The sequence below is a fragment of the Paenibacillus sp. FSL R5-0636 genome, from assembly GCF_037974255.1.
In the GTDB taxonomy this organism is placed as follows: Bacteria; Bacillota; Bacilli; order Paenibacillales; family Paenibacillaceae; genus Paenibacillus_AQ; species Paenibacillus_AQ odorifer.
In genome coordinates this window covers 2,768,232-2,825,902 of sequence record NZ_CP150232.1, presented here as the reverse complement: position 1 = coordinate 2,825,902, position 57,671 = coordinate 2,768,232, and the positions used below count along the sequence as shown (strand labels likewise).

The 57,671-nt window shown below is 41.8% G+C and carries 62 protein-coding genes and 1 pseudogene (2 of these 63 cut by a window edge); 27 read left to right on the top strand and 36 right to left on the bottom strand.

The window, feature by feature from the left end; translation table 11 throughout:
- On the bottom strand, positions 1-1,120 hold the 5' portion of the coding sequence (locus MKX34_RS12665; protein ID WP_081384091.1) for a YfjI family protein. It extends 356 nt beyond the left edge of the window; the window shows 1,120 of its 1,476 coding nt (coding positions 1-1,120); its start codon is at positions 1,118-1,120; its stop codon lies off the left edge, out of view.
- A gap of 296 nt (positions 1,121-1,416) precedes the next feature.
- Between MKX34_RS12665 and MKX34_RS12660 the strand changes: the two genes are divergently transcribed.
- Both MKX34_RS12660 and MKX34_RS12655 read left to right on the top strand, forming a co-directional pair.
- Positions 1,417-2,220 (top strand): hypothetical protein, encoded by an 804-nt coding sequence (locus MKX34_RS12660; RefSeq protein ID WP_076297699.1) that lies wholly within the window; start codon positions 1,417-1,419, stop codon positions 2,218-2,220.
- 191 nt (positions 2,221-2,411) lie between these two features.
- The gene (locus MKX34_RS12655; RefSeq protein ID WP_076297698.1) at positions 2,412-3,227 is read left to right on the top strand and encodes a replication initiation factor domain-containing protein; all 816 of its coding nucleotides are present in this window, start codon (positions 2,412-2,414) and stop codon (positions 3,225-3,227) included.
- A 241-nt stretch (positions 3,228-3,468) separates the two neighbouring features.
- On the opposite strand, the gene MKX34_RS12650 is transcribed toward MKX34_RS12655, so the two are convergent.
- Positions 3,469-4,029: a hypothetical protein gene (locus tag MKX34_RS12650; protein WP_076297697.1), complete on the bottom strand. Its 561-nt coding sequence runs from the start codon at positions 4,027-4,029 to the stop codon at positions 3,469-3,471.
- Between the two features lie 919 nt (positions 4,030-4,948).
- On the opposite strand from MKX34_RS12650, the gene MKX34_RS12645 reads away from it, so the two are divergent.
- Complete coding sequence (locus MKX34_RS12645) at positions 4,949-5,383, top strand: helix-turn-helix transcriptional regulator (protein ID WP_076297695.1); 435 nt, start codon at positions 4,949-4,951, stop codon at positions 5,381-5,383.
- A gap of 125 nt (positions 5,384-5,508) precedes the next feature.
- The gene (locus MKX34_RS12640) at positions 5,509-5,736 is read left to right on the top strand and encodes a hypothetical protein (RefSeq protein WP_076297694.1); all 228 of its coding nucleotides are present in this window, start codon (positions 5,509-5,511) and stop codon (positions 5,734-5,736) included.
- 143 nt (positions 5,737-5,879) lie between these two features.
- On the opposite strand, the gene radC is transcribed toward MKX34_RS12640, so the two are convergent.
- From radC to MKX34_RS12625, 3 genes are all read right to left on the bottom strand, one after another.
- Entirely contained in the window at positions 5,880-6,479 is a 600-nt protein-coding gene (radC, locus tag MKX34_RS12635) for a DNA repair protein RadC (RefSeq protein WP_256717698.1), read from the bottom strand.
- A 121-nt stretch (positions 6,480-6,600) separates the two neighbouring features.
- On the bottom strand, positions 6,601-6,831 hold the full coding sequence (locus tag MKX34_RS12630) for a hypothetical protein (protein ID WP_076297692.1): 231 nt from the start codon (positions 6,829-6,831) through the stop codon (positions 6,601-6,603).
- A 96-nt stretch (positions 6,832-6,927) separates the two neighbouring features.
- The gene (locus MKX34_RS12625; protein ID WP_076297691.1) at positions 6,928-7,326 is read right to left on the bottom strand and encodes a hypothetical protein; all 399 of its coding nucleotides are present in this window, start codon (positions 7,324-7,326) and stop codon (positions 6,928-6,930) included.
- Positions 7,327-7,874: 548 nt separating this feature from the next.
- On the opposite strand from MKX34_RS12625, the gene MKX34_RS12620 reads away from it, so the two are divergent.
- Positions 7,875-10,508, top strand: coding sequence for an ATP-binding protein (locus MKX34_RS12620; protein ID WP_339205127.1), 2,634 nt, complete (start codon positions 7,875-7,877; stop codon positions 10,506-10,508).
- A gap of 919 nt (positions 10,509-11,427) precedes the next feature.
- Here MKX34_RS12620 and MKX34_RS12615 read toward each other — a convergent pair.
- Both MKX34_RS12615 and MKX34_RS12610 read right to left on the bottom strand, forming a co-directional pair.
- A complete protein-coding gene (locus MKX34_RS12615) occupies positions 11,428-11,646 on the bottom strand; it encodes a hypothetical protein (protein ID WP_036686024.1) in 219 nt (72 codons plus the stop codon).
- 166 nt (positions 11,647-11,812) lie between these two features.
- Positions 11,813-11,989, bottom strand: a complete 177-nt coding sequence (locus tag MKX34_RS12610) for a hypothetical protein (protein WP_155288125.1) — start codon at positions 11,987-11,989, stop codon at positions 11,813-11,815.
- A 293-nt stretch (positions 11,990-12,282) separates the two neighbouring features.
- Here MKX34_RS12610 and MKX34_RS12605 point away from each other — a divergent pair, with 293 nt between their 5' ends.
- The 9 genes and pseudogenes from MKX34_RS12605 to MKX34_RS12565 all read left to right on the top strand — a co-directional run bounded on the left by MKX34_RS12605 (position 12,283) and on the right by MKX34_RS12565 (position 19,180).
- A complete protein-coding gene (locus MKX34_RS12605) occupies positions 12,283-12,426 on the top strand; it encodes a hypothetical protein (protein ID WP_339205124.1) in 144 nt (47 codons plus the stop codon).
- A gap of 470 nt (positions 12,427-12,896) precedes the next feature.
- Positions 12,897-13,757, top strand: a pseudogene (locus MKX34_RS12600) (dihydrodipicolinate synthase family protein); the annotation flags it as partial.
- 185 nt (positions 13,758-13,942) lie between these two features.
- Positions 13,943-14,128, top strand: coding sequence for a hypothetical protein (locus tag MKX34_RS12595; protein ID WP_038570197.1), 186 nt, complete (start codon positions 13,943-13,945; stop codon positions 14,126-14,128).
- Between the two features lie 370 nt (positions 14,129-14,498).
- The gene (locus MKX34_RS12590) at positions 14,499-14,624 is read left to right on the top strand and encodes a hypothetical protein (RefSeq protein ID WP_256717697.1); all 126 of its coding nucleotides are present in this window, start codon (positions 14,499-14,501) and stop codon (positions 14,622-14,624) included.
- Between the two features lie 143 nt (positions 14,625-14,767).
- Entirely contained in the window at positions 14,768-15,853 is a 1,086-nt protein-coding gene (locus MKX34_RS12585) for a hypothetical protein (RefSeq protein ID WP_081384090.1), read from the top strand.
- Between the two features lie 617 nt (positions 15,854-16,470).
- Positions 16,471-16,722, top strand: coding sequence for a DUF3951 domain-containing protein (locus MKX34_RS12580; RefSeq protein ID WP_076100646.1), 252 nt, complete (start codon positions 16,471-16,473; stop codon positions 16,720-16,722).
- A 192-nt stretch (positions 16,723-16,914) separates the two neighbouring features.
- The gene (locus tag MKX34_RS12575; protein ID WP_036686017.1) at positions 16,915-17,445 is read left to right on the top strand and encodes a GNAT family protein; all 531 of its coding nucleotides are present in this window, start codon (positions 16,915-16,917) and stop codon (positions 17,443-17,445) included.
- 312 nt (positions 17,446-17,757) lie between these two features.
- Positions 17,758-17,979 carry a hypothetical protein gene (locus MKX34_RS12570; RefSeq protein ID WP_141240305.1) on the top strand — a complete coding sequence of 74 codons (222 nt, stop codon included), beginning with the start codon at positions 17,758-17,760 and terminating at the stop codon, positions 17,977-17,979.
- Between the two features lie 364 nt (positions 17,980-18,343).
- The gene (locus MKX34_RS12565) at positions 18,344-19,180 is read left to right on the top strand and encodes a hypothetical protein (protein ID WP_339205118.1); all 837 of its coding nucleotides are present in this window, start codon (positions 18,344-18,346) and stop codon (positions 19,178-19,180) included.
- Between the two features lie 162 nt (positions 19,181-19,342).
- On the opposite strand, the gene MKX34_RS12560 is transcribed toward MKX34_RS12565, so the two are convergent.
- From MKX34_RS12560 to MKX34_RS12550, 3 genes are read right to left on the bottom strand one after another with little or no spacing between them, the layout of a single operon-like run.
- Positions 19,343-19,669, bottom strand: a complete 327-nt coding sequence (locus MKX34_RS12560) for a YolD-like family protein (protein ID WP_036686011.1) — start codon at positions 19,667-19,669, stop codon at positions 19,343-19,345.
- 12 nt (positions 19,670-19,681) lie between these two features.
- Entirely contained in the window at positions 19,682-19,924 is a 243-nt protein-coding gene (locus tag MKX34_RS12555) for a hypothetical protein (protein ID WP_141118531.1), read from the bottom strand.
- A gap of 58 nt (positions 19,925-19,982) precedes the next feature.
- The gene (locus MKX34_RS12550; protein WP_036686009.1) at positions 19,983-20,183 is read right to left on the bottom strand and encodes a hypothetical protein; all 201 of its coding nucleotides are present in this window, start codon (positions 20,181-20,183) and stop codon (positions 19,983-19,985) included.
- Between the two features lie 217 nt (positions 20,184-20,400).
- Here MKX34_RS12550 and MKX34_RS12545 point away from each other — a divergent pair, with 217 nt between their 5' ends.
- Complete coding sequence (locus MKX34_RS12545; RefSeq protein ID WP_256717407.1) at positions 20,401-20,532, top strand: hypothetical protein; 132 nt, start codon at positions 20,401-20,403, stop codon at positions 20,530-20,532.
- A 67-nt stretch (positions 20,533-20,599) separates the two neighbouring features.
- On the opposite strand, the gene MKX34_RS12540 is transcribed toward MKX34_RS12545, so the two are convergent.
- On the bottom strand, positions 20,600-20,839 hold the full coding sequence (locus MKX34_RS12540) for a hypothetical protein (RefSeq protein WP_036686008.1): 240 nt from the start codon (positions 20,837-20,839) through the stop codon (positions 20,600-20,602).
- Positions 20,840-20,973: 134 nt separating this feature from the next.
- Here MKX34_RS12540 and MKX34_RS12535 point away from each other — a divergent pair, with 134 nt between their 5' ends.
- Positions 20,974-21,933 carry a hypothetical protein gene (locus tag MKX34_RS12535; RefSeq protein ID WP_051491433.1) on the top strand — a complete coding sequence of 320 codons (960 nt, stop codon included), beginning with the start codon at positions 20,974-20,976 and terminating at the stop codon, positions 21,931-21,933.
- Positions 21,934-21,966: 33 nt separating this feature from the next.
- Here the strand turns inward: MKX34_RS12535 and MKX34_RS12530 are convergent, their stop codons facing one another.
- The 4 genes from MKX34_RS12530 to MKX34_RS12515 form a co-directional block, all read right to left on the bottom strand.
- Positions 21,967-22,401: a hypothetical protein gene (locus MKX34_RS12530; protein WP_081384089.1), complete on the bottom strand. Its 435-nt coding sequence runs from the start codon at positions 22,399-22,401 to the stop codon at positions 21,967-21,969.
- 79 nt (positions 22,402-22,480) lie between these two features.
- Entirely contained in the window at positions 22,481-22,945 is a 465-nt protein-coding gene (locus MKX34_RS12525; RefSeq protein ID WP_076224008.1) for an NUDIX domain-containing protein, read from the bottom strand.
- 369 nt (positions 22,946-23,314) lie between these two features.
- Positions 23,315-23,911, bottom strand: coding sequence for a DJ-1/PfpI family protein (locus MKX34_RS12520; protein ID WP_076224054.1), 597 nt, complete (start codon positions 23,909-23,911; stop codon positions 23,315-23,317).
- A gap of 5 nt (positions 23,912-23,916) precedes the next feature.
- Positions 23,917-24,708 carry an AraC family transcriptional regulator gene (locus tag MKX34_RS12515; RefSeq protein ID WP_076147206.1) on the bottom strand — a complete coding sequence of 264 codons (792 nt, stop codon included), beginning with the start codon at positions 24,706-24,708 and terminating at the stop codon, positions 23,917-23,919.
- A 266-nt stretch (positions 24,709-24,974) separates the two neighbouring features.
- On the opposite strand from MKX34_RS12515, the gene MKX34_RS12510 reads away from it, so the two are divergent.
- Entirely contained in the window at positions 24,975-27,518 is a 2,544-nt protein-coding gene (locus tag MKX34_RS12510; RefSeq protein WP_076297749.1) for an Ig-like domain-containing protein, read from the top strand.
- Positions 27,519-27,660: 142 nt separating this feature from the next.
- On the opposite strand, the gene MKX34_RS12505 is transcribed toward MKX34_RS12510, so the two are convergent.
- Positions 27,661-28,302 (bottom strand): phosphoribulokinase, encoded by a 642-nt coding sequence (locus MKX34_RS12505; protein ID WP_076297687.1) that lies wholly within the window; start codon positions 28,300-28,302, stop codon positions 27,661-27,663.
- 129 nt (positions 28,303-28,431) lie between these two features.
- On the bottom strand, positions 28,432-28,593 hold the full coding sequence (locus MKX34_RS12500) for a hypothetical protein (protein ID WP_178420357.1): 162 nt from the start codon (positions 28,591-28,593) through the stop codon (positions 28,432-28,434).
- A 208-nt stretch (positions 28,594-28,801) separates the two neighbouring features.
- Between MKX34_RS12500 and MKX34_RS12495 the strand changes: the two genes are divergently transcribed.
- Complete coding sequence (locus tag MKX34_RS12495) at positions 28,802-29,479, top strand: DUF1796 family putative cysteine peptidase (RefSeq protein ID WP_038574383.1); 678 nt, start codon at positions 28,802-28,804, stop codon at positions 29,477-29,479.
- Here MKX34_RS12495 and MKX34_RS12490 read toward each other — a convergent pair.
- Together MKX34_RS12490 and MKX34_RS12485 are read right to left on the bottom strand one after the other, a co-directional pair.
- Entirely contained in the window at positions 29,469-29,789 is a 321-nt protein-coding gene (locus MKX34_RS12490) for a hypothetical protein (RefSeq protein WP_143767774.1), read from the bottom strand. The two genes, MKX34_RS12495 and MKX34_RS12490, sit on opposite strands and share 11 nt — an antisense overlap.
- A gap of 257 nt (positions 29,790-30,046) precedes the next feature.
- The gene (locus tag MKX34_RS12485) at positions 30,047-30,943 is read right to left on the bottom strand and encodes an SDR family oxidoreductase (RefSeq protein ID WP_076224012.1); all 897 of its coding nucleotides are present in this window, start codon (positions 30,941-30,943) and stop codon (positions 30,047-30,049) included.
- A gap of 288 nt (positions 30,944-31,231) precedes the next feature.
- Between MKX34_RS12485 and MKX34_RS12480 the strand changes: the two genes are divergently transcribed.
- Positions 31,232-31,423, top strand: a complete 192-nt coding sequence (locus MKX34_RS12480) for a DUF6199 family natural product biosynthesis protein (RefSeq protein ID WP_036685995.1) — start codon at positions 31,232-31,234, stop codon at positions 31,421-31,423.
- Positions 31,424-31,426: 3 nt separating this feature from the next.
- On the opposite strand, the gene MKX34_RS12475 is transcribed toward MKX34_RS12480, so the two are convergent.
- Together MKX34_RS12475 and MKX34_RS12470 are read right to left on the bottom strand one after the other, a co-directional pair.
- Entirely contained in the window at positions 31,427-33,022 is a 1,596-nt protein-coding gene (locus MKX34_RS12475) for a helix-turn-helix domain-containing protein (RefSeq protein WP_076100654.1), read from the bottom strand.
- Between the two features lie 121 nt (positions 33,023-33,143).
- Entirely contained in the window at positions 33,144-34,166 is a 1,023-nt protein-coding gene (locus MKX34_RS12470; protein ID WP_076297686.1) for an ABC transporter substrate-binding protein, read from the bottom strand.
- A 288-nt stretch (positions 34,167-34,454) separates the two neighbouring features.
- Here MKX34_RS12470 and MKX34_RS12465 point away from each other — a divergent pair, with 288 nt between their 5' ends.
- Entirely contained in the window at positions 34,455-35,510 is a 1,056-nt protein-coding gene (locus MKX34_RS12465; protein ID WP_036685989.1) for a LacI family DNA-binding transcriptional regulator, read from the top strand.
- A gap of 176 nt (positions 35,511-35,686) precedes the next feature.
- Complete coding sequence (locus MKX34_RS12460) at positions 35,687-38,122, top strand: glycosyl transferase (RefSeq protein ID WP_036685988.1); 2,436 nt, start codon at positions 35,687-35,689, stop codon at positions 38,120-38,122.
- Positions 38,123-38,216: 94 nt separating this feature from the next.
- Here the strand turns inward: MKX34_RS12460 and MKX34_RS12455 are convergent, their stop codons facing one another.
- From MKX34_RS12455 to MKX34_RS12440, 4 genes are all read right to left on the bottom strand, one after another.
- Positions 38,217-38,525 carry a hypothetical protein gene (locus MKX34_RS12455; protein WP_076100657.1) on the bottom strand — a complete coding sequence of 103 codons (309 nt, stop codon included), beginning with the start codon at positions 38,523-38,525 and terminating at the stop codon, positions 38,217-38,219.
- Between the two features lie 104 nt (positions 38,526-38,629).
- Positions 38,630-39,265 (bottom strand): pyridoxamine 5'-phosphate oxidase family protein, encoded by a 636-nt coding sequence (locus tag MKX34_RS12450; RefSeq protein ID WP_076100658.1) that lies wholly within the window; start codon positions 39,263-39,265, stop codon positions 38,630-38,632.
- Between the two features lie 18 nt (positions 39,266-39,283).
- On the bottom strand, positions 39,284-39,721 hold the full coding sequence (locus tag MKX34_RS12445) for an HIT family protein (protein ID WP_339205103.1): 438 nt from the start codon (positions 39,719-39,721) through the stop codon (positions 39,284-39,286).
- 223 nt (positions 39,722-39,944) lie between these two features.
- Positions 39,945-41,912, bottom strand: coding sequence for a beta-L-arabinofuranosidase domain-containing protein (locus tag MKX34_RS12440; RefSeq protein WP_256717920.1), 1,968 nt, complete (start codon positions 41,910-41,912; stop codon positions 39,945-39,947).
- A gap of 162 nt (positions 41,913-42,074) precedes the next feature.
- Between MKX34_RS12440 and MKX34_RS12435 the strand changes: the two genes are divergently transcribed.
- From MKX34_RS12435 to MKX34_RS12415, 5 genes are all read left to right on the top strand, one after another.
- On the top strand, positions 42,075-42,941 hold the full coding sequence (locus tag MKX34_RS12435; protein ID WP_036685980.1) for an AraC family transcriptional regulator: 867 nt from the start codon (positions 42,075-42,077) through the stop codon (positions 42,939-42,941).
- A 1,593-nt stretch (positions 42,942-44,534) separates the two neighbouring features.
- A complete protein-coding gene (locus MKX34_RS12430; protein WP_038570150.1) occupies positions 44,535-45,137 on the top strand; it encodes a YitT family protein in 603 nt (200 codons plus the stop codon).
- Between the two features lie 81 nt (positions 45,138-45,218).
- Positions 45,219-46,481, top strand: coding sequence for a DNA polymerase IV (locus MKX34_RS12425; RefSeq protein ID WP_036685972.1), 1,263 nt, complete (start codon positions 45,219-45,221; stop codon positions 46,479-46,481).
- A gap of 157 nt (positions 46,482-46,638) precedes the next feature.
- Entirely contained in the window at positions 46,639-47,403 is a 765-nt protein-coding gene (locus MKX34_RS12420) for a threonine/serine exporter family protein (protein ID WP_051491428.1), read from the top strand.
- A 28-nt stretch (positions 47,404-47,431) separates the two neighbouring features.
- On the top strand, positions 47,432-47,860 hold the full coding sequence (locus MKX34_RS12415) for a threonine/serine exporter family protein (protein WP_036685970.1): 429 nt from the start codon (positions 47,432-47,434) through the stop codon (positions 47,858-47,860).
- Between the two features lie 113 nt (positions 47,861-47,973).
- On the opposite strand, the gene MKX34_RS12410 is transcribed toward MKX34_RS12415, so the two are convergent.
- The 4 genes from MKX34_RS12410 to MKX34_RS12395 form a co-directional block, all read right to left on the bottom strand.
- Positions 47,974-48,858, bottom strand: coding sequence for a DegV family protein (locus MKX34_RS12410; RefSeq protein WP_076105516.1), 885 nt, complete (start codon positions 48,856-48,858; stop codon positions 47,974-47,976).
- Between the two features lie 534 nt (positions 48,859-49,392).
- Positions 49,393-49,854 (bottom strand): DIP1984 family protein, encoded by a 462-nt coding sequence (locus MKX34_RS12405; protein WP_038570144.1) that lies wholly within the window; start codon positions 49,852-49,854, stop codon positions 49,393-49,395.
- A complete protein-coding gene (locus tag MKX34_RS12400) occupies positions 49,851-50,381 on the bottom strand; it encodes a GNAT family N-acetyltransferase (protein ID WP_256715509.1) in 531 nt (176 codons plus the stop codon). The genes MKX34_RS12405 and MKX34_RS12400 overlap by 4 nt, the downstream gene beginning before the upstream one ends.
- A 2-nt stretch (positions 50,382-50,383) precedes the next feature.
- Positions 50,384-52,402, bottom strand: a complete 2,019-nt coding sequence (locus MKX34_RS12395) for a Na+/H+ antiporter (RefSeq protein WP_036685967.1) — start codon at positions 52,400-52,402, stop codon at positions 50,384-50,386.
- A gap of 250 nt (positions 52,403-52,652) precedes the next feature.
- On the opposite strand from MKX34_RS12395, the gene MKX34_RS12390 reads away from it, so the two are divergent.
- Positions 52,653-53,414 (top strand): MBL fold metallo-hydrolase, encoded by a 762-nt coding sequence (locus MKX34_RS12390; protein WP_076105511.1) that lies wholly within the window; start codon positions 52,653-52,655, stop codon positions 53,412-53,414.
- A 77-nt stretch (positions 53,415-53,491) separates the two neighbouring features.
- Here MKX34_RS12390 and MKX34_RS12385 read toward each other — a convergent pair whose 3' ends face one another.
- The 7 genes from MKX34_RS12385 to MKX34_RS12355 form a co-directional block, all read right to left on the bottom strand.
- Complete coding sequence (locus tag MKX34_RS12385; protein WP_076105510.1) at positions 53,492-54,127, bottom strand: NAD(P)-dependent oxidoreductase; 636 nt, start codon at positions 54,125-54,127, stop codon at positions 53,492-53,494.
- An 18-nt stretch (positions 54,128-54,145) separates the two neighbouring features.
- Entirely contained in the window at positions 54,146-55,024 is an 879-nt protein-coding gene (locus MKX34_RS12380; protein WP_076105509.1) for a beta-1,6-N-acetylglucosaminyltransferase, read from the bottom strand.
- 82 nt (positions 55,025-55,106) lie between these two features.
- A complete protein-coding gene (locus tag MKX34_RS12375) occupies positions 55,107-55,973 on the bottom strand; it encodes a VOC family protein (protein WP_076105508.1) in 867 nt (288 codons plus the stop codon).
- A gap of 154 nt (positions 55,974-56,127) precedes the next feature.
- Positions 56,128-56,640 carry an N-acetyltransferase gene (locus tag MKX34_RS12370; protein WP_076105507.1) on the bottom strand — a complete coding sequence of 171 codons (513 nt, stop codon included), beginning with the start codon at positions 56,638-56,640 and terminating at the stop codon, positions 56,128-56,130.
- Entirely contained in the window at positions 56,630-56,974 is a 345-nt protein-coding gene (locus MKX34_RS12365; RefSeq protein WP_076100670.1) for a protein tyrosine phosphatase, read from the bottom strand. The genes MKX34_RS12370 and MKX34_RS12365 overlap by 11 nt, the downstream gene beginning before the upstream one ends.
- Positions 56,975-57,010: 36 nt before the next feature.
- Positions 57,011-57,562: a GNAT family N-acetyltransferase gene (locus MKX34_RS12360; RefSeq protein ID WP_076105506.1), complete on the bottom strand. Its 552-nt coding sequence runs from the start codon at positions 57,560-57,562 to the stop codon at positions 57,011-57,013.
- Positions 57,559-57,671: the 3' portion of a peptidase E gene (locus tag MKX34_RS12355; RefSeq protein WP_081383956.1), read on the bottom strand. It continues 646 nt past the right edge of the window; the window shows 113 of its 759 coding nt (coding positions 647-759); its start codon lies beyond the right edge, outside the window — the gene reads right to left on this strand; it ends in the stop codon at positions 57,559-57,561. Before MKX34_RS12355 ends, MKX34_RS12360 begins: the two co-directional genes overlap by 4 nt.

Genomic DNA, 57,671 nt, shown 5'->3' with positions numbered 1-57,671 from the left:
TGTTCATTGTTTCTTCAGATATTTTTCGTTCAAAGGAATCATCGAACGGCATACCGAACATCGCTTGTTCAGACACATGAAGTAATGAAGCAATTCGAACAATTTGACCTGGTATTCTTTCACTCCATGAACGGAGGAAATCATGCGATAATTCTTCGCCGTCCCTCAGCTTTATTTCGAACCATTCTCGAAACTCTTGCAGCTTATTTAGTGCTTCGAGAGTTAAGGCAAGTTCTACTGGGGCTGCTGGTTCAAATTTCATGATGTGATGGATTAATTCCCTATATGACTGAAATAAGTCTGTTGGAATTGATTTTATCTCTGTGGTACGATGCCCTCTTTTTGAGGGTGGCAAAACATATAAAAATCTGCCCATGAATCCCTGCCCAGTATATCTGTCAGGCAGAGCTTGAAGCACAGAGGGTTGAACGAAAATGCACATGGTCAACGTTGGGTCATTAAGAATAATCTTTGAAGTATTTTTACGATCAATAACCATACGATCTCCTGTGAATGCCCGTAGGAACACATCGAGCTTGGCTTGATTTCCGTAATGTTTATGATTTAGGTTATCGAACAGGCCTCCTTCGGTTGATAGTAAAGCCATTCGTTCATCATTTTCGCTCAACTGTTGAATTAGTGCTTGTGGGGTTACATCATCTGTGATGTACCTTTGCACTCTAATACCGTGTTCCGTTCGAAATAAAGGATTTTCAATCATTCTCTCAAACTCAATGACTGGTTTGGACAGGTGACTATATATTGCACTTTTCCGTTCACCAGAAGGCATCGCGATTAATACATAAAGATTGTTTTTCTCTACCCAGCCTTCTCCTTCAACCAATCGAACGATAAACTTTCTGGCAGCGGCCACCGAAATCATGGACAGTATGACTGCTCCAGCAGCATCAACTGATGTTTGTGTCACATCTGATACCTGATCTGTCATTCTCGCCAATGTCTCAGGTAGAGCATCAACTGGGAATTCAACGTGTTCAAAGAATTCGAATTGAACAGGACTACCAGCCCACTTGGTCTCTTTACTTAATGATAAAGCACTATCTACAGCACTATAACCATTTGCTGGTGAGGTATTATGATTCATTTTTTCATCCTCCATTTATGAATTGTTGTCAAAAGCTTCAGCTCAATCTTAAACTTCGCTATCAATAAGGAAATGTAGTTAGTAATACTTGAAAATTTATCCAGTCTGTCATGTCACACATCCTTTCGTTTTAGCTGTGACCCGATAATACAACGCCATTCACCTGAATTCAATTAGTTGAAAAATGTTGTTAACTCCGCCGAAATTTTTAAACTAATTTGCGGTTATAACGTGAATTTCAACAGTATTGTGAATCTTTGGTATAATTCCTTTAATGGAATTTCAACTTAACGAAGGGTAGGTGAAATGGGATGGGTGCAGCTCAAACCGCATTTCAGCGTGTGATGGGTAAGTTTAGGAGGCCGCTTATTTTGGAACGGCTACAAATTGAAGAGGAAAATATCAGTGGTGGATGCCTGCACGGAGTACATTTTGAAAGATTCATTACCCTTGATCCCCGAGAGAAGCTATTAGTCATACGTGTGTGGCTTGAGGAAATGTACGGGGACGAATACACGAGAGTTAGCATTGCAAATACGGGAATATTGTCGTATCAGGGACTCAAGAATATTGAAGAAATGTTAAAAGAAAGCGTCCGTGAAAGCAATGTTGCAAGATTATCCGAAAAATACCATGTTCCACTTGGTTTGATCACTGCTAAGATACCAGATGGAGAGTGGGCAACGGGCATATTCATTGGCAAACCAAGGGATAGACTAGATTATTTCTACCACTATTACCTTCAACACGGTAAGAATCATATTCTCGATGATACTGACTATTCAAAACTTCACTGGAATGACGTAACAAAGGAATTAGATGAAGTTGAGGTTGAGGTATTTATTAAACTTTTGGACCCTGAAACAGGTGAACCCATAACATCAAGAAATATTGCGAAACTCAGAGTATTGTCGGATGAAGTACCCCGATTACACGACATTATCGTTAAAGATATGGATATGATCGCACATAAACATATTGAGTATATGAGGTTGCATGAACTTGTCAACGAGCTAAATCAGCGGCTGGCGGCGGCTGAACGCCGCATAGATATGTACGAGGGTAATTCTAATGAAAAGATTGACAGACTACTACATGAACTGATGAATGACTAACAATTGCCGAGAATGAGCCTGATTCCATCTATTTGGAGTTAGGTTTCTTTATAAGTAAATAAATAAGAACATATATTCCCATTGACTATCTGGTTTCGAAAAGGTTGTTCTCTTAGTAAGGGAGTGTACGAGGGTAAAGTATTACACAGTTTCTTGCCGTCCCCCCTACAACTTTAAGGAGGCAATCTAACATGCATGTATCAACGGATACTAAGACAATGTACCTGCTACTCAGAAACGAACTAGAGATCAAACAGCTCCATGAGCTTATCTTCAAACGTAACAAGGTGGGGCGACACCCTCGTTGGAAATACTTTACAGAGGATCGGTTAAACGGAGTTAAGCTTGGATTCAGGCCGAATTTCCCTACAGCTAAGTTTAATGTATGGCTGAGCTTTAATGGTTACTCGAACGGCAGCACTCTGTTAAGAGACATCTTTGTGCTCATTCCAATAGAGCGCTGGATGGTTAAGCGGCTAGACATTGCATTTGATAGCAACCTTCCATACCATCAGCAACATGCTATACACCCTCCTAAGAAAGCTACGGTAGATCATTATTCGCCCACATCTGTATATATGGGTAAGCGGCGCTCGTCCATCCAACTAGCTCATTATGATAAGCAGAGAGAGAGAGGAGAAAAGCGAGGTTTGGTTACGGATGCCTGGGTTAGAGCTGAACTAAGGTATCGTTTTCCCTCCATGAAGAAAGTAGCTGATCTAAAACCAGATGATTTTGCCGCTGCCAAGGGATATCAGATCATAACGGATTTAAGCGGAATGCCCGATAACTTGCGTGAAATGGTCATACAGCTTAACAGGGGTTCAAAAGTAGGAGGAATGGATTGGGAAAGTGTTACCCGAGCTGCCCAACGGAAAATAAGAGAGTATGGATCAGCACAGGGGGTTAATCTGCACGACCTCATACTCTCCACATTAGAGATTATAGATATTGGCGCTTTCATCTACACACCACCTTTGAAGCAGCTTGGCGAGCTATCTTCATAGATTCAGAGTAAGCAATACATAACCTGGCGTCAAGTATGGAATGAATACTACAAATGGTTGAAAACCGCGCCACCACTGGATTTCTTTATGTAATTTACATAGCCCTAAAAAGAGACGAAAAATCCTGAATTGGCTGCGGCGATCCACCTTCAACAATATTTACTCCAGTATGATTTCAGTATGCTGGATAAGACTAGATTAATCCTTTGCTGGACAATGCGTATCGCCATTTTAGTCTTTTTTACCCCTTGTTTTCGAACATCTGAATGAGTCGATTGAATTCACTGATTACTTGTCCTGCGAATCCGATTCCTTTGCGTTCCTCGTCGTCAATCCCATACTCGTCTATTAAATGGTTGAGGTTGGACCACGCCTTGTCAATCTGCTCTCTTTCCTCAAAGGTAAAGATATCAATCAGAATATCATCGGAGAAAGTTACTTCCTGAGGGACTTTTCTGATGGATTCCCAATCGATAACTACAGGATTACGAGTGAGCGGGGAATCGATTTGATACTTGCCAAGGACTGCGTTATGTATCTGCCTAGCCGTCTTGATTAGACGTTTGATATACAACCTCCTTAACGCCTCTCGACGCTGACGTTCTTTCTCTTGGAATGCTTCATATTGTTTCCTTATGTGTTCATTGGATTGGATTGCAGCCTCTGCGCTTCTTTCTGCCGCGATTGCGTTCCTTTCAGCAGCCAGAGTATTGCGGCGGGCAGTCCACCATGAAAACACGCTGACAATGATTGCGATTGTGGCTAATATCGATGTTATCCACTCTACGGGTTCCATTTCCATTCATTCTTTCTCCTTCCTCATATGAATGCATTAATAGACGATGTAAGCCTTCAATGGTATGGTTTCACCCTACGGCCCTTAAAGGCTTATCTTCTCTTCTAGGCTACCCTAAGCCCTCCTGTTTGCGGCTAGTTACCTTATTCAATTGGGTTGGTGGCGAAGAACAATCCTCAATCTAGTTGTCTTAGGAATTCAAAGTAATGCTGCACTGCGTTACGTAAAGAAGCTGTTCCATAGTATATGGACATGTATCCATTGTTGCCGTCTATGGGCAAGTTGTGTTTTGACTCTATGCATCTCTCAACATCATCTTTCGTGTAAGTTAGACGATCCAACAGAGAGCTGCCTCGATCATTAGTATAGTGTTGATAGAGATTTCCTTCCCAATAATTAACTTTCCTACATCTGGATATACTGTTCTGCACATGCTCTTTGCTGACTGCTTGCTTTTTCATATAACTCCTGAAAGCTTCTTCATCGTATATTGGATTCCACATGAGCTACCCCCTCCCTGAGGCGATCATATCACGAAATCCTGCAGCCAGCACTTAGCAATTGATTGACTAACAATAAGTGTTTAACCAGCGATGATTATACGTGATTGCTGATTATTGTACTTACTCCCACAGCGAGGAGGCCTCTTACCCCTGTTTAATAACATGGCTGTAAGTACCTGAAACCCCAGTGTTTATGCGGGTTTGCTCACTTACATATGCTTCATGGGTGTATAGGTCGCAGAAAGGAAAAAGAGATTAATAATTCAGTTAATAAATAATTTGACAATAAGCGAAATAAAGGGTTACGTTCGAGTAGAACGATACGGGTTCCCTACTGTTTCCTTTATCGTTTTGATTCTTCATACACGGCCTCTCATCTCTGTACAGAACGGGAGGCCTAATAACCAATAAGGAGTGATGTTATGGATTTCGATGATTTAGAGAAGTACGGACAATTCGGCTTCCGAAAAGCATATGTGGAAGACCCCGATGATTTAATGAGTATCTTCAATGCTCAAAAGAGTGTCCTAGTCTTTTTGGACACCTTACCGATACATAAGCAAATCAAATTGAAGAGAATTCATGATAACCTCTCCCAGGAGGCCCTCGGAAAGATAGTTCGACTACAGGCTTCTACTATTTCCCTCATTGAAACTGGTCAGCGGCTTTTACCTAAGAGTCGTTACAAGGAGTTTGAAGCGTACCTGTACGAAGATGTGTACTCTGATGGCATCCTGCAATACAAGATTGATCAGGATGCACCAGATGAACCGCTTGATATGGATATAGAAGCTCAAAGAGCATACTGGAAGGAAATCGCTGATAATGATCCCGATTTGTACGGTACAATTCTATAATCAATAATTGCATTGGGGGAGTATGCATGATAGGTACTATTGAACTGATGGAGCAAGAAGATTAGGGTTATTATCGGTTTTAATATACATGAAGATAATGATAATGAATGGAGGTTATGGAGATAATGGATGAACTACTAAGAGCGTTAGACTTGGAGGACTCCCTTCCTTCTACTTCAAAGAGCCAAATTGAAGCTAATAAGTATCGTCGAAATCTACTGATGTTAATGAATAAGCCTAAGCCAGAGTATGAAGCACCAGAACAATACAATAACTTTGCCCATGAATTGCTTCTAAGAAGACTGGCTGACCCTGATTACCGTTTCAACCCACGTACACTGTTTAACGATTAACAGCCAGCAGATGGTGTAAAGCCGTATGAACTGAAGAGGTGAGTAGTAGAAGGTTGGGGTATGTATATCGAGCGGAGCGAGGGAAGAGACACAGCCGAAGGCATTTGAAGAGGGGAGCAGCCATTTGACTGACTCCCATTTTGTCACATAAAGCCACGTTCCTTTAAGGATACGTATTCCTGATCACTAACTATTAAATGGTCAATTACGTCGATTCCTATAATCTGACCAGCATCTACTAATCGTTTCGTAAGCTGAATATCTTCAGCAGACGGTGTTGGATCACCACTAGGATGGTTGTGAGCACAAATAAGAGCTGCGCTAGAACGCTTGATGGCAGCGCGGAAGACTTCTCTTGGGTGTACAATTGCAGAGTTCAGAGAACCTATAGAGATGGTCTCCTTGGCAATAACATGGTTCTTGGTATTGAGGAATAGACAAACAAAATACTCTTTCGTTAAATAGGCAAGTTCATTGTGAAGTACATCAAAGGCATCTTGGGGTGAGCGAATAACTGTTGCTGGTTTCTTAGGAGTATTAAGTAATTTGGCAAGCTCTAAGGCATTGATAAGCTGTTGTGCCTTAACTTTTCCGATCCCACGGATTTCCATTAACTCCTGCTCTGTAGCGTCCATAAGAGACTCAGGGGTGCTGAATACCTTCATTATTTCTTCAACGGTATAACTGCTCTTTTTCTCGCGTAACGTATTGGCGATTATTGCTATATATGAGTTATTAGACATTATTAATTCCTCCATAACATTAATTAGAGGAGTCAGCCGTAGCCGCTCCTCTTGAATGTGAACTTATATTTGTTTATGATTACTATGAAATTAGTTTACTAAGGCCGCCTGCCAGCGGTCTTTATTTCTGTTCAGAAGCAGCAGCTTGAAACTCATGGTATCTGCCCCATTGCTTAGGAAAATATTTGGCGAAGTAGCGGACGACATAGTATCCCGCTAAATCATCCTCCAGCTCCCAGCATCGTTTAAAGTACACATATAGCACCGTTCCTGCCATTCTAAAATGTCCGTTCATGACAAGTTGCCGTAGAGTCACCGTCAGTTCCTCAGGTAATCCTTGTTTATCCTTCATCTATATCACCTCCATGTTAGGGCTAATCTCACTGACCCTTTTTATTCTCTGTCCAACAAAAAAAGACTCCTAAATCATTTCCACGAAGGATAATGTTTAGAAGTCCTTATACAGCTGTTTTCTATGTTGTTTTTTTAATTGCTTCCTGGCGTATTCATCAAAAGGGTATTCCTTGTGGTACTTAAACAGTGCAGCTTGTTCTTTAAGAATATGTGACCTGATTTCCTCTAGATTGTTTAGGTTAAGGCTCAATAATTGCTGTAAGATATACCCTGATTGATTGTTTCTAGCGGCTAATGGGCCAGTGTCATATTGAATACTCTCTCTTTTATATGAGAATCGGACGGTTATACCATAAGTTGTAAGATTCACTTCTTGTTTAACCCATCTCCCAAGTGGATTGCAAAAATATTCTGTGGAAAATGGGGTTTTAGTACAATAATGTTCATATTCAATATTACCGCAGCTCTTGACATATAGTACCTCTCTGCTCATGTAGATCCCCCATTCATGGTTTGATCACAACTCCGCGCCGCAAAAGCTCACAGGCAAGCATCTCAAAGGCTCCTATTATCGCTGTCATGCTTTAGGCCAAATGAAAAATCCTGCATCACTCCGCTAGGGATTGGAAACAGGTTATTGAATAACTATTTATTTGTCTTTGAGCTTAAATGGAGCATATAACAACCTATGGTTCGTTTGTACTATATCATCTTGATGGATTGATGCTATAGGTCAGGTCACCTATACATGGATATTATCACCAGGAGGCGGTGGGCGCATCCAAAATTCAAAGGTCAATAGTATGTACATAGCTTGTGGCTCGATTTTTTAAAATTTCCAAATCACCCTATACATAATTATTTCTTATTTAACAAAGAGAAATATATTCAATGCAACCTTATGGTATTTTTACTTAGCAGGAAATTTGTAGAATAAGAGCGAATAACATAAATTGGATTAGTAAATCGCCACTTAACTTAACACATTCTTGAATATCTTCATAATACATAGATAGGGTGAATTGAATGTCAATAAATTATATGAATCAGTCAAACTTATGGAAATTAACCTTGGGGAAGAAAGGAAAAGGGGAAGATCAGGAGCCTTTAGAGCGCTTAAGAAGTGCTTTCAATACATTTAGAGCAAACTGTGAAGTCTTAGCAGCGGATATAACCAACGATTTACCCTATTTCACAGTACATGATATTACTCACATTGATTCTTTATGGGAGATGGCTGGCTTAATTGTTGGTGATGACTATCCAATAAATCCTGCTGAGGCTTTTGTATTAGGTGGTGCAATTCTGCTACATGATCTCGGTTTAGCCTCAGCAGCATACGCTGAAGGAATTGATAAACTCCAAGTAGGAAAAGAATGGGATGACTGTTTGGAGACTTTCTTAATAAATGAGCTAAAGAGAAAACCCACTAAACAAGAAAGAGCGGTACCTTCTGAATCAGTTAAAAAAAACGCAACTGAGTTTCGATTACGTCAGCTTCATGCTATTCATGCTGAAAAGTTACTAACCTTTAGCTGGAAAACAGTTAGTGGTAAAAGCTATAAATTGTTGAATGATGATATTTTACTCGAGCATTTTGCTGAAGCCATAGGTCAAATAGCTGCAAGTCACTGGTGGTCAATTGAAGAAGTATCTCGTAAATTCCCTCCTATTCCCATAGGTTCATCCCCTACTCTTCCAGCAAGCTGGAGTGTGGATTTATTAAAGATTGCTTGTATCATTAGATGTGCCGATGCATCACATATCGATAGCAGAAGAGCTCCAGGCTTATTAAAGGCAATTCGAAAACCTGTCGGAGAAAGCGAAAAGCATTGGGGATTTCAAGAAAAACTGGCTCGACCAATAGTGGATCAGGAACTTTTAGTATACAGTTCAACACAAAGATTCTTAGAGAAAAATGTCGATGAATGGTGGTTAGCATACGATGCTATTAAAATGATAGATAAAGAATTGAGGAATGTCGATAACTTATTACGCAATACTAATAAGCAAAGATTCCAAGTAAAAGGGGTACTGGGTGCAGAAAGCCCCACCAGATTATCAACTTACATTAAGGCAGATAGTTGGTCACCTGTTGATACAACTATTCACATCAGTAATATTCCTAGCCTTGTTTCAAATCTTGGAGGAGAAGGACTTTATGGCCAAAACCCATATATTCCACTTCGAGAATTAATTCAAAATGCAAGAGATGCAGTTGTAGCAAGAAGAAAATTTGAAAACAAATCAGATTCATGGGGTAATATCCTTATAAGTTATGGAAAGGACATAGAAAATAATTATTGGATAGAAGTTGAAGATAATGGTATAGGAATGACAGAAATAACCCTTACAGATATCCTACTCGACTTTGGAAAATCATACTGGAGCAGCGACCTTATGATGAGAGAACATCCAGGCTTGTTATCAAGTGGGTTTTCTTCGGTCGGAAAATTTGGAATTGGCTTCTACTCGGTATTTATGTGGAGTAGTAGAATCGAAGTGACGACAAGATCAGTCCATTATAATCCAGATGAAACTACTATTTTGTATTTTTCAAAAGGCCTGGGAATTAACCCAATTATAAAAAAAGTGAACCCAGGGAACGGGATGTACGAACCTGGTACAAAAATAAAGATCTTTCTTGATAAATTAGACATTGTTACAAGCATTACTGAGTATCTTCTTCACAGAAATGCTAAAGAACTCAGTAATATGAATGATAAGCTTAACTTTATTTGCTGTAAGCTAGCTCCTGCGTTAGATGTTGACCTTTCTTATAAAGTCTTTGATGATATAATAGTTCACAATGTAATAAAGGCAAATGATTGGCGTACATTAGATAATACACAACTGATCTTACGCTCTTTGGGGTTTAGTAAAGAAATTTGTCCTAAACCAGTTTTGGATTTTGTTATTGAACATAAGGACTTTTTAACAGAAGTTCTTGATAAAAATGGTAATTTGATTGGTAGAGTTGGATTGGTACCTTTGGAGTACTCCTACTTAGAAAAATATGATTATCAAATAGCGTGTGCAATAATTACAGGCGGAATATTTGCAGGATATATGCAGAAGTCAGTTGGAATTGTTAATGGATCTATTATTAATGCAAGTAGAAACCATTCAGTTCCAAACCTAGAAGGAAGACAACTAAAAAAATGGGTTGCTCAGCAAGCTACATTGTACTTTGAATCATCATTAACAGAAGAATCTAAAAACCATATTGCTGAAAGTATACTCTCGTTAAATGGAGAAAGCGGGAAATTACCCATTTGCCAAACGAGTAGAGGTTGGATGAGTTTTGAAGATATTGCTTCTATAAAAAGCTGGCCAAATAAGATTTCATTTCTTAGACCATATGAAAAAAATAACCTTATTAATCTTGCTCGCCTTTCTGATGATTGCATTTTAGTAGACTCGAGCCATGGATCGTTTTTGCCGTTTTATAGTTCCGAATGGCCCTCAGCTCCCAAAGATAATATTCTTCAATATGGGTTATTGGGACTGACTATTAAAGCAGTTGCTCAGTCAAAGGGTATAAATATTAATCTATTAAATAAAAGAATAAAAAATAAACATCTACTTATTGATGAACCATACACTGTAGGATTTGATGTTCTAGGGAATGAAATTATATATAAGACAGATACATTTGATTTTAGTAATCTTTAGTATTACCTCCTTTTAAGAATTTATGTGGTAGCATCGATGGTAGCATACTCCAAATAACAGGTAAAAACGTAAGGAAGCTTACTTTAAATTATGCCTTTAAACCTTTTGTTTTATAAGCATCCAGTATCTCGTAGGATAGTAAGGGAAACCACGGTACTCCATTGACAGGGTAGGGGTCATGGGTTCGAACCCCATCCGTCCTATACGTGAAAGCCTTGATATTCAAGGCTTTTTTTGTTTTCTATTCACTTATCATTCTATTGAAATCCTTCATGATACGAATTTGATACGAATCGTTATTTGCTTTTCATATCAGTTCGCTAGGTCCTCCGGGAAAATATCATCACTTCTACCCTCTAGCCAATTCCTAAATACCGCTTTACTGATATATAATTCCCTTCCTGCTTTTGCAACATGAAATGTGCGTCCCCTAAAAACTCAAAACTCATATAACTTAGCTTGACTCAATTTCATTATTTCCTTTACATGCTTTGGGCGGAGTGTCATCGGGAAGCTTTGCCTATATCTTCTGATCCGTGATGTAATCATATTCGGTTATTATATATCTTTCTTTAATCAAAAATGATTCCATTCGTGGAAGCCTATTTACAATCCTTTCAATTCTCTCACAGTACTCCTTACGTGCTGCTAAACTATCAACATTGTGTATGGCAATATTCGCGGTCTGGTCCGAAGTTGTTCCCGTTTCGCTTCTCGGAGTAGTTGACCATGCTGCTGTCGTGGCTGCTTCGCGTTCCTCAAAAGTTAGGAATTTATTCTCTCGCCCGGTACTTATCAAAAGCCGCTTCAACCGCAGCTTGCGTCCGTTCTCTATCTATCTCTGGCAGGAAGCTTTGTTGCACCTGCTATCACCTCACTGTAAAAGAATCCCCCGACCGAAGCCGGAGCGTGTACCATCTTAAAACGGCAGATTATCATCATTTTCAAGGATTACCGGATCATTCTTATCTCCTGCAGCAGCTACCTCCTCCAGAGTGAGTTGATCCTTGTCTTCCAATTCAATCGTACCGTCTGGATTAACCTTTCCTCGTACGCCTTCTCTTGACTCCTCACGATCCTCTTCATCGTCATCACCTCGGAACTCTTCAATACTCATTTGAGATTCAGCGATTTCCAAGATTACATCTGATCCTGCCTTCCGATAGAATTCATAGGAGTTTTCAGAGGATGTATCACCCTTTACGTGGAACTATAAAAGTTCCTTTTTGGAATCCTTCGTTTGCTTATTGAAATGTGCTGCTATCAGAACTTTCATTTATAATTACTCCTCTCAAATTTGGGTTTTATGAAAAAATAACGTCTGCAGCTAGTGCGATAATTGAAGCAACACATATTGCTGCCATGTGCATGCCACGTTGCTTGTAAAGAATAGATTCTTTGTCAGCTGCTGAAATAAAAGATAGGATAGCGATAAAAGCAAAAATAATTTCAATCCACGTTGACGTCAGTTCCTCCCTCATTCCGTGATATATTAAATAAGAGGTGAATTTTATGAACGGTAAGAAAGTTATCACTATTCTTTTATCCATCTCTTTACTGGGTGTGATTGCTTACTTCGGAATAGCTTATGGATTACTATGGTATATCTTTAATGGGTAAGAAATGAAGATTATCCATCCCCTTTATAAGTTCAGTACAGCCAAACTATCTCTTATATCCTCCTTGTGGGAGAGAGTCTTTTTTTTGAAATTTGTTATAATTAAATAAAAACTTTTAATGAGGTGTTATCTTGCAATATTTTTTTTTAATACCGTTGGCATTTGTTTTGGCAATTCCCTTGGTTTTACTGTTAAAAGGTGATTATGGAACCAAAAACAAGGTTTCAGATAAAACTAGTAGCATAGAGAAAAAATTAGACAGAATAATAGAATTACTTGAAAAAGATAAGGATGCATAAGCATTTTTATCTTTTTTCATGTCGCAATATGTATCTACTACGTCATAACCTTTGTGAGAGGAGGGCTATTAACCCTCTCTGTCCATGTATCTTCGTACTGTGAGTATCCGATTTTGAATCTGTTATGAGCCGATTTCAAGCGAGACGAACTGATAAAATAACTCAACTCACTGGGACACTCCCAGCGTATTACGCCATCTTTGATATCTTGATATACAAAGGTAAGGATACGGAGTTTGTACATCTGGAGTCCCGGCTACAAGCAAAGGTAAGAATGAGGAACTGGACCAAATCTGGCATGCTTCGAAGCCCAGTATTTACAGAGTTTATCGTATAAGCACTAATAGACCCTTCAGGCATAAGCTTGACAGGTTATTTTATGTTTGTTCTGAATCTAAATCGCTACGGGACAAACGTGGCAACTCATAATTTCTAACAACACCTAGCCTCTAAAATTGGTCCCTTTTTTTATTAAAGAATTGGTAAAGGCAGGAGTAGACTCAATTGGTGTACTGGAATCAACTGGTAACTATGCGTATCTCTTAGTAGAGGGGAGCGTTTGCGTGTCCTTGAGCTTGCTGTTAGTTCTGCTGAAGGGATTCCCGTGATGACAAGCATAAGTGCGATTCGAACTTCAGAAGTACTTCGATTAGCGGAAGATGCACAACAAGCTGGGGCAAGTGCAGTACTCTTGGCTCCTATCTCCTATCAGGCACTAACAGATGAAGAGGTGTTTTTTCTATACGAGCAGGTGACAAGTTCACTCTCCATTCCACTTTGTGTTTATGATAATCCCGGCACTTCACATTTCCATTTCAGTGATGAGCTGCACAGCAGAATTGCTAGGTTACCTAATGTTTGTTCCATTAAGATTCCCGGCATACCATCAGAATCTGATAAAGCCAAGTTACGTGTAGAAAAACTCAGAGCTGTTATTCCACTCCATGTTACGTTTGGAATAAGCGGGAATCCATCCGCATATCCAGGCTTGAGTGCAGGTTGTGACTTATGGTACTCAGTGCTAGGTGGTTTATTTCCGAGGTTATGTCTAGATATCACAAGAATGACTCAAAGTGGCCATTTAGAAGAAGCACCACACCTTTCAACATTACTAGAACCGATCGCTACGGTAGCCTTCGAGTGATTTCAGCAGCTGCTGAAATAATTGGCTTAATAAAAGTCCTAGTCTTCCCTTGCCTTTACAACCATTAAACAAATCCGTTAGGAATCACCTGAATATCATTCTAAAGGAATTAAATTTACTGTATAAACTTAATATAATTCATTGGGAAGTATATATGCTGCTCTATAACACTGGTAAGGATCGTTAGTTTTCATCAATATAACAAATACCCCATCAACCTTAAGTGATTGACGGGGTATTTGTTATAGACATGTTTATGCCAAAATCACGCTTAAAATATTACAACATTGTCAATTGTCAACTATTTTGCGTTCATTAACAATGAAGTGGGTATTTTATGAATATAATCATCTTATGCAAGGGGGCTTTAATATGAATCTCACACTGATTTTTCACGCAATTGAAACAGAATTACAACTACAAATACATTTAGTCAGTGGAGAGACATATGTTGGTTTTTGTCAGGAGAGCGACTCTTCAGGTTACTTCACAATAAGAACTAAGAGTGGTTTATTTTCTTTTCCTTCTTGGGCGATCAAACGGATTAAAGAAGTGTGATATCGTAGGTTATTTAATGCATGCTCTAAATTCAAATCACTCCCAAACAAAATGAGATCCAGCTAGTTTAATAGATCCGGTGTATCCCCCTCTACAATCCCACCATAATCCATAAGATGACCTATTGGATCTTGTTCCAAACGAAACCAATCCAAGTATGAGTATCCATAGAGTTGCTGGATTCCCCACAATAAAGTATGTCTCTCTGTATTGAAAATCTTTATTGTTCATCAGTACAAAAACTCCTTGTTCTCCGAACTATCTATTTCTTCGCAACCAATCGTTTTTCTGCTTTAAAGTCCTTCTTAATAACTTTATTGTTGTTCATGTAATTATCCCACGAATCATACTTCCAATTAGGTGAAAAGTTATGACTAATCACATCGATGTAAATACGACACTAAGTAAACACTTCCCGCTTCTGGCACATCTTTATTGTAAAGACACTTCTTGCATTGTAGCTGTGGCTCTTGAAGAAGAACGTGGACAAAATTGAGATTAACTCCTGACTGTCCTTGGTGAAGGGGAAGTATCCGATCTTTTTACAACTCCATAACAACTATCCTCCTAATTCTATAATAACTTGGTGTTAAGATGTATAAAGATTCATCATCTTAGATCCCAATGGAGGTAATCCGATTGAACAAGAAAAAGCGGTTCGCTACATTAGTTGTTATCCTGTTTTCAGCTGGTGTGCTTGCAGCCAGTGCTCTGATCGTCCCCAGCCTGATGAATTCCGTAGTTTTCGCCAAGAACAGTTCGTCAATTCAGGGCAGTAACCGGCTGGCTTTGAGCGAAAGCACGATACCCGTGCTAAAGGTGGAGGCGCCGGCGCCGGTATCCACCATACAACAAGACCTGTATCAACAGATGACAGCGGCGCAAATCCAGCAAATCTATGACTTTATAGACAAGGCAGAAGATCCCCATATTTCAAGTCGGGAACAAACCGAATCCGAAATCAACCGCAGACAAGTGTTGGACGATAAGTATGTGTATGACGGCCTCCGCCCCAAGCAGCAGCTGCCGTTAAAGGCTGGACAAGCAGATATGTATCTAGATTTAGAAACCAATACGTACACCTACCCGGAGAGGAGTATGACTGATGAGGAACTGTTACAGCTGATTGACTGGTACTACCGGCTGAATTACTTCGTGTCCAAGCGAAATCCGACTGTGCCTCAGCTTCAGCCTCAGAAAATCAGCCAGGTTGAAGCTGAGGCACTGGCCTCTGACAGTGTGCGCAAGCTGTTCGATGCCGACGTGTCCAAGCTAAAAACATCGGGAATGCTGATTGAGCTGGGACTAAACAAACGTCCAACCTGGACAGTTCATTTTGCTCCTTACAAGAATCTTACCCTGCTCGGATCAGGCGAGGTATTCTGGGAATATGATGTGTTGATTAATGCAACAACCGGTGCCGTAGAGGATACGACAGCCATTAATTTGGCACTGAAGAGAACTCCCATCGACGACGACGCAGCCGGCACCATCCAGAAGGATGCCAGTTGGATTCATAAAGCCGTGCAGGTCATCACGGACAAGCAGGGAGAAACAAGAACCATTGTCAAAGCTTATCTAACCGACACCGAGTTTAACAACAAACGCGGGATGGTGGATGTTAAACTGTTGTTGGAAGATGGAAGTAGCTATATCGCGGAGTTCCGCTATCCCGATCAGACCCTTCGTTGCCTAATCTATGAAGCTTCTGACAAAGCCAATTAAGCGGAAACGTTACAGAAATACAGCAGTCGGGGCACCGCCGCCACACTGACTTTTTCAAGACCAGTTATTAATGTAATTGTGAGTATTGCGCGAACACCAGATGGTTCTGGTTCAGGTTGATCTGCCTTCTGAGGGGTAGCTGATGCTTCGTTTGAAACTTAACTTTCCATTATTATTCAATGTAGTAACTACATAAAAATTGGTCTTACCGTTAGAAACTGATATATCTAAAAACCTATCTTATTACCAAGAAGCACAGTAGATGAAATATACAACATTAAAGGTTCTGTCTCTAAGAGCAGTATCTGTCGATATGGTGCAGAGGTTACATTTAAAGATGAGATCGGATATCCATATGAGTATGGTGTCTGTAAAACAACCTTTCTGTGATGCTTTAAAGTAATTAATATTTATAACTGTCAAATCATTTCATGTGTAGGTATGACTATTGTGCTACACTTCATCCGTATGTACGAAGGTTCCACCATTTGTAAAATCTAGTGGCCCAAGCATTTCCTACTGTGCATCAAATCTCAGTCGAATGAATAGTACTCAGCAGCCTGATTCTTGTAAATATTAACATTTGATTATAAAATCAAACAAAGGCGGTGTTAACAATGAGATTAGTACTATTCATGTTGGCTGGAGTAGGCGCGATTTTCTATCTCTCATTAGGAATCATCATTGTAAAGGTACTCCTTACAAGAAAATTACCAAATAATAATTACACTCCATTTGACTACATCACGGCCCAATCTCCTGTTGAGTTTCACGATGAAAAAAAAGAGATAGAAGAAAATGCGGACCATGGTGATGATAAGGATAAAAACATCATTTCGTTATCAAAACGACGACCTTCTCTTCCCTGATGCGCAATAGGCTGCTACTTCGTCATAACCTTTGGAGGGATACTCCTACTCCTTTAATGATCTGTATCTTCGTACTGTGACATAAAAAAACTCTTACGTTATAATAGTGTTGAATTAAATATTGAAGGGACTGAACTATGCGCAGATATCGATATCTTAACCCCAAAACAAATAGATAATGGAGGTAATATATTGATTACAGAAATACAAACCAAAAGACTAAAATTAAGAAAAATGAAATTATCTGACTCTGCTAGTTTGTTTAACATTTGGTCTGATCCTGAGGTTACAAAGTTTATGAATATCAATAGTTTCACTGATGAAAGCCAAGCAGTAGAAATGATTAAAATTCTTAATAACCTGTCTTTGGAAAGCAAAGCTATTCGTTATTCCATAATCGAGTTAGAATCAAATCGCATAATTGGTTCCTGCGGTTATAATTCTATAGATTCTTCAAACGCTAAAGCAGAGATTGGATACGATATTAGTAAAGATTATTGGGGCAAGGGATATGCTCCTGAGGCCATTCAATCTCTGATGGATTATGCGTTCAACACTTTAAATTTCAACAGGATAGAAGCAAAAGTCGAACCCGAAAACAATAATTCCATAAGAGTTTTGCAAAAGTTAAACTATACATTCGAAGGAACAATGAGAAAGTGCGAAATGTCCAAAGGAAAGTTTATTGATTTAAGCATTTTCTCAAAATTAGTAACAGAGTAACTTTTAATGGGTGGGCCTACATTTTTATGGTGTAGGCTTTTTATTTACTTCACGTTGCTCAACAAAATGCTACTGTGTATTAAGTAGAGCAACTGTTGTCACATCTTCCAAACGTAGAGGGCTAGACAGTCTCTCCTAGCCTCTTTTTTTGAAACCAGTAAATTAACACCTCTTTACCGAAAAGATAGCCAGATAAAATCTCGACACAGCCGATTCCGGATCGAGCTTAACCGCCTTCTGCCAGCAGCTCTGGGCTTCTGTTTACAGATATTCAAATTAGGTATTTATTGATAATATTTATTCCTTAAGGAGGTGGACGCACTGTTAATGATCTTTGATAAGTTATTTAATATTTCCAAGGTTGCGGCATATGCAACAATTGCGATGTACACATTCTTTCAGTTTGTACTCACAAAACATAATACGGTAAATGATTTAATCAATAGCAACCTTTTAGTTTATGTCGTAGCTGCTGCTATTCTTGAGGCATTACATAATCTATATGACTTTTTATGTGGTCATCTAGAGCGGTAATTCTACTACTACCAAACCTCACCAGCCCAACGTTCCGTTTCCGTTACTTCAATACCTCGACGAAAATAACTCGGAAATACGGGAGCGCGACCGCATGGGTCGCGGGCTCTCCCAAACTGACGATATGTTCGCTAGACAGTTGATTTCCACCGATCGCCTCACTTTCTTTTAATAAACTTTGGCCATACGCAGTACGTGTCAGTGCCATCGGGCCAAAGCTTACCCAGGCACACATCATGGCGCAATAATGGATAGATTTACTTTATTGGTCCCTATTAATCATCTATTTTTTATATGGAGCACTTAATTGACCATTTATTGATTACATTGTATAATACAGGTATATTATGTAAAATAAAGGCAGGTGAGGCTGTTGGATGGAAATATCGATTTAGATTTAGATATAAATCTTCTAGATCTTGATCCAGCCGTAAAAGTTCTTAAAATGATATATTCTTTTGAAAGCTGGCCCAATCTTCTAAAACTAGCAGATACCTTTTTCAACCGAATAACTCAAATTTATAATAATTACACACATAATAATGAACTGGAACTGAAACACCAACGACCTTTAATTTATTATTATGGATACAGCTTGCTTATGTTGGGACTAGCCCACAAAGAAATTGAAAATTATGATAAAGCTCGAACTTACATTAAAGCTTATAGCGATTTGAGTTGGTTCAAGGGATTAGATGCTGAAGGATTAAATGAGGTAGCCTATTATAAGTACATATCAGAACCAAATCTTTTAGAAGTAGAAGTGCTTTCTGGAAATATTCAATTCATAGATCGCTATGTTTCGTTCCTTTTATCCAACTCTAAAGAAGTTCTACCAGGACTAATAACTTTGTTAAAGGCAGCTACTAATTTTGATTTAAACATTGAATCTCATTTAGCTCTTTTCTCTAATAGAATTTCAAAATTTGAGGATACCGCTGCTGATGAAATTATAATAAATTCCTACCAAGAAACTTTTTTTATTAATATGATCAGATATAAAACAAAAATTCAAGATTATAATACAGCTATCAAATATAGCATGAAATTATTAGATTCTGCAGAGGTCACAAACTCTGATAAAATCTTTAAACAAGCAGTAGTATACTTCGAATCATTACGTTCATGTGCTGATGCTACTCAGATTAAAGATTTTGAAGAGAAAATAATAAATTTCAAAGAAAGGGTTGAGTCTCTGTGAAAAAATTTGCCGTCTCTTTATTGTTGGTCCTCACTATCGTCAGCATTGCGCCAGCACTGCCAAGTACCTCACCAGTGGTCTTATTCCACGGAGCAGAACATTAATATCAGAAGTACAGCGCGGGTTAGGAGATTGCTCCTAACCTGTTTTTTATTAAGTGAATTATGTAGTTATTGCAATAACATCCTCCATCTTGAACCAATCCCACTCATCCTCCGACCAGCGGAGTTTAATTCCCTGTTGTTTATCCAGTTTCATCACGATACCTCGTTTTAATATATTCTCCATGGGATCAAACAGAGTGAGTGTAATCGGGCTGTGCTCTTCCATAGAACGATATAACAATTTTTCAAAGCGCTCTATCTCCTGTAGATCTAGAGTGGGTTTTTCACGACGTTCCTGTTCATTATTGTCATCTATAATCCGGTTTTTATGTTCGGGCAATATCATTCTGCTACACTCCCATACGTTCTCTAATTTTTTCATCATGAAGTTGCCCTCCTAATAATCCGTCCAGTAATTCGTTTTGCTACCATCTATCCCCCACTGGAGCTCTTGTGGCTCTGACTTTTTCTTTTTAAACCTAGGGTCAATCCTTTCCCAGCCTTCAATAATTCGGGCGCTCTCTGGTGGAGTGTGCGGGGTCCATTCTATATATTTTTCGTTAACTAATTCCCTAAGCCCACTAATGATCTTACTTGGTGTCCGTCCACTCTTGATTTCTAACTCCTGTAAAGTTGGCATATGAGCATGATGCACGGCAGAGTGGCGCATGATCATTAGTAGCTTTCGGGCGGTGTCACTAAGCATGTCGCTTCATTTGCACAGGCTGCCAAGCAAGAATATTAGCCTCCAGAAATACGCGCGGAGCTCCGGTTGATAAGCAAGTTGCGCGAATATATTCTCCACGAATCCCTTTCACTTCAATTTTACGTTGAGATATCTTACCTGATTTATCTTGGTACACTATTTCAATGGTTTGACCGATTCTTATTTGCATAATTACTCACCTTCCAAGGATAAGAACATTTGTTTGTATTATAACCAAACGTACGTTCGTTAATCAATGTAAAAATATCCCGCCAGGCATGAATTATTACATACAAAGTCATCGCTCAGGTTTATAATTTGTTTTATAAGCATTTATTGTATTTCCGCAAACAAACTAAGGAGTATGAGTGTTTTTTATATGTTATAGGGGGAAACGAATATTAGGACCGATGACCGAGGTTGAAGCTATGCGTGAATGGTTTACTCTTTCCGGTACAGTGAAGGAGATTTATATTATTGAGGTAGATGAGAACGATAAGGTAAGACGCCAGATCGGACCCACAAAGAAGAAAAAGAAATAAATATAAAGGAAAATAACGTAAAAAAGCCCCATCGACCCATTAAGGTTGACGAGGTTGTTTTTAATTTTCAAAAAGGAAACTGAGTAAGCGAGACTATTAACAGTACAATCCCAACAATCGAGGATAGCACAGCCATTTTATCTTTAGTTTTCAAATACAATGCCGCTCCATTAAATATTAAAGCTCCGCACATCCCCAGCATAGTCCAAGAGATTATCACTTGATCCTGACCGCGGAAAAATGTGATTCCCAGAATGATTGTTGCTGCACTGAATAAAATACCGCACACCCTTAGTACTTTCAGCAAAATGTTCACCTCCGAAAAATAAAACACGCTAATCTAATATATTGGTTCCGTCATAAATTAAAATTCATAGATTACTATTCCTATATCTGGTAGAATCAACTAGCAATTATTAGCAGATTTAGGGGGATATAAGATTGAACAAAAAAGCTTTTTTATGTATCGTGGCAACTATTGTAATCCTTTCAGGATGTGGTAGTTCCACAACAAATTCAGAGAAAAAAAATACAACGTCTACAGGAGTTACACCGTCCGAAGCAACAGCCAGCCCTTCAGAGCCCACTCCTGAGCCAAAAAAGAAACTTACAGCTTCCGAGAAACTGGCTCTCAACTATGTGGAGATTTTCCTCAATGGTTCAGATATCGAAGCGAAAAAGAAATTCGTATCCGAAAATATACTTCCAGATGTACAACCCATTTTCCAAATGGCTGAATCTACTGAGACACCCGAGAATAATAAACTTAAGAATCCTACAGTAATTGAAACAGCTGATTATACGGACAAAGATGGCGGAAAAGATAAACTCGTGCTTATCCAAGGTGAGAAGTCTTCCTCCAATAGCGAACTTATCATTTTTATTAAGGATGATAAAGTTGGTTGGGGATATTCGTCTAATGACAAGGACAAGGATGCATTTAACGAAGTGAGGAAACTCTTTAAGGAACCTGTAATTAATACTTCAGCTTCAGGTAATGCAGGTACAACTGAACAGTCTCCTGAAGCGACGCTTAAAGAAATCAGTAATTTTGTCGTTTCAGATATTTGGAATGATGGATTTGTTGATATCAGCTGGTATGCAGGTTCAGGAACTGGCTCTACGGGTCAAACAATAGATATAGATTTTACAATCGAGCAATTAGCAAAAGCAATGACCCAAAAAATGGAGTATGATAATTATATCAACAACCTTGATGCAAAATATGATTCAATTAAAAGCATCTGGGCTAAGCTCACGGGTGAGATGGATCGTATGTACAAACAAATCCAAGATACGCCTCCTATTGCAAATGATGCAACCACCAAAATAGATACAGGAATATTCACCCAGTACTTGAGAGCTTTTACTGATGAGGTTGACAAATTACCTAATACTTAGATTAAAAAATAAAGTCCCTGCCGGCCGCCACGGTTAGCAGGGATTTTGTTCGGCTTTAATGGCTTGCGACTCAAAATAGTAATCCACCAGAGCATAGATGAAACCAGCAATTCCGAAAAAAACAATAGCTGTACTACTATTCAAATGGTATTCCCGTATAAAGCGTTCATCGTACACCTCGTAAAAGAAACCATATCCCGCAATACCACTCAATAAGAATATCATTATGCGGCTTATTAAAGGATTAGCTATCTTTCGAATAACCCATGATAAAGGAAGCAGTATAACCGGGTAAAGAAGAACTGAAAAAAGGAACATCAGAAAAATAAAAGCAAACCCAATGTTTTGAAAACCGTAATATTCTGTTGTACTTATTTTAGTTCCTTCCCAAAGCTCCAATCCAAAGGCTGCCAGGGTGAATAAAATCGTCGAAATAAACCATAACATTATAGGCTTAACTGCACGCAAAATAATCCCACCATCTTTATGCTTTTTATACTTACAGCCGATTTTTTTAAATTATCATTTCGCACTTGGTTTAGATGGATTACCTTTTTACCTTGCTGAATAATTCTTGCATGTAATCTTCCGTCATGTATTCTCTAAACTCTTTGTCTAATAAGTATATTTCATCTTGATTTATCCATTGGTAGTTAAAAATAGTCCCACAGTCTTCACCTTCTCCTTCTCCAGTGAAGCTCCACTTTTCAGGTAATCTCGTTTCTGGAATTAGAAGGTAGTCATGTCTTTCGACATTCGCATCTATAAAATCCTTATAATAATATTGTGTGCCTATTTTCTTTACTAATTTAAATTGTTTAAGTCCACTTTCTTCTTGAATTTCCCTGAATAATGCTTCTTCTTCTGTTTCCCCGGCATCGATATTTCCACCTACTAATCTAAAGGGTACTTCTGGTTCATTAAGATAGACTAATAAGGTCTTTTCTCCAACTTCATTGTCTTGCAAAATAAATCCGTATACCTTCTTTCTAATCGGTTTCCCTATCTTCATCGTAACACCTCATATCTTCAACATCTCTTCTGGGACTAAGTGGCTCTTCTAATATTGTTTTTCGATCTTTTGCTTCATCCTTATTTACCTGTATCGTAATTATTTTTTTCTTTTTTTGAGCCGGAATCATATGAAAAAAATATTGAAATAGGATTATGAATCACAATTTTTTTCAAGGAATCACACATAATATTTGTTTCACCGATTACTACACTATCATCTAGTACTTCAAGTTTATACTTTTCCTTTTGACTTTTTATCGAAATAAATAGAAAAGGAAAAACTGGCAGTTTGTGTCCAACATACTTACGCCTCTATTCATCACCTTAATTATTTCACTTTGGATATTATATCATTAATTCCCATCTTTTATAGGTATGGTCTCCCTTTGGAAGGGTTAATTGTCTTGTAATATGGGTAATCCATCTTCTCTTGAATTTCTCGAACTACATTTTCATTAGTAAGCGATTCTATGAAATATAAACCCAGATCAATTGAAGCTGCTACTCCTCCCCCAGTAAAAACATTTCCATCCCTTACGAACCGTTCCTTAACTACTTCGGAACAATAAGGTGCTAATAGTTCATATGCAGAAGGGTTGGTAGTCGCCTTCTTCTGATTTAAGAAACCGGCAGCTCCCAAAATCAAAGCCCCTGTACACACTGACACCTTGTAATCAACCTCTCGAGCAGTCTGAATCCATGTTATAAAATCAGTATCGAATCTAAGTTGTCGAGTGGATAACCCTCCAGGGATAAATATCAAATCATAGGCTGACAGATCAGGGGAAACCTGGTTTATTTTCAACGTCAATCCTCGATCATCCGTGACTTCTTCCTTGTTGGAACAAAAATCCCACGATACATTTTCTATCGCCTTTAGAACTCCCATCCGGGTAACCGCATCGTAAAAACCAACAAAATCTAACGTAGTCATCCCGTCAAATAGAATATAAGCCATCTTCAGCATTTTCATTCTACACACTCCTTCGATACTTTTCGGCGAAATTCATTGGGGGTTATCCCGTATTCATTTTTAAAAACACGATAGAAAGAGCGCAAACTGTTGAATCCGGAATCAAACGCAATATCCGTGACCGGATGGGTAGTGGATAACAGCAGCATATGAGCAAAGGCTACCCGTTGGCCATTGATGTAATCACGAAATGAAATATGAAACTGCTCAGAAAAGATTCGGGAAATGATAAATTTACTAATGCCAAGCTCTCTTGAAAGCGTATCCAGATTTATGTGATCTAAAAAATGCATGTCGATGTAAGCAAGGATTTTGGGGACGAGATCCATTTCTTTTTTGTAGTCTACTTTTTTCATTAGCAGTAACGGCAGCGCGTGCCCTAATACTACAGAGGTATAAGCCTTGAGCAGACGAACATCACATTGTTCTTTATATAGTTTATACAAGGTTTCCAGCAGATCTTGAAGCACCTTTTGTTTCGAAACTATAGGGTTATCCGGAACATGATTAAGCAAATCCCCCGCAAAATCCCCCGGAAACGTGGCGTCAAAAAAGAACAGCAGGATCTGGCTTTTCTCTATGGTTTTGTAGCTGTGAGGTTGATTGGAAAAAATAATCGCTATGTCTCCTTCAGACAAATCATACTCTTTTCCATTGATGTTGATATTGATTTTGCCGGACAAAACCATTGTTATCTCTACATTTTTGTGTAGATGAAGAGGATAAGTGTTATTGGTAGAAATAAAGGAGTGAAACGCCTGGTCACGATGCTGATATTTAATATTCATGTTTTTCTCCCTATCGTCATGGAATGCCAAGCACTATAGCTGCTGTAATACTAAGAACATAATATGAATTTGTTCGTTTGCGCAAGAACCAAAGAGCAATAGTTGGCACAAAAAAAGATTTTTTTGGCAGGTAAATACGCCCTAAAAGTTTTAAAGTATTACCAGTAAGCTGCTTGTCGCAGACCAGTAACATTTCACTGAGAGGAGGAAGTATAACAGGAACAGCATTCAGCGATAAGACTGTATCCATGTTATACGTCAAAAAGATGAAATGGAAGAGTAAAAAATCAGGTAAGGTTATGGGTGTCTTATTGAGTTTTTCGGTAGCGTTTTCATTTTTAGGAGGTCACACACTTGCAGCTTCAGGGCAGACAGACGGAGACAAAAGTTTTGCGGGTGCCTCTATTCTTGCTTTTCCTGGCGCGGAAGGTGGCGGCGCCTATACGAGCGGTGGTCGAGGAGGCGATGTATACATCGTAACTACCCTTGAAGATTACGCTGTAAAAGACAAACCGATTGCAGGCTCCCTTCGCTATGGGATTTTATCTACTCCTAAAGAGGGTCGTACAATTGTTTTTCATGTTTCCGGAACGATTGAACTGAAGAGCACGTTAAGTCTCAATAATATTAAAAACCTGACCATCGCTGGGCAAACCGCTCCAGGCAACGGAATTACCATTGCAGGTTGGGATACCAATATCAGCAATTCAGAGAATATCATCATACGCTACACCTCTTTCCGTCCGGGTGCCACTAATGTGTATAATGGCAGCGATTCAATGGATGCGCTTTGGGGGAGAGACAACAGCTACTTCCTCATTGACCATTGTTCCTTCAGTTGGAACACAGATGAAACTCTATCTTTATATAGAGGCGAAAATGGCACGATCCAGTGGTCCATTATTTCCGAAAGTCTGACTCTATCCGGGCATTCCAAAGGAAGACATGGCTACGGTGGTATTTCAGGCGGAGACAAAACAACATTCCATCACAATCTGTATGCGAACCATACCTCGCGAAACCCAAGACTAGGCGGCGGTTACGCAGGTGCTGCAGATGCTGATCATGTGGCGGTTGTTCAGTTCTCGAACAATGTAATTTACAATTGGGGCTTTAACGGCACTTATGGCGGAGGTTTTACTTTTACTAACTTTATGAACAATATCGAAATTGCCGGTCCAGGTACAAGAGATAATGTAACTAACAGAGTCATTGATGCCGGTGAAGCTACCAAGCTAGGCGGTTTCTACATCGCTGGAAACAGAATTAACGGCAAGCTCACAGGCTTACTGAATGATTCTTCAGATTATGTGAAATTTTCCGGTGTACAGAGTGGTGAACAAAAGACGACCCTTGCAGCCACACCATATCTTTCCGCGGACAGTACTGGAGTTAACCATGGTATTACCAATAAAGCATTTGATAATTATGTTAAGACCGGCGTAAAGCAAGCGAATGAATCACTATTAAAAAGCATTCTGCAACAAGCCGGAGCTACCTATCCACGTCGCGATGCGATCGATGCAAGAATTGTGGCAGAAGTCGAGCAGAACTCGGGAAGATATATCAACACTGAACATGAAGTCGGGGGTTACATTTCAGACTTTGGCGTCATCGAGGCACAATATGATAAGCAATTTGACACTAATCAAAACGGAATAGACGACAAGTGGGAAAAGAAAAATAAAATCTGGGGCATCAAGGATGCATACAAAACGGTTACTAAAAATGGTTACACCTGGCTTGAGCTTTATATTAACGGTCTAGTTGATATGAAACACGTCGCCGACAACCCCGCTGCTAAGCTTTTGGCGCCAGAAAACAATGCACAATTTGTTACCGGGAAAGAGGTCGAAGTTAAAATTAACGCTTCCCCTAAATCCGGAAACAAAATAAAAAAAGTTGCTGTATATAATGGCTCTAAATATCTTGGGGAAGCAGTCAAAAAAGGCAACACATATACGTATACCCTCAAGAATTTAACGGATGCTTCATACTATATCTCTGCAAGAGTGACCGATACCCAAGGAAATGAGACGCAGACCACAGCTGCTAACATTCATGTCAATACCGCTACCTCTTCCCTGGCTGGAAAGAGTTGGACTACAGCAGATATCGGTGATCCGTACATTAAGGGTTCCGGAAGTATGACAAATGATGTGCTTACCGTTAAAGGCAACGGAAAGCTTGGAAAAAGTGAAGGTGGCACAGAACGTTCTGAAGCGAACAATGCAACCAAAGATGACTTCCACTTCGTGTATAAAGAAATGAACGGAGATATGGAATTTACCGCGAAGCTCGAAGAAATCGGGGCCGTTGACAACCATGCCTTCACCGGGCTAATGATCCGCGATGACTTGAATAAAGACAGTGCCGCGGCGGCCCTTGGTATCTCCTATGTGAAGTTGTCCAAAGAAACCAGCTGGTCATCTTATCTGACGGGCAGAAACATTAAGGGCGGAGGATTTGATGAATTAACTGAAACTTTAGACAGCGTATCAGCTGCTGAAAAAGCTGGCATTCAACTTGTTCCAGATATTCCGTTCAAAATAAATGGTGTGGAGCAAGGGTATTGGCTCAAACTTGGCCGTAAGGGAGATGTTTTTTATGCTTACGGATCAACGGACGGAAAAGACTGGAAGCTAATTGGCGAGCGAACTATTGCTATGGATGGTTCGGTATATGTCGGATTTGCCGTTGACAGTAATGATGTTGCCAATAAGATTGAGCAACTGAACTATGCTAAGTTCTCTAACATTACTGTGGAGAATACATTCACTCCAATAGGTGACTCAGCGGTAAATAAATAGCGTCTGTTCATCTACACAGTTCCAAAAACACGGAAGCCAGTAAAGCGGCTTCCGTGTTTTTTATTGATATCCGACTGGACCAACACAATATATTGCCTGATTCGCTGTTCACTGTTTTTACTCCACGAGAATGAAGCTGACTTTACAACGTTCCCTTTTCAAGAACATACTCTTCATTGGAATTTTTTAAAACGATATCAAATTTATGATGATAAGAATGCATAAACAACTCATATTGCATCCTACGCTGTTCATGGGATTTTCTTAAATAATTTATATCCGTTCCTCTTTCAGAAACATCACGTATACTCCTTCTCACCAACTCGGTTTCTCCATCCGTATATAAGTAGATTTTCAGATCATACAATTTTGGGTCAGTAAAAGCAACGCTCATGCCTTCTACAATATTTATCTTTTTTTGTGAAGATATGAACATACTTTTTGTATAGTCCGTGCCAATGGTGTAAAAATCCAACCCATCCCTCAACATATGAATATCTCTCTCTAAAGCAGATATATAATGAGCAGCAGGATGACAAGCTGTCACTTTATCGTGGTAATGTTCATTCTTATATTCATAGTCGATAGAAGTGTATTTTCTAAGACTAGATTCAACAATATAGGGGTCTGTATTAATATAATTCACATCATCCTGCTGCAAAAGCTTTAAAAGATTATGAGCAAACGTTGTTTTTCCAGATGCACCATGACCCGAAATTCCAATGATGATTCTATTAGCCTCACCGCTAATCAAATTAGCTATCTTATGTAACACCTTGTCCATATTATTCGCCCCTCTCCCTACTCGATCCTATGTATTCCTTACTCCGCTATGGTTTAGCACATTAAAATCTATGGTGCATTTTATATAAAGAAACTTAATAGAAAGGGGTAGATCTTCCATGGCTACTCGTCAGCCTGATTTAGTGTTGATCAGTTGGAGCAGAAATCCTTTGGTTCCTGGATCAGCACGTAGGATTATTGCCGCGCGTGTTATTGGAAATGCCGTGCCTTGCAGACCTAGCTTGAGACCCAATGGATTGCTTAACACCGCTTTGGCTTGCTTATTAGACAACGATGTTGGTTTTAAAGTAGTATTTCGTAAAAAGACTTCAAACATTAGTGGATATATTTTGTTACAACGTAACTAATAGGTTTAGGGGGCAGTGAAATTGCTGCTCTCTTTTTTCTGTGTATCTCATTACACTTAAAGTCCAATCATTCCTAGAAAATGGTGTATATAATTTATTAGGAACTGAATCTGATTGAAAATGGGTGCGTCCATGAAATTACAAGCTGTGAAAAAAAGCTATGATTTAATAGTAAGCTTAGGGATGTCTTGTGCTCCTGCTATAAATCTGCAAAGAAATAGCTTGAGGAAATTCTCCATGCCACTCGACTGGATGGTTTCTTATTCATTAGCTGATGTAAATAGACTGTATAAGAATAGATTTCAAAATTTCATGGAATTAATAAATCTGCAAATCCTTGATGAAACACATTTTTTTCTGGAGGATGGAATACCAGTCTATCCTAATTGGAACAAAAATGCATTAGTGAAATCCTATTTTATTCAGGATACTTTATATAACATTATCTCCGTTCATGATTTTCCAATCCACCAAGGTAAACACTGGTCTACAACCTATCCTTCGTATAAAGCGAAGCTGGAATTACGAATTAATAGATTTTGGGACAAGTTAATCACCAGTAAAAAAACTTTATTCATTAGATGGTCCGCCTCATATGAACAGGCTGTAGAGCTACAATCGATTTTATCTGGTTTATTAAAACCGAACGAATTTATTATTCTTATTCTTAATCCCGTTCGTGAAGCAACCTCGGTACAAGAATTAAGTTGGAATATTAATAATATTTGTGTGTTAGAAGTTCCTGAGGATATGAACGATTATGATAGCTGGGATTATATTTTGAAGGACATACAAGTAACTAATAACTAATTTCGCTTTGATCGATCAAATGATTAATTATTTCCTGTGCTGCAAAAACATATGGATACAAATACAGCCTACTGATGCTGACCAATAAAGAAATAGGGTTACTAATTCCAAAATCGTATTGACTCCCATGCGCTGCTGGATTTGCGGGTTCAGGCTCTACAAGATCATACTTCTCCATCAGCCTTTCCTTGGTTCCACTATCTACTACTGTTCCGTTTCCTTTATCCGCAAGGACAGATCCCGATTGAAAACACGCCATGAATAAGACACAGCAAATGGTGAGGATTGCTAGTTTCTTTTTTCGCATCATACATCTCCTAATTCTTTCTGTGGTCTCCCCTAAAACTTAGAGCCGTTCAAATTATTTCTTGGGTAATCGCAGGAAACCTATGTATTCGACAATCTTGATCAGTATAGATCATATTCTATGAAAATAATGGGAGAAAAAGTCTCGAATTCTATAATACTCCTTTCTATATATAAAAACAAAAGCACCCAAAGCTAAAATTAGCAGGGTACTTTTGGATACTTCGCCGTATTTACAATATCAACATTCCGCTGAGCGGTTTATGGAGTTGGTGTTCCGCCGTTCGCATTCAGTGTTTCGCCACTGATATAGCTAGATTCCTGGCTAGCCAGGAATACATATGCCGGAGCCATCTCCGCAGGCTGTCCCGGACGACCTAGTGGTGTGCTCGACCCGAACTCCTTCAGCACTTCCTCCGGTTGCCCACCCACAACTTGAAGAGGTGTCCATACAGGACCTGGCGCCACTACATTGACGCGAATTCCCTTATCAGCTACTTGCTGAGCGAGAGACTTACTGAATGTATTAATAGCCGCCTTGGTAGTCGCGTAGTCCAAAAGGATCGGCGAGGGATTATAAGCTTGAATAGAAGAAGTGTTAATAATGGTGCTGCCCGGTTGCATATGCTTCACTGCAGCTTTGCACAGCCAGAACATGGCATACACGTTCGTCTTAAATGTATCGTCAAAATGCTTCGTAGTGAGATCAGCGATGTCTGGGACGAATTGCTGTTTGCCCGCGATATTGGCTAAAATATCAATTCCACCTAGCTCCTTAACCGTAGTATCGACGAGTTGTTCACAGTATGCTTCATCCTTCAGATCACCTGGAATGGCGATTGCAGTACGACCCGCTTCCTGCACTAGCTTGAGCACCTGCTTTGCATCTTCCTCTTCCTCAGGCATATAAGATAGAACAACATCTGCCCCCTCGCGAGCAAAAGCAATAGCAACAGCACGACCTATACCACTGTCCGCTCCCGTAACTAACGCTTTACGTCCGGTCAGACGCCCGGTTCCTTTATAGGTATCTTCTCCTGTATCAGGTACTGGATTCATTTTCTTCTGCAGACCCGGCTCCTCTTGTTGCTGCTGAAATTCCGGTCCAGCCTTAGTGTACTGAGTGGTAGGATCTTGCATCGTATATTGGTTAGACATCGATCAATTCCTCCTTTATTTTTAGAAATACATTTTTATATTTTCCGAACTCTTTGTTATGTAAACACAACAAGCATGCCTCTAAACATTCGCCTTCGATAACACAGCCTTGAATAGTGCCACAAAAATACCCCAACCACCTGTCAAGGTGGCTAGGGTATCCCCCGCCTAAAAAGAATCCCGTTGTTCTCATTACGATAGCTTAAATAAATATATGGAAGCTCACTCGTTAGTTGGGGAACGCTCCGTATAGTATGGCGTATACATTAGATAAAGGAGTGATAAATCATGGGCATTTTTATATTCCTCTTTGTACTGTTAGCATTGCTTAATATCTTCTTTCCTCATTTGGGATGGTACATGCGCTATGGCTGGATGATGAAAGGCGATGTAGAGCCCAGTGATGCCTATTTATTAATGACTCGCCTCAGCAGTATAGTGGCACTTATTATCCTCGTTTTTATCTGGACTAGTTTCTGACACTTACCCTAACGCTCTTAGCACATCTTCAATCTTGCGCTGATGCGACAATACCCCGTAATTCATCCAGGCCATAAAATCCACCTCATATACACAGCGACTACGCACAGCGGGCAGACTGCGCCAAAGCGGTGTATCCAGCAGTTCCCGTCCTTCTCCTTCCTGTCGATCAAAGGTAATGAACAAATGATCTGCAGTCAGGCTCGCAAGCTCTTCTCTTGTTAGGCTCACCCGCTTCTGTCCACGGGTCAACTTCGGAACCAATTCATGGGGCTGCAAACCTAAATCATGATGGAGTACGCTACCTGTATAACCCAATTGCCCGCATCCATAGAGATTGATTCCGTAGGAAGATATTCTTAAGCATGCTACAGTCTGCCCTTGGACAGAACGGTTTAGCACTCGTTTGGCTTGCTGCGCCCGATGCTCATAATTGCCTATCACTTCCTGGACACGGTCCGTTCTGCCAAAGACGGCTGCTGCAGAAAATAACGTGGCACGCCAATCCTCCTGATGAAAAGGCAGCTTGAACAACGGAGCAATTTGGCTGCACTCATCCAGGTGCCAACGCTGAAAGCCATCATCCAGCAGGATCAGTTCGGGCATGTACTGGGAGAGCTCCTGCCAATCGCCAGTTGAAATATCAACCGCAGGCACATCGTTGAGGGACAGATACTCCTGCTTCCCCCACTGAGCGTGAGAATATTGCGCCACCGGTGTAATATCCAGAGCCAGCAGATAGTCTTCCAGAAAAGGAGCGAACACCCGCAGCCCTTCCTGATGGAAGCTTCTGTATTGGCCGGGCGTAACGCCCACCGATCTTTTGAAACGCCGGTTAAAATAATACTCATTGCTATATCCTACGGATAACGCGATATCATGCATACGGTCATTCGTAAGCAGCAACTGCTGCTGGGCCCTTTCAATACGAAGTCCGTTCAAATGCTCTAAGGGAATCCGCCCTGTCACTTCTTTAAAAATCTGTGTGTAGCGTGCACGTGTAACGCCTGCCACTTCAGCCAATTGATCGACGGTTATGGCGTGATTATAATGTTCCTGCATATAGCGGATGGAACGCTGCACCGCCTCATGGGCTCCTTTCATCTGGATGACAGAGGAATTTGCCCGCATGATCAGCAGCAGTAACTCTTGAAAGCGGGTATGGCCTGCGAACCATTCAATCTCTTCCGTACTTCTGCGACTATGATAGATAGCCTCAAGCAGTAGTGCACATTGTGAAAAAGGTCTGCAGCTTAGCGGACCAGACCGGAGAATTCCTTCTCTAGTCCCCTTTTCCATTCCACTCTGCTTACTTCCCCCGGTTTCGATTACTTCAAAAGTAAGCCTATAAAAGCTAAGTCCTCGCTCCTCGGCATTGATTCTGCTTATAAGCCCCGGTTCGAACAAGAACCCGACACCTTTTTCCAGGGGAAAACGCTTCTCCTCGGCTTCTAACCATCCCTGTCCTTCCGATACAATGATCAGGGTATGATCTTGAAACACTAAGGTCTGTCCGTTCACCGATAAGGATTGGGCTTCTATGTTAATCAAGCTATAGAATAGCCTCTTTTTATTGCTGTCTTGTAAATCTTCTGCCATTCTAGCGCCCTCCAATTGAGAACCATTTTCATTCACTTTACTATAGTTTAGAATAAAAAAGAAGGTCTATCAACTATGCTGATAGACCTTCTTTATGCTATTCCTTACGACGGCTACCGTTTTATTTCACCATAGCTTTCAGCAAGTCATCAAGCTTCATCGAATTGGCTGTGATGGCACCGGACTGCCAGTGGGAACGTTCCATTCTATAGACATTCCCGTTCTTCACCGCAGGCAGACTCTTCCACAATGGACCCTCAAGTATTTGAATCGCTTCCTGATTCCCTTCAGTATCCCAGCCCCCATTATCAGGGAACACAATAATATGATCCGCGTCGAGCTGAGGAATAAGCTCTTCAGAAATAACAGATTGATATTCGGTCATTTCTGCCGCCATAGGCACGGGTGTCAGCCCAAATTGATCATAAATCACACCGGTATAGCGGTTTTTAACACCGAATAGAGCAAAGGTTTTATCCGCTACGTTAAGCCGGATCACCGCTACTTTTTCCTGACCCAGGGCCTGTTGCAGCTTAGCTTTCCCCTCTGCCACCTTCTGATCATACGCTGCAAGGACGGATTCCGCCTTCTCCGGAATACCAAGGGCATCTGCAATAGCTGTAAGCATTTGTCTTGAGTCTTGCAACACCGACTCAGGTAGACGATAAGTTGGTGCTATCTTGGAATATAGTTCATACCTCGCCGCATCAGCGCCTCCGTCCACAATAATCAAATCGGGGTCTTTTTCCAATAATGCCTCCACGCTACCCGTGATATCGAATTCTGGCACATCCAGTTTTAAATAATCCTGTTTGCCCCAGCTTGGATGATACCACTGAACCACCGGGGTAATGCCCAATGCCTTCAAATAATCTTCTACATAGATCCCGGCTACCCGTTGCGGTTTAACTGGAATTTCAACATCCCCGAATTCCCCGGCAATCGTCCGGGTTGCACCCTCTTCTGCGGCATTTCCACTTCCTTCAGTTGGTGCGCTAGTGCTCGCTGAGGTAGATTCCTCTGCATTCTCTGTCTTAGCAACGTTTTCTTTCGCAGTATTGTTATTCGTTCCGCATGCTGCCAGCGCGGTGATTGCCATTATAAGTACCGCTGCCCACAAAAACTTCTGACCCCATCTTGCCATTGATCCCTTCACTCCTATGCTTTATTGTCATTGATTATCATTCTCAATAACCTTTATCACAATAGTAGCATGACTTTCATAGCTTTCAATGCACTTTCTCCGCAAAAAACTTATACAAACTATTTCTAGTTATTCTGCTCTATCATTATTTGGTAGGATTCTTCTTCTATTTAAAATAGGTCACCCTTTATTAACTTGATCGCAAAATTTCTTTTTTTACGATTGATTTATACGATGCTTTCGCTTACAATAAACTCATAAACGCGCGTTTATGAAAAGAGGGGAAACATGCGCAGCGAAGATATTGCTAAGTTGGCCGGGGTTTCCCGAAGTACGGTATCCCGCGTGATCAACAACTATTCCAATGTTCCTGAAGAAACCCGGGCTAAAGTGCTGCGGGTGATTGAGCAACATCAGTACGAACCGAACAGCTTTGCACGGGCTCTGGCCGGTAAGAAAACCGATACCATCGGATTGTTCGCCATCAGTATGAACGAGAAAGAGAACACTACCCGAATTTATCAGAACAATTACTTTGCACCATTCGTCGATGCCGTAGTCGACACGTCGAATGCCCGCGGATGTTACGTTCTGATTCATACGGTATACTCTCCGGACGATTTTCTGAAGGTAAAACAAGCTTTTCTGCAAAAACGGATTGACGGTGGTATAATTGTCGGCACTCAGAAGGATATTAATATCGTCCGCGAAATGGTGGGACTCGATTCTCCGCTTGTACTGATTGATTATGATATCTCAGAGATTATGTCGGAGCATCTTGACCGCAATCATCTGGCCATTGTGAACTCCAAAGATTACGAGGGCACCACAGAAGTGATTGAACATTTAATCTCCCTAGGCCATCAAGAGATCGGCATCATCTGCGGGCAAATGAATACGTACTCTGGTCGAGAACGCTACACGGCCTATGAGGATACGCTAAAAAAACATGGTCTGCCTATGAATGAGAAGTTTATCCTAAAGGGTGATTTTCTGAAAGAGACGGCTTATGAAGAGGTCAAGAAGCTGCTTGCTTCTGGTGAACCTTTGCCGACTGCCTTCTTCTCTTCCAACGATGACATGGCTATTTCAGCGATGGAAGCGTTCTCCGAACACGGAATCATTGTCCCTGAGGATATCTCTATTGCTGGTTTTGATGACATTCAGCTGGCATCCCGTATTCAGCCTAAGCTGACCTCTGTACGCTTGCCGATTTATGAAATGTCCAAGGCTGCAGTGGAAAAAGTAATCGAGCTGTGTGATTCGCAGCAGCCGACTTTCAGCACGATCAGCTTTCCAGCTCGTTTAGTGGAGAGAGATTCCTGTCAACCGCCGAAGAAGTAGCACAGATTCATCATTCACTGAAGAATACATATTTTTCTGTGAAGCTGCTATCATTGGTTCTCGAAATCACTGCCTAATACTATCTTTTAGAAACAACGGAAAGAATCCCTTCCCTCGAGGGAATTTTTCCTGAAACTTATAAACGCGCGTTCACAATCGAAAGGAGACTTTCTCACATGAAATTCGGTACCTTTGACGACACTCGTAAAGAGTATGTAATTAACACACCAAAAACACCTTACCCTTGGATTAACTACCTTGGTAATGAACAATTTTTCGGACTTATTTCTAATACTGCTGGTGGCTATACCTTCTATAGAGACGCTCGTCTCAGAAGATTGACCCGTTACCGTTACAACAATATCCCAATGGATGCTGGCGGCCGTTACTACTATCTTTATGATGATGGTGATTTCTGGACTCCAGGCTGGATGCCAGTAAAACGTGATCTGGACTTCTACGAATGCCGTCACGGTCTTGGCTACACTTCCATTACTGGTGAACGCAACGGCATCTCTGTAAACCAGCTTGCTTTTGTACCTATGGGTCATAATGCTGAGGTACATCGTCTTGTAGTGAAAAACACGGGTTCCGCGAAGAAATCCGTTAAGCTATTCTCTTTTGCAGAATTCTGTCTTTGGAATGCACAAGATGATATGACTAACTTCCAACGCAATCTCAGCACTGGTGAGGTTGAAGTGAAGGGTTCTGTTATCTATCACAAAACAGAATACCGTGAGCGCAGAAACCACTACGCTTTCTACTCTGTTAACAAAGAAATCGCCGGCTTTGATACTGACCGCGAAGCTTTCGTAGGGATGTACAATGGTCTGGAAAGCCCGCAAGCTGTTGCTGCAGGTGAACCAACTAACTCCGTAGCGAGCGGCTGGTCCCCTATCGGATCGCACGCCCTGAACATTACTCTGGAGCCAGGCGAAGAGCAAAGCTTCATCTTTGTCCTTGGTTACATTGAAAACCCAGAAGAAGACAAATGGGAATCTCTGAACGTAATCAACAAAAAACCAGCAGAGGCTATGATCGAGCAATTTGCTACAGACGCTCAAGTGGACGCCGCTTTGGCTGCACTGGCTGCACACTGGGATAACCTGTTGTCCAAATATCAAATCCAAAGTGGCGACGACAAGTTGAACCGTATGGTTAACATCTGGAATCCATATCAATGTATGGTTACCTTCAACATGTCCCGCTCCGCTTCTTACTTTGAATCCGGTATTGGCCGTGGTATGGGCTTCCGCGACTCAAACCAAGACTTGCTCGGATTTGTACACCAAATTCCTGAACGTGCTAAAGAACGTATTCTCGATATCGCCGCTACACAATTTGAAGACGGCAGTGCCTATCACCAATACCAGCCGCTCACCAAAAAAGGTAACAATGAAGTCGGTACCGGCTTTAATGATGACCCGCTTTGGTTGATCCTTGGCACAGCTGCTTACATCAAAGAAACTGGCGACACATCGATTCTTGATGAGCAGGTTCCTTTTGACAGCAATCCGGATAACACAGCTACTCTGTTTGAGCACTTGAAACGCTCCTTCGAGCATGTAACTAACAATCTCGGACCTCACGGCTTGCCGCTGATCGGCCGTGCAGACTGGAATGACTGCTTGAACCTGAACTGCTTCTCTACAGAGCCGGGCGAATCTTTCCAAACTACTGCCAACATCGAAGGCCGCGTAGCGGAATCCGTATTTATCGCGGGTCTGTTCGTCTTCGTTGGACCGGACTATGCAGAAATCTGCCGGATGCGCGGACTTAATGATGTAGCTACGGATGCAGAAGCTAAGATTGACAACATGCGTGAAATCACACTGACTCACGGTTTCGATGGTGACTGGTTCCTGCGCGCTTATGACCACTATGGCGACAAGATCGGTTCCAAAGAAAACGAAGAAGGTAAAATCTTCATCGAACCACAAGGTATCTGTGTTATGGCCGGTATCGGTGTGGAAGATGGTCAAGCTGAAAAAGCTCTGACTTCCGTGCAAGAGCATTTGGATACTAAATACGGTATCGTATTGCAACAGCCACCATATTCCAAGTACTATCTGAACCTGGGTGAAATTTCTACGTACCCTCCGGGCTACAAAGAAAATGCTGGTATTTTCTGCCACAATAACCCTTGGATCATGATCGCTGAAACAGTACTTGGACATGGTGACAGAGCGTTTGAAATTTACGCTAAAATTGCTCCTGCTTACTTGGAGGACATCAGCGAAATTCACCGTACTGAACCTTATGTATACTCGCAAATGATCGCAGGTAAAGATGCCGTTCGCCACGGGGAAGCTAAAAACTCCTGGTTAACTGGTACTGCTGCTTGGAACTATGTAGCGATTACACAATCTATCCTTGGTATTCAAGCGGACTTCAATGGTCTGAAGATCGATCCTTGTATTCCTACAGAGTGGGACAGCTTTGAAATCACCCGTGTCTTCCGTGGAGATACTTATGTGATTCAAATCAAGAACCCGAACCATGTATCCAAAGGTGTAGCTAGTCTTACCTTGGATGGCGCAGCTGTAGAAGGTAACATCATCACTCCTGTTGGAGACGGCGCTGTACACCAAGTAGTTGTAGAACTGGGTTAATATAAAAAATCCGCTCAATCGTTCAAACGAACGGTTGAGCGGATCTAAAATTAACATTAGATGCCCCCTGAAGGATTCAGGGGGCATCTTTTTTTTACCCTTCCACAATATCCGCTCTTAAATCACTCGCAACCTCAAGCATTCTAGGAATCACGGCTTCATTGGCGCCAGAAACATAAATATCGCCCTGATAATGTCTAAATGGGATTGTTGTATCACCATAGCTCCACATAAAGAAATCTCCCTCAATGGACATGGTAGTGGCACCTGTTACTGTAAAAACTGATGTATAGGTGAAATCAGGTTTGGATGCGAAATATTGCTTACACTCTTCTAAAGATAGGGTTGTTGCTGAATCTCCATCATTCTGCATTGCTCTTGTCATCCGATAACGTTTACTCATTGTGATGCCTCCATTATTATCTTTAAAATGATCAGTTGCCTTATCCAGATCAAATATAGCATACAATGAAGGGCAAATCCCATTCCATTTCTAAGTCAAAAATGTTAATATAGCCGTTTTTCATAGCTTTCTTTTAGTGATTTCGAGATATCCTCTGGAGTAACTCCAAGTTTGCGGGCATGCTGCGCCAGTATTTTTGATGGATTAGGCAACACTTCTTTCGCAAGCCAATGATCGTCATCCCACAAATGTGACCGCTTAAAGGCTTTTGCACAATGCATATAACATTCTTCAACTTCCACGCCAATTCCAATGACCGGGACTTTACCATGCGCTTCCATAGGTTTCAATATTTCTTCATCCTTAACTATACTCGCGTGCCCATTTATTCTTAATGTTTCTTCAAGTCCGGGAATGATGAATATCAAACCGACTTTTGGGTTCTCAAGTATATTCCGCAAAGAATCAAACCGTCTGTTCCCAGGGCGTTCAGGGATCACTAAATGTTTATCATCCAACACGTGAACAAAACCTTCTGCGTCCCCGCGCGGAGAGACATCACAAGCACCGGACGAACCGCTTGTAGCCATAAAAAGCATTGGGGATTTTGAGATATAATCACGGCAATGATGATCTATAAAAGTTATGGTTTTGTTGTTAACCAATTCGCTTGGGTACCCAAATAAAGACCTTAACTCTTCTTCTGACTCTATAACTTTTTCGAAAAAGTTTGGCTTCATACTTCTCCCCCTCTCAACTTAATAAGCCCCAATGTTCTTATTTTTGCTCAAATATCCGCTTAATAATTGGGCGAAATTTTTTCTTGCTGTCTCATCCGATAACTTCCCATAAGTGCCATACAGATTATCCGCATGATATCTTGGAAACACATGTAGATGATAATGCCATACATCTTGGCTGCCATCCGGCTCATTATGTTGTCTAGAAGAAACGCCATCACATTTATAAACTTCTTTAAGTCCTCTAGCAACTTCAATCTCCAGCTCATGTATCCGGTTTGAAATTTCAACATCCAATGTGTAAATATTCTCGATATGCTGATTAGGGATGATTAGAACATGCCCTTCATTATTCGGATACCAATGAGAAGCAATAAAAGCCGTTATGTAATGATCTTGATAAATAATATCCGCTTGCTTAGAACGCACATGTTCATTTTCAATGCCCGAAACCAACAAACAAAAGGGACAAGTATAACCCTCTGGAGCATGATTATAAATATAGTCCGCCTCCACTGTTATAGGATTTAAGAATATTTCTATGTTTCTTCTAATTTCGCCATTTCGCGTGTGTTCTCCTTTTTGCAAAAAGAAAAGGACAGACTGTAAATTACAGCTGTCCCCCTTGGAAAATACTGATAAAACACATTCATTCCCGAGATCTATGTCTACCGATAACTTAAACGCTGGCTTCCGGAATCCATACCTTCATTTCACCACTGCCACGATTTCCCCATAAGTAATACGGAACCGCCTTAACCTTAACGGTTTGAACTGGTGCTTTGACTCTGCTGTAAAGCTCACCATTCCAGCCCTCTTTATCTGCACGCAGCCCCTCTGCCTCGACAACAACAGCGCCGCCGAGCAATGTCTCATCAAAAGCCGCAGTAAGTTCACTGCCTTCTTTTAAAGAAATTGAGCTTAAAGGCTCACCATTATCTATACTTTCAAGGCAATACACAAGAGGTCCACGCTGAATCGTTACTTTTTGAGCATCTGCACGCAAATTCGGATGTGCGTAGATACGATGTGCCTCCATAGGGTCATGCACTTCGATTACATCTCCTGCTCTCCACAGTCTCCGGATAACGAGGTATCCCTGCTCGATGTTCTCAGCAGTATTCATTGTTTCACCGTTGACTCTGATCTCCATACCTTGGCTCCAAGATGGAATCCGCAAGGCAATCCCAAACTCTGCTTCCGCTGCAGGATTAATCTTCAACGAGACTGTACCTTCCCATGGATAGTTACTCTCTTGCTGAATTGCAACATCTGTTCCACCCAGCTTTGTTGTCAGCTCACTGCCAATATACAAATTCGTATAGAGCGTATCACCATGGATCGTATAGATATATTGATTAAGCGAAGTCAGCAGACGCGCCACATTTGGAGGACAGCAAGCGCAGCCAAACCAGCCTTGACGCTCGGACTTCACATGATGTTTATCTGGGTTGCAGCTACATGCCTTAGGCCATACTTCCAGTGGATTTACATAAAAATAGTGCTTACCATCCTGTGCCATCGAACCCAACACATTGTTATAAAGCGCCCGCTCCATGACATCGGCATAACGTGCATCCGGCGATATTCTCAGCATCCGTTGTGCAAAAAAGATCAACCCAATAGATGCACAAGTCTCTGCGTACACCGAATCGTTAGGCAGATCATAATCGAAGGTGAAAGCCTCACCCCGATGCGTAGATCCGATCCCGCCAGTAATGTACATTTGCTTAGTAGTGATGTTATTCCACAGTCTCTCGCATGCTTCGCGAAGGGTATCATCTCCCGTAAGTGCGGCTAGATCAGCCATAGCAGTATACATATAAACCGCACGCACAGCGTGTCCTACAGCCACTTCCTGTTCTCTTACCGGAAGATGACTTTGGTAATATTTTAAATCTAAATTCTCCTTCTGACCTGTGAAAAAATTGATACTCCCCAGATTATCCCATTGTTGCTTTAAGAAATTCGGCTGTTGACCTCGCTCATTAATAAAAAAGCTGCTGAGCTTCAAATACCGCTCCTCACCTGTGAGCCGATACAACTTAACGAGCGCAAGCTCAATCTCCTGATGACCATCATATCCCCGCATTTTTCCTTCTTCCGGACCAAACACAGAATCGATATGATCAACCATTCGGCACATGATGTCGAGCAGTTTTCTTTTGCCTGTAGCTTCATAGTAAGAAACGGCGGCTTCAATGAAATGCCCAGCACAGTACAGCTCGTGGCAATCGTTCAGATTAGTCCAGCGTTTGCCGGGTTCTTTTATCGTAAAATAAGTATTTAAGTACCCGTCTTCCTGCTGCGCTTCTCCAACGAGGTCAATCACTTCATCCGCTTGACGCTCCAGCTCGGGATCACGTTTGATGCTTAAGGAATAACCTACGGCCTCCAGCCACTTGGCTACATCACTGTCTTGAAAAACCCAGCCGTAAAATTCGCCGCTCTTCCGGCCCGCAGCAATCTCAAAGTTAGCAATGGCATGACTGGGCTCAGCTCCCGCTGCTTTGTCGTGCAATGCCTCATATTGATACGGGATTACAACATCCTGTACCAGCTTTATATAACTTCCCCAGAAATCATCTTTAATGCTAACGGATTGATCTTTTACAACTTGCTGATCCTGGATCGTTTTATTCATCATCATCTTCCCCTTAGCCTTATTTTATACTCGCTAATTACAATTATAGAGCGTACAATAGATAAAAACTATAATCAGAAGCAACCCCTTTTTTGTACTATTTCACACTCCTATTTCCAAGGACAATTTGAGCTCGGACTACGATAAAAAGAGAGGTAGAACACAGTGAGTCCTTCCTATGTACATTTCGCAGCGCCGCCTTTTCCATATTTTCTGGAATGCAATCACACTGTTTATCAACCCGGAGAGCAGCATCCAAATAGAAGCCATATCGGCTTATTTGATCTGATTATTGTAGAGCAAGGTTGCCTATTTATCGGTGAAGAGCATAATCAATGGGAGGTTGCGGCTGGGCATACGCTGCTTCTGCTGCCTGACCGCTATCATTATTCCGTTAAGTCTTGCGAGGAGCTGACTTCGTTTATTTGGATTCATTTTCATACCCTCGCAGATTGGTCAAGCTCTGAAGGCGAGCCTGTGTATATCAACCGAGAGACACATTTCCGGCAGTTTCTTACTCATCCATATACCATTCGCATCCCGCAGTTTGGTCCCCTTCCTGATCCCTTTAAACGGAGTGGACAAGCTGAGAAGCTTTTACAGCTGTCCACTGGAAGACGTTCCAGTGCAGTTTGGGAGCAGCAAAGGATTTTTGAAGAAATGCTGCGGATGATGGATCTAGCGCAGCATGATACTTCAGAAAGTCATGCGGTAGAGATTGCCGAGAAGACAGAGACTTATATCCGCAATCATTATGCGGAGCCTCTCTCCAATGCCTCTCTGGCGGATGCGCTGCATTTTCATTATAACTACCTTGCCCGCTGCATGAAACGCGTATATGGACTGACTCCGATGGAGTATTTAACGGATTACCGTTTGGAACAGGCCAAGCTGCTTCTGCTTAAGACAGAGATGCCTATAGCTGCGATCGCAGAACGTATCGGTTTCGAGAGCACCGCCTACTTCTCTCGTCGCTTTACTCAGCAGATCGGAATCTCTCCGCTTCGCTTCCGCAAGCGGTATTCCCGATAACAGCAAAAACAGCACGTCTCATAATGGAGGCGTGCTGTTTTCGTTGTTAATGCGATGCTGTAGCTTTCTTGTGGGAGGCTGGCTTTCTTCTGTGCTGCTGGCTTACGTGATCAGCTTTGGATTAATTGGACGCGAGATGCTCCTCTAGCTCGGAGAAACTTAGGTAACTATTGTGATGGAGCAGTACTCCGATTGGCACATTTATTGTGTACCCGTGATCCGTCCTAAATCCTTCTGCTGCTCTTACTTCTTACTTCTTGCTTCTTGCTTCTTGCTTCTTGCTTCTTGCTTCTTGCTTCTTGCTTCTTGCAATAATTTTACCAGTTTACCTTCCTAGGCGTGGCGCACTCATACTTACCATAGGTCAACGCTGATTATGCGGCTCGACCCTCCAAAGCTTATCAGCAAGTAACTCACCGTATAGCCATCACACTACTCTCTGTATCCCCCGGAGACGCGTCTGCTTAATCATCCATTCATAGCACTCCCCGTTGCGGACCGGATTGCAGCTATTTCAGCATATGGGTTCATTTTGCGAAGGTTTCGGACTGTATAGTCCTTATTGCCCTTGATTTGCGCAGAAAAGGAGCACATTTGAGCGAATAGCTGCAACTGAGTCCGATAGTGTGACAAAACGAGCGGAATCATGGAAATAAGAGCAACTGAGTCCGAACAGTTGCTAAAAAGAACACTGCCTGCCGCATTTGATCCTAAACGTGCTACCTATTGTTTAAACTAGCTGTCTGGAGCTCAACCTAGCTACACTGTGCGGAATTATCTACCTATAGCTCAACCTATCTACACCGTGCGGAATTAGCTACCTATGGCTTAACCTAGCTACTCGTGCGCAGAATTTGTTACCTGTTGCATAACCTAGCTGTCTACGTCTCGAAATCAGCTACCTTTTGCTCGATCTTGATCGTATCGGACCGTATTGCACCTATTTGTGATTTTCGGCCCATTTTGCGGCAGTTTCGGACTGTACGACTCTTATTACCCTTGATTTGCGCAGAAAAGGAGCGCATTTGAGCGAATAGCTGCAACTGAGTCCGATAGTGTGACAAAACGAGCGGAATCATGGAAATAAGGGCAACTGAGTCCGAACAGTTGCTAAAAAGAACACTGCCTGCCGCATTTGATCCTAAACGTGCTACCCATTGTTTAAACTAGCTGTCTAGGGCTCAACCTATCTACTCCGTGCGGAATTAGCTACCTATGGCTTAATCTAGCTACTCCGTGCGCAGAATTTGTTACCTGTTGCATAACCTAGCTGTCTACGTCTCGAAATCAGCTACCTTTTGCTCGATCTTGATCGTATCGGACCCTATTGCACCTATTTGTGATTTTCCGCCCATTTTTCGAAAGTTTCGGACTGTATAGCTCTTATTGCCCATAATTTGCCCGCAATTGGACCATATTTGTGGGAATAGCTGCAACTGGGTCCGTTAGCTCGAAAAAATGCCTTGAATCTACCTAATAGGGTCTCCTGGGTCCGCATGATTAGGCCCGAAATCATTTTTTTTGCTTCACTGCAATTTTTTGGAAGTGACAAGCATATTTATAAGACATGCCTTTAATGTGGAGATGTTAAATATGCAGTCATTATTAAGATACGCGATCATCCTGATCGGAAGCTTGCTCATTGCAGCAGCAACTAATTTTTTTCTTGTCCCATATAAAATCCTAGATGGGGGAATAATAGGAATAGCCCTCATCATCAATTATTTATCCGATGCCAAAATCGGTATAGCTGTCCTTCTCTGCAGCTTTCCGATTTTCCTGTTAGCCTGGCTGAAGGAACGCGATATCTTTTTCAATAGTGTATTAGGTTTATTGACCTCATCGTTTCTGATTGAGCTTCTCGGTCCTTTGCAGTACCACTTTCTGTATTATTTTGAGTTCGGCTCCATTTCCAGCGCCATTATTGGCGGTTTTTTAATGGGAACGGGTCTTGGGCTTATGCTGCGGTTCAAAGCCAGTACAGGCGGAACGGATCTGCTTGCTCAATATATCAAAAGGTATCTCCCGCTTAATCTTGGACTCATCATTTTTTTGACAGATTTCATAATTATCGGCGCGGGGGGACTCCTGATTTCCAAAGAAACCTTCTTCCACTCCATCCTCACGATTATCGCTGGGGGTGTGGCCACAGGTCTCTGCACCTTGGAGACTGAAGAGAAATGGAAAAAAATATGAATATACACGATCATATGTTCGTATTATAATAATAAGAAAATCATCTACCGTATCTCTACCTCACCTGGAGAGTGTGAATCTATGAATAAAGAGCGTGTTATTTTGTTATCCGATTGTCAGAGCTTTTACGCCTCCGTGGAGAAGGCCTCTAATCCGCAATATAGCAACAAACCGCTTATTGTCGCCGGAGATCCGGCTAGACGAAGCGGGATTGTGCTTGCCGCTTGTCCGTTAGCCAAATCTTTTGGCATTACTACCGCCGAGACCTTGAAGGAAGCACTCGCGAAATGCCCCGAAGTAATCGTCGTCAGACCACATATGCAGCAATATATCGATGTTTCCTCCCAAATCACGGACATTCTACGCAAATTCAGTGACCTCGTAGAACCTTATTCCATCGATGAGCAGTTTATTGATATCACCGGCAGCCTCAGCTTATTCGGAAGCCCAAGACAGATCGCTGCGACCATTCAGGACTTAATCCGCAGAAATACAGGTGTGCGCGCACGTATCGGTATAGGTTATTCCAAGGTTACCGCCAAAATGGCTTGCGACCTGTGGGCCAAGAAGAACCCGGAAGGTCTATTTACTCTCACTCAGGAAGAGCTTCCAGATGTACTTTGGCCGCTGCCCATTAGTGAGTTGTTTATGGTAGGCCGCCGCATGTCCGCGCACTTCCAAAGCATGGGCCTCACAACGATAGGCCATTTGGCACAGATGCCGCTAAGCGAGCTGAAATGGCGCATGCGGGAGAAATTCCATAAAAAATGCGATATCGATGCCGAGCTGTATTGGCGAATTGCCAATGGCATCGACGATAGCCCTGTAAGTCCCGCTACCTATGAAGTAGCACCCAAGAGCGTCGGGCACCAAATGACACTGCCACGGGATTACTATACACTGCAAGAGATCAAGACCATCATTCTGGAGCTCTCAGAGCTGGTGTGCAGGCGCAGCCGCAAACTAAAGGTGCATGGTGCAGTCGTGTCTGTTGGCTGCCAAGGCGCCAGCTTTGATGACCCCAGCGGCTTCTCGAGGCAGACTACGATGAGCGATCCTACGAATGCAACCCAGCTGGTATACGAGGCCGCCCTCGCTCTTTTCAAACAGCATTGGGAAGGTCAGCCTGTGCGCCGAATTCATCTAAGCCTGTCCAATCTGTCTGACGAAAGCCAATATCAGCTAACCTTATTTGAGTCGCGCCCCCGCTACCGCGAGCTCGAACGGGCCACTGATGCGCTGAAGAATAAATACGGAGAATCGATCATTGGACGCGCCGCATCGTTCACAGATGCCGGACAACTTAAGGACAGATCCGGAAAAATTGGCGGGCACTATAAATAAACAGTGCATCTTTATACATTTTATTTCTTAAACTATATTAAAATATATCCCATATCGTTTATAATGCTATATTGAGGTTGTTATTTTCACACAATGAAGCGACAATCATAAGTATATACACATAGATATGTAACATTCCAGGGGAGGACCGGAGAAGTTGGAAAGCACGAGCAACACTAACACTACCTATTATGAAATCGTTGATCTCTGTCTTCTTGCTGGCAAGATCATGCTGCAAAACGGTGCAGAAACCTACAGAGTAGAAGATACAATGACACGTATGGCTGCTTCTCTCGGTTTTCCAGGGGCACACAGTTATGTGACGCCAACCGTTATTATGTTCACCACAAATAGAACGGAACCCGTTAAGTTATATCGGATTGCCGAGCGAACCACAGATCTGCAGAAAGTCTCGGAGGTTAATGATATCTCGCGGCGTCTGAACGAGCGTCAGATTACAGCCGAGGAAGCTCGGACACGATTAGGAGAGGTCGATGATGCCGCACATGCGTATCCGGTATGGCTGCAAATCATAGCTGCGGCACTTACCGGCGCTTGCTTCACCGTTATGTTTAAAGGCAGCTTGTGGGATGCTCTCCCCGCATTGCCGATTTCCGGGTTAGGTTATGCTGCGGTTATCTACCTGCATCGTCTTGTGCAGACTAGATTTTTTGCAGAGTTCTCTGCTTCCTTCCTGATCGGACTTCTAGCCTTCTATTCTGTAAAGCTGGGTATAGGTCAAGAAATGGACAAAATCATCATCGGCTCCGTGATGCCTCTAGTACCCGGTCTACTCATTACAAATGCCGTTCGTGATCTGATGGCCGGTCATCTGGTCTCAGGCATATCCAAAGGAGCCGATGCCTTTCTAACTGCTTTTGCAATCGGTACAGGCATTGGGCTTGTACTATCACTATTTTAATTCTCCATGTGAAAGAGGTTAGCCCTTCATGATTTTGCAACTTATAACCAGTTTTATCGCCGCGGCAACCTTCTGTATTTTATTTAATGCGCCTAAGCGCGCTCTACTGCAGTGTGGTTTTGCTGGAATGGTAGGCTGGATGGTGTATGTGATCCTTGATGTAGAGTGTGGGCCTGTTGTTGCTACGTTTGCAGCTACTGTAGTTGTGGGCATCGTCAGCCAGTTGTTTGCCCGATCCTTCAAAATGCCGGTTATTATTTTTAGTGTAGGCGGTATTATCCCACTTGTTCCGGGTGGCCTTGCTTACGATGCTATGCGCAGATTTGTGGAAGAAAACTATAATCTGGCTGTAGAAATCGCTGTTCGGGCATTAATGCTCTCTGGCGCAATTGCAGCTGGACTTGTACTGAGTGAAGTTATCGGACAAATGTTCCGCCGGCGTGCAAGCAAAGCATAATCTTCATACAACCAACGTCATCTCATAGATTCAAAAAAAAGAAATCGTCTCTTGGTATAATGAGGATCATCCGTCCCTCTTCCAAGAAGCGATTTCTTTGTTTACTGTCCTATCTACACAAGTACTGCTACAGGTTCGACCTCCGAATCAATACTATTGATCCGGTTATTTTTAATCCAAGAAAGTCCTACGGTACCCTCACCCGCATGAACAGCCACGGCAGGAATGTAAGTCATAATCTCCGTACGTAAATCAGGTGCCATCTCTTTGATGTCTTCTTCTAGCTTCAGCGCCATTTCTAAATTATTGGAATGCATGATGCACACATCGCTAACAAGTCCAGCATCCTGTTTAAAGATATCTAACAGCGCCTGCTTCGTCTTCTTCATCGTACGGATTTTTTCCACAACAATGACCTTACCCTCGTCAAAACGCAGCAGCAAATTTATCCGCAATAATTGACTAAGCACTACCTGTGTACCAGAAACACGCCCACTACGGTGAAGCTGGGACAAGCTTGCAGGGATTAAGTAGAAGGACATATTTTGAATGATATTCTCTATCTTTTCTTTAATTTCTAGGGCAGTAAAGCCCATCTTGTGCCAATGAATACCTCGCGTGATCATTTCCCGAATCGGATAAGCGCCAACCTTGGAATCAATTCCAATAACATTAGCTTCCGCTATCTCAGCACCTTGCATGGAAGCATTGTATGTTCCGCTAAGCCCTGTCGAAAGATGCACAGCAATAATCTCGTCATATTCTTCCTTCAACCGTTCGTATAACTCGATAAACTCACCGATTGGCGGCTGTGAGCTGCCTACTTGATCATGCTGACGCATTTTCTCATAGAACTCATCGATCGTAATATCTATATTTTCTTTATAACACTCGTTGTTAATAATCAGACGTAAAGGAACAATATACACATGGTTGTTCTTGGCGAACTCAGGATCGATTGTACATGTACTGTCGGTTACCCAGGCAATTGATTTCATGGTCACTTGTCACTTCTCTCTTTCATGAAAGGAATAGTAGAATGTTTGAAGAGACAAGGGCCACTAAACCTTCTCGGCCAATGAATCACTCTCTCATCCTGTACAATCAACATACGAATAGACCAGCGGTTTAGGAAGTCCTCGTGCGTATTCGTAAATTATACAAGATAACGAGCGATAAGATAGGCAAAACAGGACGATAATGCAAATTTTATTCATCTTTTTTCAACTTTATTCGACATTATTTCACATTATGTATGACGAATATACCTATCCTAATAGAGCCACTTCATGTTATGTAAAAGCCTAACCACAGCAAAAATATCCCCGTCCCCGCCCTCACCGTTCTTACATAAATCAGCGCTTGGTAGTTACATTAATAGGTACTCTTTACAGTTGTTACAGTACGGGGCTAAGTTATGATTTGGTCAGATTTGGCCCGGCATCTGTCAATTTGTCCAACTTTCCCTGTTGGCGGGTTGCGCTCGCCTTTATGAAGATCAGTTACCTTCTGCTGTGATAAAGCTTAGCTTATTACGGTGTAAGTAAGTCTACCGTCCAGTTTTTCTCCTGAATTTTAAAATCCAACTCCCGATAAGACTTAGACAGTTCATCAATCTGCTTCTGAATCTGGGCGACATCCACCGTTCTCTGGAAACGAACCTCAGAGCGGCTGTACCGATCCTGAGTGATCGATGCTTGCTCAAGCAAATCGCTAAAAAGCTTCCGCAGCTGAAGCATTTTATCCCGTTCGGCTAGGGCATCGGCAATACTCCACTTCTCATTGAAGGCCACAGATGAATTCGTTCGATTAATTGCTCGAATCAAAATCGTCTGCTCGTTAACAGCTATTTCCAGCTCACGCAAAAGAGCCTCCGGCTGCTCTGCCGGTTCTTCCCCTTCCTGCACCTTAACGACCCGATCGAGCCGCTGCTTTAGCTGCGCGATTTTACGAGTAAGATCACTTCGGTTCACTAATGCTTCCGCAAGTTTCATATTTGAGTTCCCCCTAAGATTTTCTGATAGCTGGCGATATCCAGTCTTCGACCAAATTTACAGCCAATCTCCTTGAAGTAGGCGCATTGTTCATATCCATTCTTTGAGAAAAGCTGGCGACTGCGTTCATTCTCTGCGCAAACGGTAGCTACTAACACATGGAAATCCAGTTCGGCAGCTCTCTCTTCAATAAAGCGTAAGGCATGCTGTCCTATTCTTTTACCCACACAAGCCAGTTTCAAATACACGCTGATCTCCCCAGAGCTATCATAAGCCGGCTTACTCTTATGTCTAGCAATCAGAACATAGCCCTGAATAACATTGTCCCAGGATAATATAACGTATGATTTAAACCGCGGATCATCATTCATCACTGATTGCCGCATTTCGTCCAAACTTAAAGGCTCGGTATGAAAAGAAACCGTAGTGTTCAGCACGTAATAGTTATAAATATCGAGTACATCCGACAGATGCTCTTCGCGAATTTCAGTGAATAACAAACTTTCTCCCATTACTTTGTTCAACACAGCTAATCCTCCCAAATGGATGTTTCCAAATGATCGACGAACTTGCGTAATTTACCGGCTAGCTTGCGGTTAATGGTTCCATCCTGGTACATTTGCTGGACCTTATCCCGTTGCTCCTGAATAGCTTTCAGTTTCAATTCCAGCTTTTGATCATCAACAAGACCATCTTTAGTCCAGCCTTGTCCCTGCTGGAGGCGTGAGATCAGCTTTTCGTAACTGTCTGCGACCTTCTCAGCTGCTTTACGGTTGTTCTCATTCTTACTTGCATTAATAGCAGCAATCGCTGCATGAGACATAGAGATCTTAGCTTTTCTGGCACACTCAGCCTGTTGCAGCATCAGTTGACTAGCTTCCCCTTCATTCTGGCCAGAGAACATCCCCGCAAACAGCCGTCTAATCTCCGTAATGGAGATTCTGATCTGAGAGTTTAGACTTCTGGCTAGAAAGACTTCACTATGATCCAAGAATTCTTCCATCTTCAGCGCCACTGAGGCAGGAATCTCATTGTTGGCCAGCAATTGGCTCAGCTCTTTGCGTTCGGCATGCAGACCCACAATCCTTGCTTCAACCCCAAGTCGGCGGAAGTTCTCCAATGCGGGGTCATTCGCCTGATCTTCGCGGTTAAGACTATAAACTTTTTCTTTAAACTCACTCAAAGCTGGCAATGCAGATTCCTTGCTCTCTTCTGTCATCATACTTTGAAGCAAGGTTATCCCGGCGGCAACAACCTTAGATTTGGCCGCCTGCTCAACCTCAGTATCACCCGGTTCAGCAACCGGCTCTTCTTTACCTGCGAGAATTGGTAAAAAGATACTAGCGATCAGCAGTGACATCAGAATCACACCCGCAGCGATAAAGATAATTAGATCACGTTCAGGAAAAGGTGAGCCATCCCCTAACACAAAAGGAATCGAGAAGGCACCGGCTAAAGTAACCGCGCCTCGCACTCCTGAAATTGTCAGGATTAGCATAGACTTAATAGACGACTTTTCCATTTTTTGCAGGCCGGCGCCAGCCAGGGAGAACACATACACCCATATAAAACGCAGCACAAAAAGCAGCAACGTTATCGCTAATACATAACCAATCACCATAAGATTGTCCACAGCTGTATCCCGGTAGATCACTTCAATAACATCTGGAATCGACAACCCGAGAATAAGGAAGACCAAGCCATTCAAGATGTAGAGCAGCACAGACCATGTGCTGGCGGACACCAGCTGTAGCTTATACTGTGGCGAAACTGCACGGTCCTTCTCGACCGCATGAATTATGCCTGCTGCAACCACAGCTAAAATACCGGATACCCCAATTTCTTCACTAATCAGATACACAATGAAAGGAGTCAGGATTTGCAGCAGCACATGCACTGTGATGTCCTCCATCCCCAGTCTGCGAATAAATACGCTGAACCGAATCAGGAGGAACGCGAGTATTGCTCCGACAATTAGTCCACCTAGAGCAATAATCACAAAGCTAATGGAGGCTTTCGGCAAAGAAAATATGCCTGTAACAGCTGCTGCAATAGCGAAGTTAAACGCAACAAGACCAGAGGCATCATTCATCAATGATTCACCCTCTAGAATACGATGAATACTCTTGGGAAGATGTACTCTCCCAGCGATTGCGCTTACCGCCACAGCATCTGTCGGCGATAAGATCGCTGCCAGCGCAAAAGCAGCTGCGAGTGGAATGGTGGGGATCATCCAGTTAATGGAATATCCAGCGATAAGCACTGTAGCAAATACCAAGCCTAGTGCCAGCATTAAGATTGGAGCACGCAGGTTCCATAACTCATTTCTTGGTGTTCGCTTTCCGTCATTGAACAAAAGCGGCGCAATAAATAACACGAAAAACAACTCTGGCTCCAGTGACATATGTATACCCAAAGGCAATAGTACGACCACTACACCCAAGCCAATTTGTATTAAGGGTATCGGCACGAAGGGAATGAATCGGTTTATGATGTTGGATATTGCGATAAGCCCAAGTAGGACGAGTACAACTAGAAATGTCTCCAAACCACATCAACTCCCTTTTTTTTATTTGATTATTATATCGCAAAGCTTTAGGCAAGGGCAAAATCTAGCAAAAGATTCTCAATAATAAAATCCCCTACAAATTCCACAAAAATTCCATCAGGTATATATTGACATAAATATTTATTTGTGTTATAATAAAATATTTACCTATTGTGTTCGTTTATAGTTTTGAGTAATATATGCATTAGCCTCACGGCGTCGCTCTTATTATCAATCACGGAGGGATATTATGTACATTGCTCAAGGAATAGAAATGCTCGAGATTACAGCGCAGGTTATGGGTGGAAAAGACACGATTTACCCCACGCTACTCTGGGATGGACATGCCGCCGTACTCGTCGATACCGGATTCCCGGGTCTACTCTCTAATTTCAAAGAGGCTCTAAAAGAAGCGGATGTGCCTTGGCAGAAGCTCCGCACCCTTATTATCACGCATCAGGATTTAGACCATATTGGTTGCCTCCCTGCCCTATTGGCTGAAGAAGATCTAGAGCTTACTGTTCTGGCTCATGAAATTGAGCAGCCCTATATTCAAGGAGAGCGAATGCTCCTTAAGCACACTCCCGAAGCATTAGCGGCGGCAGCGGCTATGATCCCAGCTCATGTACCTGAGGAGTGGCGGCGTGCCTTCCTCTCTGTATTAGCCCATCCTCCTAAAGGAAAAGTGGATCAAACGCTTGTGGATGGAGAAAAGTTACCTTTTGCCGGTGGAATTACGGTGATCCATACCCCAGGCCATAGCCCAGGGCATCTCAGTCTTTACCATCATGATAGCCGTACACTTATTGCTGCCGATGCCTTGACCGTTCAGAATGGCGAGCTACAGGGTCCCACTCCTTCCGCCACACCTGACATGGAGCTGGCTTTGTCCTCTCTGACCAAGTTCTCTGAGTATGAGATCGATACGGTCATTTGTTATCACGGCGGACTCTACCGCGGAGATGCAAACAGACGTATTGCTGAACTAGCAGAAGGAAAAGGAAAGCTGTAATTGTACAAAAGAAGACAGAGCCTGAAATCCGGCTCTGTCTTCTTTTTTCATATATGATCGCTATTCTTAATTATCACTTAAGACTCTGAACCCACCGTAAACCGTTCACGAATATGCTGCGGCTGTTCGATTTCATCAACAATAGCAACGGCATAGTCTTCGTAGCTGACATAACTCTCGCCTTTGGAGTTCACCAGAAGATTATCCTTACCTTTTACATAAGAGCCCGTTCTTGTGCCAATGGCAAAATTAGCAGATGGACTAACAAAGGTCCAAGAGAGTGAATCTGTTCCTTGTAGTATCTCCAAATTCTTAGCTTGATTCGTCGCTGTTGGCTTAATGAAGTCAGGAAAGTCATTCGTATCCGCTACTTTAAGCGTTTTGGCTTCATCTACATATAGACTTCCTGCACCGCCAACTACAATCAATCTTGTATCGGGCGAAGCCTTCAAAGCTTCAATAAGCACATTCCCGGCATCCACATGCAGATGTTCTTGTCCAAACGGCGCACTAAAAGCATTCACAACCACGTCGAACCCCTGCAAATCTTCAGTGGTAAGCGCAAATACATCCTTTTCGATGACATTCGCTTTCCTATTTGTTACTTTAGATGCATCCCGTACAATCGCTGTAACTTCATGACCTCTATCCAACGCTTCCTGCGTAATTCGACTTCCAGCTTTTCCACTTGCTCCAACAACTGCGATTTTCATATGATTGTCCTCCTGAGTTTACGATGTTTTCGCTTTAGTATTTATATCAAGAAGCTCCTGAACGATGGTTCTATCGATATCGAGATCAAATTTTCTCCCCCAAAAGCATTCCGTGCCCCGTTGAGTGATCCGATCATAGTCTTCTATCGTTAGTGTTCTAGGATAATCCGGTCCTGTTTCCCAATCTGTATACCGCTTAATTTCATTCAGTACATGCATCTTATAAACGCTATTCAAAATTATCGTATGGAAAAAGATTTCATCTCCACATAAAGTGTTCCTAAAAAATCTGACGTATTCCGGAGAGCTTTTTGTAAAATCCAAGATGTATTCCATACATTCACCTGTAATTGACATCCAGTTCGAGCCTTTATATAAACCTTTCGGCAAAGCGCCTAATTTTCTTTGCAGAAACGGAACGCTCATAATTAGTTTAATGTACCTCATTCTGATCGCTGTCATACGCCGGGTCCTTGAGATGAGGAACCTAGGATAATAAACTGAGACCCGCTCGTAACATCCCCAAGTTTCCGCTGCATTAGGCAGTTGCAAATACTTCACAAATTCCTTACCCTCATTCATCTTAAAGAAATCTAGAATCACTTCATTTGAAGCTAGAGGCAGATCCTGACCGCTTAAGATGTGAATATAATTGAAATCCCCATGTTCTTTGATCAGCGAAAAGCACTTCAAAATGCATTCAATCTGGCTGTAATGCCCCCACTGCACATCAATAGGCTTTTCCACAAAATGAATATCGTTACGATGAATAATATCAGCCTCAATATTACTTTTCTGATCGACATGCAGGAAAAACTCTACGGACTCGTTAGTTAAACTATCGATTAGCATATTGACCTGCTCCGGATTTTTATGACAGAGAATTATATACGCCATTTTGAATGCTTCCAACAAACTTCACCCTTCCGCCCACCTATTTCCAATATTATAAAATAAATGGACGAAAATGGATATAGATTTATCTTTCTAAAACAAGTCTGATTCCAATGTTCCATGGATCTTGGAATGTAGGATTTCCATTCACTTCTGTAACTGCGTAACCAGCCTGCCGAACTCGCTCCACCACAGCGTTACGTTCCTCTTCATTCGCAAGAATTAAAGTGAAATAATCAATCCCTACAGTATCAGCTGGAGCCGCAGGTGCACCCTGTCCGGCCCAAACATTCAGCCCGATATGGTGATGATAACCACCAGCAGAGATAAACATAGCAGCACTTCCATAATTGGCTGTTAGTTCAAAACCAAGCAAATCGACGTAGAAGGCTTTCGCCTTATTTAAATTCCCCACATGAAAGTGTACATGCCCAATCACTGTTCCTGCTGGCAGCCCGTTCCATGATAAACCTTCAGAAGCTGCCAATAGTCCATCTACATCCACTGGATCAGTGGACATCATTACATGCCCTTCCGCATCATATTTCCATTCATTCTTAGGACGATCTCGATAAATTTCAATCCCATTATTGTCTGGGTCCTGAATATACAGTGCTTCACTGACCAGATGATCGCCCTGCCCCACCTCAATCCCCGAAGAGATCAAATTACGCACAACCAATCCAAGGCTGGGACGATCTGGAACAAGGATAGCAAAATGATACAACCCAGCCACAGAATTAGGACGGATCACCCGCGCATTTTCAATCTCCCGCAAAATCAATAACACATTCTGACCGTCAGCGGTCATTTCAACTTCGCGGCCAGTCTGCCGTAAAACGCTTAATCCCACAACATTCTGATAAAAGGTGAGCGAACGCTCCAAATTGCTTACTCTAATCTGCACCAGACCGATCTGAGTGTCTGGTTGAAGTATTGTTTTAGTCTTCATTATAAATTCCTCCTAATCGCGCTGTAACTGTTATAGTTACAAATTAACTATCTTTAGTATAGTTACCTTCTATATGTTTGTCAATTACCTATAAAAAAATCATGTCGACTGGTTCACAGCCAAACATGATTCACAAGAACATATAAGAAGTAATTCAAAAAAAGGTTTCCGGGTATTTCAACTCTCCCTTAATCCTCTGCAGTACGCCTTCCTTCAGCTCACAGACCATAAAGACATTCTCCGGTACCTCAAATTGCTTCAACTCAAGCCCATGTAGTCCTGCGGGTTGAAATCCGAATCTCGGGTAATATTCAGGATGCCCGATCAAAAAGACAAGCTCATATCCGAGCGTTCTACATCTTTCTAACCCTTCTTGGATCAGCGCCTTGCCGATTCCTTGCTTCTGAACGTTCGGCAGAACAGCTAATGGGGCTAACGCAATCACATCAGATAACTTCTCCCCATCTTGAACTACAGCCTTACTTAACAGTAGATGTCCTACAATCTCATTATCCTTTTCCGTTACAATCGAGAGCTCCGGGATAAACCCCTGCGAATTTCTAATGTTTTCGACCAACCGCGCTTCATCTTCCCGATCACCAAAAGCCTTAACATTCACTTGAAATACTCCATTATAGTCTGCCACAGTTTCTGTTCTAATTCTCATTTTTGTTGCTCCATTCCAGAAAATATTCGGATACACTGGATTCCAGAAGGCCGATCAAATCTTCATCCATATACTTATAGTCATCAGCTATGTTCAGGCAAATTATTTTTTTGCCAATTACACAACCTCTAAATTTATCTTGAATTCTTCGAACATGTTTCTTCTCCATCACAAAAATCACATCCGCCCAACCCAAATGCCCTTCAGAAATTTTGATTCTGGCATGATCTTCAGTCCCTGCAGATCTCACTTCATGACCATCAATTCCTTGAAAGATCTTCTCCGCAGTTAGACTCCGCCAGCGATTCTGGCTGCAGACAAACAGTAGTTTAATAAGTGCACCTTCCTTATCCGATTGTTAAAAAGATATTTATTGTCTCGCCTGCTTCGTGTATTCAATCAACCAACAATCTCTTAGCTCTCCTTCATGTTGCTCGTGCTGTTCAAGGTATTTCTTCTTCACAAAGCCAATCTTCTCATATACTCTAAGGGATCTCTTATTCCAGGCTTGCGGGTCCATGACAATTTTGTCCGCTTGTTTTATTTCGATAAGATACTTAACCGTTTCTTTAATGAGCCGTGAACCAATTCCTTGATTCCATAAATCAGGCTCGCCAATGAACTGGTCCATCCCAAAGATTTGACCTTTGAATCCCACGTAGCCGTACACCTCTAATTCTTCATCATCTATAAGATAGAACTGGAGATAACCTATATCCCGCTCCTTGTATTGCACTATACACCGCGTGACTTCTGCTTGCTCGTCGTAAAAATGCTCCCTCACCAGCTCCAAATCATGCGGGCGATCACGGCCTTCATAGAACTCCAGTACAACGGGATCTGAGAGCCATTTTACAAGTAATGCGGCATCGTTTAACTCAAGTGTTCTCAGTCTGATCTCTTGCTTTTCAAAAATAATCATAACGCGCCATACAGTTCATAAAGAGGTCTGTAGCTTGGATGTTCTTCTATTTCCGTTACGACAACACCTTGCTCGGAGTCAATCACACGGTAGGCTTTAGCTTCTTCTC

Bases quoted from the DNA above. Each gene is read 5' to 3' on its own strand.
- MKX34_RS12560 (WP_036686011.1), bottom strand. From the start codon at position 19,669: ATGATGAAAAAATTAGAGAACGTATGGGAGTGTAGCAGAATGATATTG.
- MKX34_RS12465 (WP_036685989.1), top strand. From the start codon at position 34,455: ATGCGCAGCGAAGATATTGCTAAGTTGGCCGGGGTTTCCCGAAGTACG.
- MKX34_RS12460 (WP_036685988.1), top strand. From the start codon at position 35,687: ATGAAATTCGGTACCTTTGACGACACTCGTAAAGAGTATGTAATTAAC.
- MKX34_RS12555 (WP_141118531.1), bottom strand. From the start codon at position 19,924: ATGCCAACTTTACAGGAGTTAGAAATCAAGAGTGGACGGACACCAAGT.
- MKX34_RS12625 (WP_076297691.1), bottom strand. From the start codon at position 7,326: ATGAGCAGAGAGGTACTATATGTCAAGAGCTGCGGTAATATTGAATAT.
- MKX34_RS12640 (WP_076297694.1), top strand. From the start codon at position 5,509: ATGGATGAACTACTAAGAGCGTTAGACTTGGAGGACTCCCTTCCTTCT.
- MKX34_RS12620 (WP_339205127.1), top strand. From the start codon at position 7,875: ATGAATCAGTCAAACTTATGGAAATTAACCTTGGGGAAGAAAGGAAAA.
- MKX34_RS12645 (WP_076297695.1), top strand. From the start codon at position 4,949: ATGGATTTCGATGATTTAGAGAAGTACGGACAATTCGGCTTCCGAAAA.
- MKX34_RS12595 (WP_038570197.1), top strand. From the start codon at position 13,943: ATGAATCTCACACTGATTTTTCACGCAATTGAAACAGAATTACAACTA.
- MKX34_RS12450 (WP_076100658.1), bottom strand. From the start codon at position 39,265: ATGAAGCCAAACTTTTTCGAAAAAGTTATAGAGTCAGAAGAAGAGTTA.
- MKX34_RS12380 (WP_076105509.1), bottom strand. From the start codon at position 55,024: ATGGCGTATATAATTCTCTGTCATAAAAATCCGGAGCAGGTCAATATG.
- MKX34_RS12510 (WP_076297749.1), top strand. From the start codon at position 24,975: ATGAAATGGAAGAGTAAAAAATCAGGTAAGGTTATGGGTGTCTTATTG.
- MKX34_RS12610 (WP_155288125.1), bottom strand. From the start codon at position 11,989: ATGAGGGAGGAACTGACGTCAACGTGGATTGAAATTATTTTTGCTTTT.
- radC (WP_256717698.1), bottom strand. From the start codon at position 6,479: ATGTCTAATAACTCATATATAGCAATAATCGCCAATACGTTACGCGAG.
- MKX34_RS12375 (WP_076105508.1), bottom strand. From the start codon at position 55,973: ATGAAGACTAAAACAATACTTCAACCAGACACTCAGATCGGTCTGGTG.
- MKX34_RS12515 (WP_076147206.1), bottom strand. From the start codon at position 24,708: ATGAATATTAAATATCAGCATCGTGACCAGGCGTTTCACTCCTTTATT.
- MKX34_RS12405 (WP_038570144.1), bottom strand. From the start codon at position 49,854: ATGAAACTTGCGGAAGCATTAGTGAACCGAAGTGATCTTACTCGTAAA.
- MKX34_RS12505 (WP_076297687.1), bottom strand. From the start codon at position 28,302: ATGGACAAGGTGTTACATAAGATAGCTAATTTGATTAGCGGTGAGGCT.
- MKX34_RS12425 (WP_036685972.1), top strand. From the start codon at position 45,219: ATGAATAAAGAGCGTGTTATTTTGTTATCCGATTGTCAGAGCTTTTAC.
- MKX34_RS12360 (WP_076105506.1), bottom strand. From the start codon at position 57,562: ATGATTATTTTTGAAAAGCAAGAGATCAGACTGAGAACACTTGAGTTA.
- MKX34_RS12495 (WP_038574383.1), top strand. From the start codon at position 28,802: ATGAAATTACAAGCTGTGAAAAAAAGCTATGATTTAATAGTAAGCTTA.
- MKX34_RS12430 (WP_038570150.1), top strand. From the start codon at position 44,535: ATGCAGTCATTATTAAGATACGCGATCATCCTGATCGGAAGCTTGCTC.
- MKX34_RS12385 (WP_076105510.1), bottom strand. From the start codon at position 54,127: ATGAAAATCGCAGTTGTTGGAGCAAGTGGAAAAGCTGGAAGTCGAATT.
- MKX34_RS12660 (WP_076297699.1), top strand. From the start codon at position 1,417: ATGGGTGCAGCTCAAACCGCATTTCAGCGTGTGATGGGTAAGTTTAGG.
- MKX34_RS12545 (WP_256717407.1), top strand. From the start codon at position 20,401: ATGACCGAGGTTGAAGCTATGCGTGAATGGTTTACTCTTTCCGGTACA.
- MKX34_RS12440 (WP_256717920.1), bottom strand. From the start codon at position 41,912: ATGATGAATAAAACGATCCAGGATCAGCAAGTTGTAAAAGATCAATCC.
- MKX34_RS12455 (WP_076100657.1), bottom strand. From the start codon at position 38,525: ATGAGTAAACGTTATCGGATGACAAGAGCAATGCAGAATGATGGAGAT.
- MKX34_RS12490 (WP_143767774.1), bottom strand. From the start codon at position 29,789: ATGATGCGAAAAAAGAAACTAGCAATCCTCACCATTTGCTGTGTCTTA.
- MKX34_RS12415 (WP_036685970.1), top strand. From the start codon at position 47,432: ATGATTTTGCAACTTATAACCAGTTTTATCGCCGCGGCAACCTTCTGT.
- MKX34_RS12485 (WP_076224012.1), bottom strand. From the start codon at position 30,943: ATGTCTAACCAATATACGATGCAAGATCCTACCACTCAGTACACTAAG.
- MKX34_RS12475 (WP_076100654.1), bottom strand. From the start codon at position 33,022: ATGGCAGAAGATTTACAAGACAGCAATAAAAAGAGGCTATTCTATAGC.
- MKX34_RS12630 (WP_076297692.1), bottom strand. From the start codon at position 6,831: ATGAAGGATAAACAAGGATTACCTGAGGAACTGACGGTGACTCTACGG.
- MKX34_RS12370 (WP_076105507.1), bottom strand. From the start codon at position 56,640: ATGAGAATTAGAACAGAAACTGTGGCAGACTATAATGGAGTATTTCAA.
- MKX34_RS12470 (WP_076297686.1), bottom strand. From the start codon at position 34,166: ATGGCAAGATGGGGTCAGAAGTTTTTGTGGGCAGCGGTACTTATAATG.
- MKX34_RS12590 (WP_256717697.1), top strand. From the start codon at position 14,499: ATGACTAATCACATCGATGTAAATACGACACTAAGTAAACACTTCCCG.
- MKX34_RS12390 (WP_076105511.1), top strand. From the start codon at position 52,653: ATGTACATTGCTCAAGGAATAGAAATGCTCGAGATTACAGCGCAGGTT.
- MKX34_RS12410 (WP_076105516.1), bottom strand. From the start codon at position 48,858: ATGAAATCAATTGCCTGGGTAACCGACAGTACATGTACAATCGATCCT.
- MKX34_RS12580 (WP_076100646.1), top strand. From the start codon at position 16,471: ATGAGATTAGTACTATTCATGTTGGCTGGAGTAGGCGCGATTTTCTAT.
- MKX34_RS12655 (WP_076297698.1), top strand. From the start codon at position 2,412: ATGCATGTATCAACGGATACTAAGACAATGTACCTGCTACTCAGAAAC.
- MKX34_RS12650 (WP_076297697.1), bottom strand. From the start codon at position 4,029: ATGGAAATGGAACCCGTAGAGTGGATAACATCGATATTAGCCACAATC.
- MKX34_RS12480 (WP_036685995.1), top strand. From the start codon at position 31,232: ATGGGCATTTTTATATTCCTCTTTGTACTGTTAGCATTGCTTAATATC.
- MKX34_RS12525 (WP_076224008.1), bottom strand. From the start codon at position 22,945: ATGAAGATAGGGAAACCGATTAGAAAGAAGGTATACGGATTTATTTTG.